This window comes from Ureibacillus sp. MALMAid1270 (assembly GCF_049202975.1).
Lineage (GTDB): Bacteria > Bacillota > Bacilli > Bacillales_A > Planococcaceae > Ureibacillus.
This window is the reverse complement of record NZ_JBMIRP010000065.1, coordinates 1-52,442: the sequence shown is the minus strand read 5'-3', so window position 1 is coordinate 52,442 and position 52,442 is coordinate 1. Positions and strand designations below refer to the sequence as shown.

Below are 52,442 nucleotides of genomic sequence, written 5' to 3'. Positions count from 1 at the left end.
ATGGCAATAGGTTTCTTTGTCATGGACATTTTTGAAAATACAATGAAAATAATGAGTGTGCAGGCCATTCCAATCCAATTTCCAGTAATTTTGGTTCATTTCACCCAGAAAAATTGTTATTTATTCCGAGACTCTATTTAGAAATCTATTTCTTGGCCTGTAATTTCTGCTAACTTACCGCTTTCTTTTAGCTTTTTAAGTCCTTCATTTAAAAGTTCTAAAGCTTCTTTGTTACCTTTTTTAACCATAAGACCATAGTACTCTTTTTCAAAGCTTGGATCTTCAATTGTTTTTATAGGAGCGTCTGGATTACTTTTTAAATATTCCATTACTACTGTGTTGTCACCGATTGCTGCGTCAACGTTTCCGTTAATAACTTGTTGATATGCAGATGGTTGGTTTTCATAAGCTAAAATGTTTTGGCTTGTTTCACCAAGAATTTTTTGAGCTGCAACGTGTGAAGTTGAAGCATTTTGTACTGCTACTTTTTTATCTTTTAAATCTTCAATTGATTTAATATCAGTATTATCATCACGAACAATAATTAATTGAGTTGCTTCGTAATATGGTTCTGTGAAATCGTATGTTTCTTTACGTTTCTCAGTAATTGTGATACCTGCTGCACCGAAATCGATTTCGCCAGTTTGAATTTTAGAGAAAATTGGATCCCAACCTACATTTTGAATTTCGTAGTCAAATCCCATTTCTTCAGAAATAGCTTGTACAATCTCAACGTCAAAACCAACAATGTTTCCTTTATCATCTAAATATTCGAATGGTGCGAATGATGCTTCTGTACCACCGATTAATTTTACTTTTCCACCTTCACCAGTAGTTGAGTCACCACCAGTTCCACAAGCTGCTAAGATCATTGTAACAGCTGTTAAAATCATGAATATTGTAAATAAACTCTTTTTCTTCATTTTAAAGCCTCCTAAATCCTTGTTGTAATTTATGTTTTTATAATCAAACCAGTTATCTGACTATTAAAAACTGTTTATTTATAAATCGTATTATAATAATTATACATCCTAATTACAATACTAGATTTATAGTTTTTTCATATCAACCCCTATTATATTTAGAAAATCGCCACTTCTTTCAAGAATTTTTAGCATTATTCTCATATAAACATTGCGTATTTTTATAAATTCCCGTCAGTGATTTTTTATGCAATTTACACACAAAAAAACCACTTTACTCATAAATATGAATAAAGTGGTTTATTATGATGAAACCTTTAAACTATATTACTCTGTATCGTTTAACCTATAAACACTGCATAGTTTTTAATTTATATGTAAAGATATTTGAACATAACTAGTTTAAAGAGAATGATCAAGGGGTAAAATAAATCGGTACAGTAATTTACTATTTTACCCCTTATTTCCATTCCCTCTGTAAATGATTAGGCTGCTAAACTAATATTTACAGTAAGGTCGAACTATAAAAATTATATTAAAAACAGTAAAATGGCGCCCTTTAAGGGCATATTGTGATTAATGAAAAAATAGCTACAAATTAGTACCTTGAGTTGCAGCTTAGTAGAAAAGAATCTAACAAATTTCTATCATTAATCATAAGAACAGTTATAAATTTACTAATATTTGATACAATAATCAACCTTTTTTTAATAATTATTAATAAAATATTATTATTATTATTCTCAATTTAGACATATTTATGTCATAATGTTTTATTTCGTGAAAAAGGAGAGTTTAAATTACCAAAAGCTTGGAAAAAATGGAGTGGTAAAGTGCTATTTGATGGCGCCCTCGGAGGGAATCGAACCCCCAGTGCAAGAACCGGAATCTTACGTGTTATCCATTACACCACGAGGGCAACTAATGCGGAAAAAAGAATTGTTTGAATTGAGACTCCTATTATTATACAAAATAATTCACCATGAAATCAACTTATTCGTAAAACGATCGGTCATTTCAATTACTTTTTTATTTTTTAAATAACTGACTTTCTCCACACAGAATCATAGTGAAGTATTTTTTTATTTGAAGAGTTTATATTTGACCTTTCTTGACCTTCATGTGTATTATAATGGTACAGCTGATTCTGAAATTCAGCATTGGTAGCGATTAAAACTATTTTAAGGAGGATTTTTATATGACAATTTTAGTCCCTACAGTAATCGAACAAACAAACCGCGGAGAACGCGCTTATGACATTTATTCTCGTTTATTAAAAGACCGTATTATTATGCTTGGAAGTGCAATTGACGATAACGTTGCAAACTCAATCGTTGCGCAATTATTATTCTTAGCTGCTGAAGATCCAGAAAAAGATATTCATTTATACATCAACTCACCAGGTGGTTCTATCACAGCTGGTATGGCGATCTATGATACAATGCAATACATTAAACCAAAAGTATCTACTATCTGTATCGGTATGGCTGCTTCTATGGGTGCTTTCTTATTAGCTGCTGGTGAACCAGGTAAACGTTTTGCATTACCAAATGCAGAAGTAATGATTCACCAACCACTAGGTGGGGCTCAAGGTCAAGCAACAGAAATCGAAATCGCTGCAAAACGTATTTTATTCTTACGTGATAAATTAAACAAAATTCTTGCAGAACGTTCTGGTCAATCATTAGAAAGAATCGCTCAAGATACAGATCGTGATAACTTCATGACTGCTGAACAAGCGAAAGAATATGGCTTAATCGACAATATCATTACAAACAGCGATCAAAAATAATTAATATTGATACGCAGGTTGCCTTGAAGATTAAACTTCAAGGCAATTTTTTTGTTTCTAAATGCTGTCGCGTATTTTACGCATTCTTAAAAAACTCAAGAATTTTATTCACAACTTCTTGTGTCAAAAAGTGTCCACCCTGGTATGTGTGGTAAGAAACTTCAGCACCTTTTTCCTCAAAGTACTTTTTACTTCTTTCGCTCCAACTAAATGGAATAATCTGATCTTGTTCCCCGTGAGCAATGAATACACGTAACCCATTCATAGGCGAATTCTCCATGCTCTCTACTAATTCCGGTAAATATCCACTTAACGAAACAATACCCGCTATTTGATTTCCTAAAATTGATGCTAGGGACTGACTTAAAATCGCACCTTGGCTAAATCCTAATAAATAAATCCCGTTTTCATCAATTTCAAAATGATCTTTCGCTTCTTGGATAAAGTCTTGGATTTCCTTTAATACTTTTGTAAACAGTTCTTGATGTGGTAATCCAATTCGTTCAATAGTGAAGAATGAATAGCCTGGCGGTTGTGAAAGTGGACCTCTTAGGCTAAAGATATAAAAGTCATTTTTTAATTCTTCCACAATACTTGGCAAATCATTTTCATTACTTCCCATCCCATGCATTAGAAAGATCGCAGGATGTTTTTCTTTTGTCTGGTTTGTAGGCTTGCTTAATGTGTATATAAAATTCGTTTCCAATTATGAGCACCTCGATTTAAGTTGGTTTTAGTGTTGGATGTGAATGAATGGTGGATTGTATTAGGCTTGTTCTCTACATACTTTCTGTGGAGGCGTTTCGTGACAATATATTTTGGAGTTCTCTGAAAATGTCACGTAACCACGTGTTTTGTGACAATTTATCTTGAATCCGCCTGGTACTGGCACGCAATTACGGTTTGCGCGACAAATCTCTCGAATCCCTCAGAAACTGGCACGCAATTACAGTTTGCGTGACAAAATTTCTCCATTTCCTCAGAAACTGGCACGCAATCACGCGCTTATTTAGACAGAATTCCTTGATCCCGCTTAAAGTTATCTAAATAACGCCCTTATTTAGACAGAAACCCATGATTCCACTCAAAGTTGTCTAAATAACTCTCTTATTTAGACAGAAATCCATGATTCATCTCAAAGTTGTCTAAATAACGCCCTTATTTAGACAGAAACCCATGATTCCACTCAAAGTTGTCTAAATAACGCTCTTATTTAGACAGAAATTCTTGTTTCCACTCAAAGTTGTCAAAATAAACCTTTTATTTAGACAGAAATCCTTGATTCCACTCAGAGTTGTCTAAATAACGCTCTTATTTAGAGAGAATTCCTTGATCCCGCTTAAAGTTGTCTAAATAACGCCCTTATTTAGACAGAAATCCTTCACTCCACTCAAAGTTGTCAAAATAACGCCCTTATTCAGACAGAAATCCTTCACTCCACTCAAAGTTGTCAAAATAACGCCCTTATTCAGACAGAAATCCTTCACTCCACTCAAAGTTGTCTAAATAACCCCCTTATTTAGACAGAAATCCTTGATCCATCCCCTACTCCCCACCACAAAAAAAGCGCCCGCAGTTTCACCTATAAATCATGTGAGTTTGCGAGCGTTTTCATAAAATAATAGTGATTAATCTTCTTTTGTGATGAATTTAGATAGGCCTGCGATTGCTTCATTTTCATCAGCACCATCAGCAATGAGCGTAACTGTCGTGCCTTTTGCGATGGCAAGACTCATAATACCCATAATTGATTTTGCATTTACCTTTTTTTGATCCCTTTGTAAGTACACTTCAGACTTGTAGCGATTCGCTTCTTGTACAAAAAGGGCTGCTTGCCTAGCTTGCAAGCCTGTTTTCAATTTTACTTCCAATTTGGTTTCAACCATCAAATATACTCCCTTTCACACCGTTCATCGATATACTTATCTTATCGGAATTATCAAAAAAGAACAATGTTCGTTTCTTCCTATTTTCTTACAATTTTTTTTAGATTTGCTCTCCTCTACGAAGGGCATCAGCAATTTCATCAATTTTTCGTAATCTGTGATTGACTCCAGATTTACTTACTGTACCAGTTGAAACCATTTCGCCTAGTTCTTTTAAGGTGACGTCTTGATATTCTACGCGTAACCTGGCAATCTCTCGAAGTTTTTCAGGAAGTTGATCTAAACCGATTGTATTTTCAATAAACTTAATATTTTCAACTTGGCGAATAGCAGCTCCAATGGTTTTATTTAGATTGGCTGTTTCACAATTTACAATACGATTCACACTATTACGCATATCCCTTACTATTCGAACATCTTCAAATTTCAACATAGCTTGGAATGCGCCAACCAAACCTAAAAAGTCTGAAATTTTTTCAGCTTCTTTTAAATAAGTGACATACCCTTTTTTTCGTTCGATTGTTTTTGCATTTAACTGAAAGCTGTTCATTAACTCAGCTAAAGCATCCCCATGTTCTTTATATAACGAATAAATTTCTAAATGATAAGAAGATGTTTCAGGGTTATTTACTGACCCACCTGCTAAAAACGCACCACGTATGTATGCACGCTTTTCGTTTTTATGTTGTATAAGAGAATTGGATAACGAGTGGTTAAACTCAAACTCATTTGAAAGGATCTCAAGATCTGTTAGTAATTCTCTAGCGCCATCACGTATACGGCAAATATAGACGTTATTTTTCTTCAGGCGCATTTTTTTACGAACTAGTAACTCGACATTGAAGGAATAGAGCTTTTTAATAATCGTATATAATCTTCGTGCGATTGCTGCATTTTCTGTTTGAACATCTAAGCTAAGTTGCCTATTGGCAAAAGATACTACTCCGTTCATTCGAATGAGTGCTGAGACTTCTGCTTTTAAACAGCTATCATTCGCTTCAACTTGCGTTAGCTCTTTCTTTGTTTCCGAAGCAAATGACATTTCATAACCCCCTTTCCAATTATGTATGAGATATATCATAACATATACTTAGCGAACCAAGGAATATTCAAATACGAGGTTTTCTATTTGCTTTTGTGTAATTTGCTCCTAGAATCTATTTATATGTTCTAGAGTTTATACTTTATTAGCTAAAATTAATGAAAAACTCCATCGCCTAAATCAGCTACGTAATATTTATTTTCCTAAAAATTTCGGAGCGTATTCATTCAACCAATCCGCAATATGTGTAGATTCATGACGGACAACACCAGAATGAATCGTTGCGATGTCTTTTTTAATGATTTCTAAGCCAAGTTGTTCTAAGCCCTCAATATCTACTTCAACAGGCTCTGCATTTTCTTCTTTATAATTTTCTTGAATCGGTAAAGGAAGCTCGTAATTGTTCACTAAAATAGCATCTAAACACGGTGTACCAAGATGTACATTAATAGCTTTTACATGATCAGCCGCGCTATATTTAATCGTCTCACCTTTTTGAGTCATCAGGTTACAAATATAGATTTTTCGACCTTTTGCTTCGATTACTGCTTTTCCGATTCCTTTAACTAATAAATTCGGAATGATGCTTGTGTATAGACTTCCTGGTCCTATCAGAATAATATCTGCGGAATGAATGGCACGAATTGCTTCAGGAAGAGGTTTCACATCATCCGGTTCTAAAAATACTCGTTTAATCGGTAAGTGTGCATTCGGAATTTTGGATTCTCCTGCAATAATTGAACCATCGACCAATTCAGCAAATAAAGTTACTTTTTTATTGGCAGCAGGAAGTACTTTCCCGTGAACTTTTAATACTTTACTCATCTCTGAAATAGCATGGCTAAAATCACCAGTAATATCTGTTAACGCTGTTAGCATTAAATTTCCTAGTGAATGACCACCTAAATCGACAGACTGTGAAAAGCGGTATTGAAACATCTGCTCTACTAATGGCTCAGCATCGGATAATGCAGCGATGACATTTCGTATATCTCCTGGTGGGGGAATATCGTAGTCATCTCTAAGGCGACCTGAAGAACCCCCATCATCAGCTACGGTAACGATTGCTGTAATATCAAAGGTATATTTTTTCAATCCGCGCAATAATGTCGATAATCCAGTTCCACCTCCTATAACTACGATATTCGTCTTTTTCTTACCCATTATTTCATTCCTTCCTATGAATGATATCGCGATGTGTTATGACAGTTTGATAGGTTTCACTAAATAGCTTGCCATAATATTCTGCTAGAGTTACAGAGCGATGTTGTCCCCCTGTACAGCCTATAGCAATAACTAATTGTGCTTTTCCTTCATTTTTATATTGTGGGATCATAAATTCAAATAGATCCGTTAATTTATTGATCAATGTTTGTGTATCTTCATTTTCTAATACGTAAGATGACACTTCTTCTTGTAATCCCGTTTTATGTCGTAATTCTTCTACATAATATGGGTTTTTTAAGAAACGGACATCAAATACTAAATCTGCATCGATTGGAATTCCGTTCTTAAAACCAAATGAAATGATATTGATAGAGAATTTTGGTCCACTCGCATTGGAAAATTCGTAAGTGATTCTCTCTCTAAGTTCACGTGGTTTCATAGAAGATGTATTGTACACATTTGTAGCTCGTCCTTTAAGTTCAGAAAGCAATGCTCTTTCTCGTTTAATCCCTTCAAGAGGTAACCCTTGTGGTTCTAGGGGATGGGATCTTCTCGTTTCTTTATAACGACGAACAAGTGTCTCATCTTCAGCGTCTAAAAATAATACCCGTGTTTTGACGTCTTCTATCTTTTCTAGCTTATCAAGGGCATCAATAAGTGAATCAAAAAACTCTCCGCCTCGCATATCCATAACAGCTGCAACACGAGTAATATTTCGCTCAGATTCTCTCATTAAAGCTAAAAATGTCGTAAGCAAAGCTGGTGGTAAATTATCTATACAGTAGTATCCTAAATCTTCAAAGCTTTGTACTGCTACCGTTTTACCTGCACCGCTCATCCCTGTTATGATAACGATCTCATGTGTATAAAAGTTATTGTTCCCCATGTGAAACACTCCCTTATTGTCGTTCCCTCGACGTTTGTAATGTTGCATTTAACAATTGGAAATCCTTTGTGTATTCAAAAGTGCCATACTGCATTCCTTCATTTAAACATGCAAACAACAAGTTACCGCGATCACCTTCAGCCATTGGTAAATGATGAATACTTTCAATTGGGTGCCAATCAAGCTTTCCTTCTCGATTTTCTTTTACTGGTGTTCCGATAATTCCTCTAGATACAAAAGTAAATAGCATCCATTCGTCCACTACTTGTCCATCGTCGTCTTTAATAATAATTGTAAAAATTCCTTTTAAGTGAACGTCCATTGGTGTAGCATTTGTTTCTTCCTGAAATTCACGAATGGCCGCTTCATAAATTGATTCACCACTCTCCATTTTCCCTCCAGGAGCCACATACCAACCTCGCCTTGGCTTTTGCATAAGTAGAACTTTTCCGTCTTGTACTGCTAACATATTTGCAATCCTTTGCATGACTACACCTCAAATCTATGCGTGCTTCTTACTTGTATTATAACGGTAAAATAATCGTGTTTACAAAATAATATGTCTATAAATAGAAATAAAACAATCTTTATATAAAAAAATACAACTCGACCCTCTTAAGGCCGAGTTCCTGATATTCTTTATTCGCAAAAAAAGTTGCTTCCATAATATTAATGGAAACAACCAAAAATAAAAATACACATAGGGGGATAACGTTTATAAGTACATTATACCCCTACATTGTTTCATTTAAGTTACATGCAAGTTAAGTTAGTATTAAAAAACAACTTAATAAATTTACAAACAATTATTACCAAATTCAATGTCGGTTCTTTGAAGCGCTGTTGCAGTGCATTTTGTTAAGGTTGGCGCACACAACTACTAATCGAAAAAATTACTTTTGACCAATTTTTTCTTTCAGCTCTTCAACGTAATGTTGTGCAGCTTGTGCAGCAATACTTCCGTCACCTGTTGCAGTAACAATTTGGCGTAGCATTTTGTCACGCACATCACCTGCGGCAAAAATACCTTGCACAGAAGTTTCCATTTTTTCATTCGTTAAAACGTATCCATTTTCATTTAAGATACCTAATGATTTAAATGGTGCAGTTAATGGTACCATTCCGATATATACGAAAACGCCATCTGTTTGCACTTCTTGCTCAGTACCGTCAACTGTATTCACTAACGTTACACTACCTACTTTACCGTTTGATTCATGAATTTCTTTTACTGTATGATTCCAGATGAAATCCACTTTCTCGTTGGCAAAAGCTCGGTCTTGTAAGATTTTTTGAGCACGTAATTTATCGCGTCTGTGAACGATTGTTACTTTATCAGCAAAACGTGTTAGATAAACGCCTTCTTCAACAGCTGAATCTCCACCACCGACAACAATTAGGTTTTTCTGTTTAAAGAATGCCCCGTCACAAACCGCACAGTAACTTACACCGCGTCCACCAAGTTCTTTTTCGCCTGGTACACCCATTTTTTTGTATTCTGCACCTGTAGCGATAATGATAGAACGTGTTTTATATTGTTTTGTTCCAGCGTTAATGACTTTATATTCTTCACCATCAATGATTTGTTTTACATCGCCATAAGCATATTCCGCGCCAAATTTTTTCGCATGTTCAAACATTTTTGTTGAAAGATCAGGTCCTAAAATATGGTCGAATCCTGGATAGTTCTCAACTTCTTCTGTATTTGCCATTTGACCGCCAGGAATACCTCGTTCAATCATTAATGTTGATAAATTTGCACGAGATGTATATACAGCTGCTGTCATACCAGCAGGTCCTGCTCCAATAATAATTACGTCATAAATTTTTTCTTCAGTCATTGTCATGTCCTCCTAACCATACGTACAACAATATAGTTTTATCGTAGTCTTTTCTTCGATTGACTTCAAATTAAATGCTTAGTCTACTTCGACTCGAATGGCAAGTATTTAATTAAGTCTTCAATATATTTTGTCAACGTGGCAACGGAAATATGATATTTTGCTGCATATTCTTTTTTAGTTACACCGTTACTATTAATGGTTGAATTAAACATAAAGTCAACAGCTGCAGCCAATGCCTTCACGTTCTTAAACTCATATAAATCCTCTAAAGCTCGCTCACATAATACAAACCACATTTGAAATAAATACTGTACTTCCTGAGTAACGTTACCATATTGTTCATAAAGCTGTTCCGCTACTTCCATTGATCGTGAAAAGTATTTTTCAATTTTATTGTTTTTATTGAATTGGTGGTTTAAAGCGTAAGCTAATGAGAGTTTTTCGAGGCCATTATATTTTGATAAATCAATCCAAGTTGGATGTGCTACAATTTCTTGTTTATAGGCAGATTTACTTAATAAGAAGAAACCAAACATTCGATGTGCGCTATATTTACTTGTAATCTTCTCAACGATTACATCACGATTTTGTTCTAGTGCGTTCACTCCAGCGCTTTTCTTAATATGGCGCCATGGTTCTAAGCCTTTTTTCGATGGGTCCATTTCGACTAAAGTCTTCCAAGCATTTTCTGCAATCTCGTCATAGCCACTGAAATAAGCCGATTGAGCTAACCAGAAATAAAATCCACTATCTCCTTCATAACCGCGCTTACTCATGCTACGAAGCCATTTAAACGCAAGTTCATGCTCACCAATTAACGATAAAGTTGCCCCTAACTTGAAACGATTTTCCCAATCGAACGGGTTAATTTTCTTTAGAATAGAAACAAGTTCAGCTAATTCTTTTTCATCCTTTTCGTAATAGGCGATCACAGTTAAATTACAAATAGCATGTAGATTGCCATGATTCTCACGTAATACGTTATTTAATAAAGCTTTCGCGTCTTCAATTTCACCAATGTAAAAATAAGCTAATGCTAAATTATTATAAGCTGGCCATAAATCAGGGAATGATTCGATTAATTCTTCTAATACTTCGATTGCTTCAGGAAAACGTCCAGTTTCCATCAATCTGCGTGCTTTTTCTTGAGCAATGATTTTTTCGCCATCTTCTTCATCCATTGGCTCTATTTCATCCTCAAATTCAATAAACTCTAAAATTTCTTGTGCTTCTAAAGCATAAAAGCCTTCAGGGTCCATCTCTAAATACATCTCTGCATATTTTTTGGCATCATAAACCATCCCTAAACAACCTGATACTTCTGCTAAGAAGAAGACATATTCAGATTCGTTTGGCTCAAGACTGTATGCTGTATGGATATTTTCATAGGCACTTTCAAAATTGCCTGCGTCCATCTCCAGAATGCCAAATTGCATTAAAATATGTGCATCAGTTGGGTTCAATTCTGCTGCACGTTTCATATATTTATAAGCTTTATCCATTTGGTCATGATCTATCGCTTTTAACGCTTTTTTAAAATAATAATCACCATCTGGAACAAAGGATACAATGTTATTCTTTTGCTCTTTTCTACGTTGATTTTCCAATATAGTTCCTCCGAAATTTGAATTCCGTACACACGAAAGAAGGAACGTCTCGACAACGTTCCTTAAAATACTTTCTTATTATATCACAAATATTTGATACGTCATTCAATTCGAAGTGATTTTAATGTTTTGTACTAGCTCTTTTTTGTTGGTGACGTTCAACTAGTACTTCAAGTACATCGTAGACACTAATTTTTTGTTCTTGTAGTAACACAAGTAAGTGGTAGATTAAATCTGCTGCTTCCCAAGTAACTTCTTTAGAATCACGATTTTTTGCGCCGATGACTACTTCCGTTGCCTCTTCGCCAACCTTTTTACAGATTTTATCGATTCCTTCATTAAATAAATATGTAGTATAAGCCCCTTCTGGCATTTCTGCTTCACGCTGACGAATAACCTCTGCTAAATAAGGGATGATTCCTACTGAACCAACTTGTTTATTTTCAAGAACTTTTTCATTGAAGCATGAAGTTGTTCCGTTATGACAAGCAGGGCCCTCTGGAAGTACTTCCACTACTAATGCGTCTTGGTCACAGTCTGTTTTAATTGAAACCACTTTTTGTGTGTTTCCACTTGTTGCACCTTTATGCCATAACTCTTGTCTAGAACGAGAGTAAAACCAAGTTTCACCTGTTTCAATCGTTTTTTGTAACGATTCACTATTCATATAAGCAACAGTCAATACTTCTTTCGATTGTGCGTCTTGTACAACTGCTGTGATTAACCCTTTGTCGTCGAATTTAAGACTCTCTATGTTTATCATTATCTGACACTTACTCCTTTTTCGCGCAAGTAGTTTTTCACTTCTTTGACGCTTGTTTCTTTATAGTGGAAAATTGAAGCCGCTAATGCTGCATCCGCATCAACATCTTGCAATACTTCTAAGAAATGCTCTGCATTCCCTGCACCACCACTTGCAATAACCGGTACAGTAACTGCATCTCGAACAGCTTTTGTTAACTCAAGATCAAAACCACTTTTTTCGCCATCTTGATTCATACTTGTTAATAAAATCTCCCCAGCACCTAAACGTACTGCTTCTTTAGCCCATTCTACCGCAGTCCATTCTGTTTTGTTACGACCACCATGAGTATAGACCATCCATGTACCATCTTCTTCACTATAACGTGCATCAATGGCTACAACAATACATTGGGCACCGAAGAAATCAGAACCTTCTTTAATAAGTTCAGGTCGTACTAATGCAGCTGTGTTTACAGATACCTTATCAGCACCAGCACGTAAAATTCGTTTCATATCATCAAGTGTACGAATTCCTCCACCTACTGTAAATGGGATTGCTAATGTAGCAGCTGTTTTTCGCACAACATCAATCATTGTTTCTCGACCTTCGTGGGAGGCTGAAATATCTAAAAATACTAATTCATCTGCACCTTGCTCATCGTAAAACTTAGCAAGTTCAACTGGATCTCCAGCATCACGTAACTCCACAAACTGAATACCTTTTACAACTCTACCTTCTTTTACATCAAGGCAAGGAATAATTCGTTTTGTTAACATGCAGCTTCCTCCAATCCTTTTAACCATTGTTCTAGTAAAAACATACCGAACTCGCCTGATTTTTCAGGGTGGTACTGCATCCCTGTATAACTACCACTTTTCACGATACCTGGAACTTTTTCGCCTTCATAGTCAGCAAAAGCAACAAGTTCATCTTTTGCAATCTCAGTAGCGTAGAAAGAATGTACAAAGTAAACAAAGCGATCTTCTGGCATTTCTTTTTCATTTAACCAATCAGGAATTGAAGCAAACTGTAAATCGTTCCATCCCATATGAGGAATTCTTGAAACCCCATCGAATCGTTTAATATGCCCTTTGAAAATACCAAGTCCTTCTGTTAGGGTTACTTCATCACTTTTTTCAAATAAAAGCTGCATTCCTAAGCAAATTCCAAGTAGTGGTTTTGTTAACTGCTCTTTTATATATTGATCTAAACCTAATTCTTCCAAACGTTTCATCGCATCAGGAAACGCACCAACACCAGGTAAAATTAGGGCATCACATTTATTTAACTCTTCAATATTTGATGTAATAAGGGGCTCACAATTTAATCTTTTAAGCGCTTGTTCTACGCTAAATAAATTGCCCATTCCATAGTCAATTACGCCAATCTTCATGTTAAAAGTCCTTTCGTTGATGGAACACCTTTTACACGAGGATCGATTTGAACTGCATCATCAATCGCACGAGCAAGGGCCTTAAAAATTGCTTCAATAATATGGTGTGTGTTATGGCCATAAGGGACGATAACATGCACATTCATACGAGCTTCTAATGCAAACTTCCATAAAAATTCATGCACTAATTCAGTGTCAAATGTTCCAACTTTTTCTGATAGCTTCGGCTCTACACGATATTCAAGATGCGGTCGATTTGAACAGTCAATCACGACTTGAGCTAATGCATCGTCCATTGGTACGAAGGCATTTCCGTAACGTTTAATTCCTTTTTTATCGCCTAGTGCTTCACGAATTACTTGCCCAAGAACAATTCCAATGTCTTCAGTTGTGTGATGATCGTCGATATGAGTATCACCATTTGCAATAATTTTCCCATTAAATAAACCGTGTTTAATGAAAAGATCTAGCATATGGTCCATGAAAGGAACGCCAGTATTAATATCCGCTTTCCCTTCACCATCTAAATCTAATTCTACGCTTATTTTTGTTTCATTTGTATTTCGATCAATTTTCGCGTATCTTCTTTTTAATTCAGACATTTTTATTCTCCTTTATCCCATCCACGAGATTCTACTGCTCTCGCGTGACCTTCTAGACCTTCCATTCGGGCAAGTCTCGCAATCTTTGGTGAATTTTCTTTCCATGTTTTTTCGCTATAGTAAACGACACTCGATTTTTTAATAAAATCATCGACATTTAAGCCACTAGCAAATCTAGCAGTGCTGTTCGTCGGTAGTACGTGATTTGTTCCAGCAAAATAATCTCCCACTGGCTCAGAACTATATCGGCCAATGAAAATAGCTCCAGCATGGCGAATTTGTTCAGAAACTTTTTCTGCTTCTGCAGTTACAACTTCTAAATGTTCAGGTGCTAATGAATTTACAGCTTCAATTGCTTGTTCTAAACTTTCAGCAATATAAATTTGACCAAAGTTCTCAATAGATTTTCGAGCAATTGCTTCACGAGGTAATGTGCTTAATTGTCTTTCGACTTCTTCTGCAACCTCTTCTGCTAGACTTTCACTCGTTGTAATTAACACTGCACATGCTAATGCGTCATGTTCCGCTTGAGATAATAAATCTGCGGCAACTTCATCTGCATAAGCTGTATCGTCTGCTAATACACAAATTTCACTTGGTCCTGCAATCATATCAATTGCTACTTCACCAAATACTTCACGTTTCGCTAAAGCTACATAAATATTTCCAGGTCCTGTAATTTTATCAACAGGTGCAATTGTTTCAGTTCCGTAAGCAAGTGCTGCAATTGCTTGTGCTCCACCTACTTTATAGATTTCAGTAACACCTAAGATTGAAGCAGATACTAGTACTGCAGGTGGTAACTTCCCATCTTTTCCAGCAGGTGAAGTAATGACGATGCGTTTTACGCCCGCAACTTGCGCTGGAATAACATTCATTAATACAGATGAAGGATAGGCTGCAGAACCACCTGGTACATATAAACCAACTGCATCATGAGGAATGATTCGTTGTCCTAACCAAGAGCCATCTGCTAATGGTAATTTTATATTTTGTCTTTTTTGTGCTTCATGATAATAACGAATGTTATCTGCCGCTTCTTGTAAATCTTGTTTTAGTTGTGGGTCAAAATTTGCAACTGCTTCATCGATTTCTTCTTGAGATACTCGAAGATTTTGTGGCGCAAAGCCATCCCACATTTCACTAAATTTTTTGATTGCTAGGTCACCATATTGACGAACATCTTGTAACACTTGTCGTACCGTTTTTAGTTGTTCTTCGTTGCCACTTTCTAATGGTCTTTTTAGTGAAATAGAGTTAGTTAGTTTTGTGATTTTCATGGGAACCCTTCTCTCTAGTTAACAATTTTTTTCAAGCGAGTAACGATGTCTTGAATGCGAGCGCTCTTCATGCGATAACTTACAGGATTGGCAATTAAACGAGATGATACATCTGTAATACGTTCGTATTCAACAAGGCCATTTTCTTTTAATGTTCTCCCCGTTGAAACTATATCAACAATGCGATCTGCTAACCCAATCATTGGCGCAAGTTCGATTGAACCATTTAATTCAATAATTTCTACTTGCTCACCGATTTCTTTATAATAGTTCATCGCAATATTTGGATACTTCGTTGCAATGCGTGGAGCAATTTCATTCATTTTTGTATTAGGTAAGCCAGCCGATGCGATATAACATTGACTAATTTTTAAGTCTAATAATTCATGGACATTTCGTTTTAGCTCAAGTAATACATCTTTACCTGCAATACCGATATCTGCTACACCATGTTCAACATATACTGGCACATCCATTGGTTTTGCTAAGATGAAACGAATTTTTTCTTCTGGAATTTCAATCATTAATTTACGAGACATTTCTACTTCTTCTGGTAAATTAAATCCTGCATCAATAAGCATTTGATATGCTTCTTCAAAAATACGCCCTTTTGGCATGGCAATTGTTAATTCTGTCATTGCTCTTGATCCTCCTGGCTTACATACAACACTTCATCAAAAACTTGCACAAATGCTTCCTCATCTACTAGGCCATTTCTTGCTTGCACTGTAACAAGCTTTCCTTCAGTTCTTAATGTGTTTGCAAGGTTTAATGCTTTAATAAATTCCGAGTCCTCGAAGATGATAGCTACTGTTTTCTCATTAGATTGAGTTGTTGATAGAACTTCTAGCAAACGATCAACTCTAATACCGAAGCCTGTTGCTCCAACATCACTTCCAAAACGGTGAAGTAAACCATCATATCGTCCACCATTACCAAGTGGGAATCCACTACCTTCTGCAAATAGTTCAAACAGCATTCCTGTGTAGTAATTCATATGGCTTGATAAAGTAAAATCAAAAGCAACATATTCAGAAAGGTTTGCTTGTTTAATTAGATCAGCTAGACTTCTCATGTATAATAATGAATCATTCTTTGAAACGTATTTTTCAATCTGTTCGATTGTTTCAATATTTGCCGCTTCATTAATGAATTGAAGTAACGCATCTGATTTTGTTTTCGGTAAATCAAATGAAATAACTGCTTCTTCAAATCCAACATAATTTCTTTCTACTAATAACGATTTTAGTTGGGAAGCTTGAATCTCATTTTCCGTATAATCGTTTAAAATGCAATTCAATACGCCCGCATGGCCAATTGTCACTTTAAAGGATTTAATTCCGAAGTTTTGAACAAGCTCAATTGCAGTAATAATCACTTCCGCATCAGCGTAAACCGTTTTATCTCCAAATATTTCGATTCCAGCTTGTTCGAATTCTGCTGGGCGACCACCTTCTAACTGCTGCGCTCTAAATACGTTTGCAAAGTAAGCAAGTCTTAATGGAATTTTTTCTTTTAGTAGTTTTGATGTTGCTAAACGCGTAATTGGGGTTGTCATATCCGGTCTAAGCACTAGTGTATTTCCTTGGCTATCTACTAACTTAAATAGTGAAGCATCATATATGGCAGAAGCTTTTCCAACCGTGTCGTAATATTCTAATGTTGGTGTCTTAACAAATTCAAATCCACGTGCCTTAAGAAATTTACGTCCGGCTTGTTGTACAGCTTCCATTTTTTCATAAGTAATCGGGAAAGTGTCACGCATCCCAATAGGTTTTTCAAACATTTTGATTGATGTCATTTTTCCACTTCCTAGAAATTTTACTTTATTGCACTAGAGAATTAGAGAACTAGTATATGAAAGTATTTTAATTGATTCCAGATTAATAGTCAATTCATTGTCAGGATTTAATTGGGGCGAATTGGTGGATGTTTGGGTTTGTTTGTAAGTTTGGGTTGTGGGATGCGGGTGTTCGGGTGATTATGGGCGGCCTATGTTACCTTTCAGGGTAATTTCTCGAGTGTTCGGGCACTGATAGGCGGTCTATGTTACCTTTTAAGGTGAAATCTCAGGTGTTCGGGCACATAGAAGTGGTCTATGTTACCTTTTAAGGCGAAATCTCAGGTGTTTGGGCACATAGAAGCGGTCTATGTTACCTTTTAAGGTGAAATCTCAGGTGTTCGGGCACATAGAAGCGGTCTATGTTACCTTTTAAGGCGAAATCTCAGGTGTTCGGGCACATAGGAGCGGTCTATGTTACCTTTTAGGCGAAATCTCAGGTGTTCGGGCACATAGGAGCGGTCTATGTTACCTTTTAAGGCGAAATCTCAGGTGTTCGGGCACATAGAAGCGGTCTATGTTACCTTTTAAGGCGAAATCTCAGGTGTTCGGGCACATAGAAGCGGTCTATGTTACCTTTTAAGGCGAAATCTCAGGTGTTTGGGCACATAGAAGCGTTCTATGTTACCTTTTAACGAAAAATCTTAGGTCTTTGGGCACTGAGACGGCTTCTCTGTTACCTTTTAACGAAAAATCTTAGGTCTTTGGGCACTGAGACGGCTTCTCTGTTACCTTTTAAGGAGAATTCTATCGCGTTTGGGCACTGAGACAGCTTCTCTGTTACCTTTCAAGGAGAATTCTATCGCGTTTGGGCACTGAGACAGCTTCTCTGTTACCTTTCAAGGAGAATTCTATCGCGTTTGGGCACTAACATTGGTTTCGAGAACACTCTTATGGACACTACAGCAATATTTCACTTCACTTTTGTCCATTAACCCAACTTTATTGGACAACTCCTCCAAATTCCCACTCACTATTGTCCATTAACCCAACTCTCCACTAAACTTCCAACTCAACAAAAACCTCAACACTTTCAAACTATTCATTCAATTCTCCTCATAACTGTATACTACACTATTTCTTCACAAAAAAATAAAACCCACTACTAAAAAAGTGGGTTTTATCATGATGGCACGTGTCATTTTCATCAGTTTTTAAGCAATTAATGCAGAGTGGTTACTCCGTCCATTGCCATTCATAAACACAAAGTCAACGATTATGCCAGATCGGGTTATCATTCTTTTTCCGTTCGGCCATTTCTTCAGCGGTATAGATAATTCGCATTGGGTTGCCCCCGCACATGGATCCTGCAGGTACATCTTTATGTACTAAGGTAGCGGCAGACACAATCGCACCGTCTCCAATTTCAACCCCTGGTAAAATAGTGGAGTTCGCACCGATCATGACGTTGCTGCCAATTTTCACATCGCCTAATCGGTATTCTTCTATTAAATATTCGTGGGCTAAAATCGTTGTGTTAAAGCCAATGATCGTATTGTCGCCGATTGATATACGTTCCGGGAACATCGTGTCTGGCATAACCATTAATGCAATCGACGTTTTCTTTCCAATTTTCATTTTTAAGAAAGTGCGGTATATCCAATTTTTCCAGCTCATAAAAGGTGTAATTCGACCAATTTGTCCGAAAATAAAACATTTGACCACTTTCCAAAATGAAACGGTTTTATAAATTTGCCATAATGAGTTTGACCCTTCAACTTTATATCGTTCAGTCCTTCTCATAATCTATGACTCCTTAACGATCGACAATAAATCAGACATATGCGAAAGCATATAATCTGGATTATATTTTCTTAAAAACTCTTCTCCCTTAATAGACCAAGCTACACCTGCTGTTTTCACTCCAGCATTTTTGCCAGCTTCAATATCATGATAGTTATCACCAATCATGATCACATCTTCTTTTCCAACACCTAGTTTTTCAAGTGCAAGCAGTACAGGTTCTGGATCTGGTTTAACATTTTTCACATCTTCAATACCTATCCAAAATTCAAAGAAATGTTTCGCCTTCATCAGATCGAGACCGCGCTCAATTGTGCCACGTCGTTTAGTTGAAACGATAGCCATACGAATACCTAAAACACGAAGTTCTTCTAATGTTTCCAACACACCATCAAACTCTGAAACAAGTTCATCATGATGTTCTAAGTTCCATTTTCGATACTTCTGTGTCATTTCTTCAACTTCATTTGGCGTTAATTCCTCAAATGTTTCTTTTAAAGATGGGCCCATAAAACGTAAACAATCTTCTGGTTTGTATTGTCCTGGGAATCTTTCTTCTAAAACATGCATAAAGGTTTGGATGATTAAATCGTTTGTATTTAATAAAGTTCCGTCAAAATCAAATAATAAAGCTTTTAGCATAATTGTTACTCCTTTATTTCCAACGATTACCACCAATAAAGCAATTCGCAGAAATTTGTTTATTATTTATCTTTATATCGTACTACAGGACGAACTTTTACTCGTCGATAAATAATGCAAGTAACACCGATAATAATTCCTAGAATCGAAACTACTTGTGCAGATCGTAATTCACCAAATAGATATAAACTATCCGTTCTCATTCCTTCGATAAAGAAACGACCAATTCCGTACCAAATTAAATAAGTGAAGAAAATTTCACCGCGTTGAAGATTCACTTTTCTTAGAACTAATAAAATAATCAACCCCACAACATTCCACAATGATTCATATAAGAATGTAGGATGGAAATGTGATAATCCATAAACCGGGTCATTAATATACATTTGATTAATAATAAAATCAGGAATCATTAAGCTACGTAAAAATTCTTCTGAAACAGGGCCACCGTATGCTTCTTGGTTCATAAAGTTACCCCAACGACCAACTATCTGACCAATTAAAACACTCGGAATCGCTATATCAGCAACCTTTAAGAAACTAATTCCTTTTACACGGCAAAATACATATGTTGTAGCAATTGCTCCAATTAGTGCACCATGAATCGCGATACCACCATTCCAAATTTGAATGATTTTATCAGGATTTGCACCGTAGAAATCCCATTCCATTACAACGTAATATATACGAGCACAGATGATTGAAATTGGGATTGCCCATATTAGTAAATCTGCAAAGAAATCCTTAGGCAGACCTCTTTTCTTACCTTCATGTTGTCCAACTATGTAAGCTAATACAATCCCTAAAGCAATTAATATCCCATACCAACGTACAGGAATACTTCCAATTGTGAATGCAACTGGATTAAGTCCTAATAAAAAATCCATCCGTTTTCTCCCTTCTGAAAAGAGCGATATATTTCATTAATAATCATCAAACTCTTCTTGAACTGAAATCACTTCATCTAAGCGTCTTGAAAATTCTGCTGCTGCATTAACTCCTAATTTTTTCAATCGGTAGTTCATTGCGGCAACTTCGATAATAACTGAAACGTTTCTTCCCGGTTGTACTGGGATTGTTAATTTCGTAATGTCAGTATCAATGATTTTCATTTTTTCTTCATCTAGGCCAAGACGATCATAAACTTTATCTGGGTCCCAGTTTTCAAGTTCTACAATAAGTGTAATTCGTTTTTTCGGTCTCACTGCACTCGCACCAAAAAGTGTCATAATATCTATAATACCGATTCCTCGGATTTCCAATAGATGTTCTAATAATGGTGGTGGACTTCCCATTAATAAATCTTCTGCTTCTTGGCGAATTTCCACACAGTCATCCGCTACTAAACGATGTCCCTTTTTAATAAGTTCTAAAGCAGTCTCACTTTTCCCTACACCGCTTTTTCCTATGATTAATACACCAATTCCATATACATCGACTAAAACACCATGCATAGCGACATATGGAGCGAGTTTACTTTCTAGGAAATTCGTTAATCTACTTGAGAATCTTGTTGTTTTCATCGTTGTAGATAGGACTGGGACATGGTTTTCGTTGGAAGCTTCGATTAGTTCTTCCGGAACAGCCATACCATGAGATACGACAATAAGGGGTGTTTCCTGAGAGCATAGTCTATGCATGCGTTCTTTTTTCAAATTAGTTGGTAACATATCAAAAAATGAAAGCTCTGTCTTACCAATTAACTGAACACGTTTTGCTGGATAATGTGTAAAATAACCAGCCATTTCAAGGCCTGGGCGTGAAATATCACTTGTCGTAATATACCGACCGATACCTTCATTACCACTTACTAATGTTAAGTTGAATTTTTCCATAACATCTTTCGTCGTAACTTGAATCATTATTTAACACCCTTTACTTTATTTAACATACTGTTATTATTTTAGCACGTTATGAACGAAATGAAATCAATTCAGTGTCATTCAATAAAAAAATAAAAAGCCAATCTAGAAATAATCTCTTCTAGATCAGCTTTTATTATAAAATGTTTGGCTTATTTAAGTGTAGCTAAGTAAGCTGCAGCGTTTTCTGCATCTTCACCTGTTACTATATTGGCAGGCATTGCACCTTTACCGTTTTCAATAATATTTAGAATTTCTTCTTGAGATAAACGAGAACCAACATTATTTAACGGTGGGAAGTTACCCCTACCTTCTAAATTCGCTCCGTGACAAGAAATACAAGCTTTATGTACTACTTTTTCACCAGCTGCTATTGAACCTGAATCAGCAGTTTCAGTATCTGTTGTTCCCTCGCCAGGATCATCACCAGATGTATCACCGTTATTTTCTGTTGCATCATTATCATCTTCAGTATTATCTGTTGCACCTTGGTTATTATCCACAATTGTGTCTGAGTTATCAGTAGTTTCGTCATTACCACCACAAGCAGCAAGAACTAACACTGAACCAAGTACAAGTGCAAACCAAAATTTCTTCATTGTTTTCCCTCCAATTAGAATAATTTTACTACTAAACCATTATAAAAGAATTTTTCTCTCATATGTAACCGTTTTCCATCATTTCACAAATCTTTAAGGATTCTGTCAAAAAGTATTCAAATACTTTTAACAATAGTGCAAAACTTAAGGAAAACAATATTACAAAATGGTGTAGCAACATATTTCGTTATCTTATTTTCTTCACAATGTATTGGATTTATTCATGAAGAAATGTTTTTATGGAAATAATATTATTAACCGATTTTCAAAATTCAGTACACACCTAAACATATCTCATCTTCATCAGCATACGATGGAAAAAAGGGGTGTATCAGCAATTGGGAACTGTTGTTTATGAATTAAAAGATCATGTAGCTACCATTACATTAAATCGACCTGAAGTATTAAATGCACTGAACTATGAGCTTCTTGTTGAGCTTGAAATTGCACTCGAGTCAATATTAATTCATCATGATGTTCGAGCTGTAGTCATTACAGGCGCAGGTGATAAAGCTTTTTCAGTTGGAGCTGATTTAAAAGAGAGAAAACATTTACCTGATTCTATGGTCAAAAGAAACTTAACGAAAATTGGCCAAGTCTTTAATATGATTGAACAATTACCTCAACCAACGATTTGTATATTAAATGGATATGCATTTGGTGGTGGGCTTGAGCTTGCACTGGCATGTGATTTTCGAATCGCATCGGATCACGCAAAAATGGGGTTAACCGAAACAAGTTTAGGAATTATTCCTGGTGCAGGTGGAACACAAAGGTTAACGAAACTAATCGGACAGGCGAAAGCATTAGAACTTATTTTAACTGCTAGGCACATATCAGCTATAGAGGCATTAGAATATGGAATCATGACAAAAGTTTGTAGCGCAGGTGAATTACAAAATACTGTGGAAGAATTTGTTCAATCAATTACTCGAAATGCCCCTATTGCTATCCAACAGGCGAAATTTGCTGTTAAGCAAGCAGGCAATGTCGATCTACAAACTGGATTACAAGTTGAGAGAAAAGCATACGAGTTAACACTACATACAGAGGATCGAATTGAAGCATTAAATGCATTTTCAGAAAAACGAAAGCCAGTGTTTAAGGGGCAATAAATCGTAATAAACTTCACCAAATAAAAAAAAGGACACTTCAGTGGTTTCGCCCGAAGTGTCCTTCATTTTATTTATTATAGTTTTTCACGAAAAAACAATTGCCCATTCGTCACGTTTAGCTAGCATTTCTTTTGCAAGCTCTTGTGCACCTTCTAAGCTGTGATTTGCAGCCCAACCACATTGTACTTCATTACAAGCTGGTACTTCAGTTGCATTCAACACATCTTGTAATGTTTTTTCTAAAATTGCCAACACATCTTCATAATCATCATGATTAATCATTGTTAAATAAAACCCTGTTTGGCAACCCATTGGACTTAAATCTACAACTTGGTCTGTATGGTTACGAATGTTTTCTGCCATTAAGTGTTCGATTGAGTGAAGTGCAGGCATTTCCATATATGCTTTATTTGGTTGTTTAAAGCGAATATCATATTTGCGAATAACATCTCCATTCGCGCCTTCTTTCACACCTGCAAGTCGAACATAAGGTGCAGCCACTTTTGTATGATCTAGGTTAAAACTTTCTACGTTCATTTTTGTCATATTAGCAACCTCTTTCTTTAAATCTCCAATATTTTAACGTTTTCTCGATTTCAATGCACCGAAAATTGCAGGCAATACAGAGACAAAAATAATTAATAAAATAACAACAGAGAAATTTTCTTTAATAATTGGAATGTTTCCGAAGAAATACCCCGCTAATGTACAAAGTAGTACCCATAGTACACCACCGATTACGTTATAAACGAGGAAATACTTATAATTCATTCGACTTGCCCCAGCTACAAATGGGACAAATGTTCTGATAAATGGCATGAAACGTGCAATAACAATCGTTTTTCCACCATGTTTATTGAAAAACTTTTGAGCAGCAATCATGCGCTCTTCACTAATAAATCGGCCAATAAGAGAATTTGGTTTAATCGCTAACCCTACTTTATTTCCGATATGATAGTTAACTGTATCACCAATAATCGCTGCTGCTGAAAAGCCAACAATCAATACAGGTAAACTAAATGCACCTAATGCTGACAAGGCTCCACTTGCAAATAATAACGAATCTCCTGGTAAGAATGGCATAATAACGACTCCAGTTTCTACAAAGACGATGGAAAAGATAATTCCATAAGCCCAACCACCAAATTGTTGAATTATTTCAACAAGATGCTCGTCAATATGTAAAATGAAGTCGATTAACCCTTGAATAAAAGACATAACTAAACTCACTTTCGTATTTTCCTATGGAACCCATCCATAAAGAATTATTTTACTAGATTTTTTGATCAATCCTATAAAATCTAGTAATTTCTAAATATATTTTTCAAACCATTGAACGATTTGATTTAATCGCTCAATACGTAAATTTGGTGTACCCGTACGAGATAAATTATGGTTATTGTCTGGGAAACGGACAAAACCTACTTCTTTATGCATCGATTTTAATGTGATATATAACTGTTCGGCTTGTTCAATTGGACAACGGAAATCCTTTTCACTGTGTAATATTAAAAGTGGTGTTTCAATATTTTTCGCATATTTCAATGGTGAATGATGCCACAGTTTTTCAGGGTCTAACATATCACTACCAATTTGCCAATCTGTAAAGTAATAACCGATATCAGAAACGCCAAAGAAGCTAATCCAATTCGAAATACTACGTTGTGTAACAGCAGCTTTGAAGCGATTTGTATGGCCGACGATCCAATTTGTCATAAATCCACCGTAACTACCACCAGTTACACCTAATCGATCAGTATCGATCCATTCGTTTTGACTAATAACATAGTCAACACCAGCCATAATATCTGTGTAATCGCCACCGCCATAATCACCGCGCACAGCATCCACAAATGTTTGACTATAACTATGACTACCACGTGGGTTTACATATAAAACGCCGTATCCTTTGGCAGCAAGCAATTGCAATTCATGGAAGAATGTATTTGCATACATCGTATGTGGACCACCATGAATCTCCAGAATTAATGGGTATTTCTTCCCTTCTTCATACCCTGTTGGCTTCATTAACCAACCATAAACCGTAGTCCCATCTGAAACAAGATAAGATATTTCAGTTGGTTGAACAAGTTCTACTTCTTGGATGAATTGGTCATTGAAATGGGTTAATTGCTTTCTTTCTCCAGTTGTTATTTCATAATAGAATAATTCACCAGGGAATACTGGATTCGAAACAGCGATTAAAGCAAACTTCCCATCTTTTGCAACAGCATAATCAAAAATATGCTCCCCTTCAGGAGAAGCTGGGTAGACAGCACCTTCTAATGTTGCGTAGTAAAGTCGAACATCACCCATCGTCGAAAGTTGGAAATATAGTTCATTTGCTTCCGTCCATTGAACAGCTGGTGCTGAAACTCCTTGTTGAGTATCACCACCTGCATAATCCCCAACAGGACTATCTATACTTTCCGTTATTGTAACAGTTGTTTGCGCTTCAATATCATAGACATGAACATTTGCATGCGTCGCATTTTTAAATGTATGATCGCTTCCCGCATAGGCTATGAATCTACCATCATAAGAGAATGTTGCGCCTCCATAATAGCCATTTTGATCTACTACAATTGTCTCTTCTTTTGTTTCTAAGTCAATTAATAATATAGGAGCTTTAAACTCAAAATCTAAATTCTCAGCACGATTCACACCTACGATAATTTTTTTACCATCTGGTGAAATTGCTTGAAGTGAATGTTGATAATTGCCAGATGTGAATTGTTCAAATGATTCATCTTTAAGATTTAGAACTGCTATTTGTGAGTATGAGTCTTGTTGAACTAACCCAGCACCATCTAGCCCGTCCATTTTGTATTTCATTCCATCTACAACATACGGTTTAGGAAGTGGCTTCTCTTCTTTCTCAGTTTTATCTGTAAAGTTTTTACCACTTTTAATTTTACTAGATAACCAGATTTTATCCCCCGATGGATCCCATAAAAATGAGCTTACTCCAGAATCCAATGAAGTAACTTTTTTTGCTTCTCCACCGATTGTACTTATGATATATAATTGATTCTTTTCTTCACGATTTGAGAGAAATGCTAATTGCTTGCCATCAGGAGACCATTTCGGAGATGATATACGCTCTTTTCCAAATGTCCATTGAGCAACGGCACCCGTTGAAAGCTGTAAATGATATAAATGTGCATAATATTTATTGTCTTTTTCATCTATCTCTGTTCGAATAAATACAGCCTCTTCTCCATTTGGAGAGATTTGAGGGTTTGATACTGACTTCAATTTAAATAAGTCTTCAGGGCCTAACAATCTTTTCATTTACCATTCCACCTTTGAAAGTTAATACTTTCATTTTATCATTCTATTATGATGATTTTTACTAAAAAATATAAAAACAGTAAGAAAGCCCTTTGGTGATACTTTGGCAGGGATGATCTAGACAGAATTCGGAGAATCAAGTGGGAGTTGTCAAGATTGTTTCTATTTAGACAGAATTTTGGGGATGCATTCGGAGTTGTCTAAATAACGCCTGTATTTAGACAGAATTTCGGGGATGCATTCGGAGTTGTCAAAATAACGCCCCTATTTAGACAGAATTCCTAGATTCCATTTGAAGTTGTCTAAAAGAGGCCCCTATTTAGACAGAATTCAGTGAATGCATTCGGAGTTGTCAAAATAACGCCTGTATTTAGACAGAATTGCGTGAATGCATTCAAAGTTGTCTAAATGAAGCCTGTATTTAGACAGAAATCCGGGAATCCATTTGAAATTGTCTAAATGAGGCCCCTATTTAGACAGAATTCCATTTAATCTATTCGGAGTTGTCAAAATAACGCCTGTATTTAGACAGAATTGCGTGAATGCATTCAAAGTTGTCTAAATGAAGCCCCTATTTAGACAGAATTCCATTTAATCTATTCGGAGTTGTCAAAATTAAGCTCCAATTTAGACAGAAATCCGGGAATCCATTTGAAGTTGTCTAAATAAAGCCCCTATTTAGACAGAATTCAGTGAATGCATTCAGAGTTGTCAAAATAACGCCTGTATTTAGACAGAATTGCGTGAATGCATTCATAGTTGTCTAAATGAAGCCTGTATTTAGACAGAAATCCGGGAATCCATTTGAAATTGTCTAAATGAAGCCCCTATTTAGACAGAATTCAGTGAATGCATTCGGAGTTGTCTAAATAACGCCTGTATTTAGACAGAATTCCTAAAATTCAATCAAAGTTGTCAAAATAACGGCCACTTTTTGACAGAATTCCTAAAATCCTACCAAAGTTGTCTAAATGAAGCCCGCATTTTGACAGAATTCCTAAAATTCAATCAAAGTTGTCAAAATAACGCCCGCATTTAGACAGAATTCCTAAAATTCTATCAAAGTTGTCTAAATAACGCCCGCATTTAGACAGATTTCCGAAAATCTAATCAAACTTGTCTAAATACTACCCTCATTCAGAACGATCTCCAAAAACCCACAAAAACCTGTCTAAATACTGCCCCCACAACAACACACAATCTCCACAACCGACTCCAACTTACACGTTCTTCAAATTCCTGCGCAATATTTTCCCCGTCGAATTCTTCGGTAAGCTACTCACGATTCTTACTTCAGTTGGCACTTTATATTTTGCTAGGTGATGTGAGCAAAATTCCTTTAATTCATCTTCGGTCGTAACCGAATCTCTTAGAACAACGTATGCACAAACGGCTTCACCGAAGTTTTCATCAGGAATACCTACAACTGCCGCTTCAAGGATAGCTTCATGCTGATATAATACTTCCTCAACCTCGCGTGGATACACTTTATAGCCTCCGACAATGATCATATCTTTTTTACGATCGACAATATAGAAGTAACCTTCCTCATCCATCTTCGCTAAGTCCCCAGTGTATAACCAGCCATCACGAATGGCTTTCACGGTTTCCCCAACATTTTTGTAGTACCCTTTCATCACATTTGGCCCACGTACGATTAACTCTCCTACTTCATTTGGAGGTAATTCATTTCCGTTGTCATCGACGATTTTATTTTCAACATTTGTAATCGAAGTACCGATTGAACCTACTTTTCGAACTCGATCTTGAGGGTTAAAGCAAGTTACAGGTGAAGCTTCTGATAACCCATATCCTTCTGATATCGGTACATGAAACTTGCCTTCAAAATTATGTAGTACTTGAGCTGGCAGCGGTGCCCCACCAGATATAGCTAACCTTACTGTTGCAAAATCTTCAGCAGTGCCTTCTGCATATTGATACATAAAGTTGTACATTGTTGGTACACCAGCAAAAACACTTGCTTTCTGCGTTCTCGCCAACTGGAATATCTCTCCTGGACTAAAACGTGGTGCGATTAATACTGTCCCTCCCACGAACAAAGGAGCATTCGCAACAACTGTTAAGGCAAACACGTGAAATAAAGGAAGTGTTGCAATGACACGATCTTCCGCTTTATACCCCATAAAATGCGAAACATCCCGCGCATTCGCATAAAGATTGCTGTGAGATAGTTCAGCACCTTTCGGATAACCCGTTGTGCCGGAAGTATATAAAATAATCGCTGTGTCTTCTTCATTGATATCAACCGGTGCTAATTCACCAGCTGCTTTAAGTAACTCTGAAAACTTATACAGCTTACCCCGTAGCTCAGATGACACCGACTGATCTCCATTCTTCGTTTCACAAACAATATACTTATCTACTTTTGGAAATAAATCCTTCCCATCATCTAACATAGGGAGGAGTGTACCCAGTGTAATGACAGCTTGAACATCCCCATTATTAAAAATGTAGGCAATTTCATCTAACTGATAAATTGGATTTACTGGTACAGCAGTTGCTCCAATTCTCATACAGGCATATAAAGAAAGTAAAAACTCCGGTGAATTCCCTAGTAAAAACGCTACTTGGTCACCTTTCCCAATACCAATTTCCTTTAGCGCGTAGCTTAAATTTCCAACTTTCCGCTCAAATTCTATATAGGTAGTGTCTTGCCCCAGAAAGTGATAGGCAGTTTTTTCTGGATTGTCTATCGCGTATTGCCTAACATGATCTACTAAATTCAACAGTCAAATCTCCCTTTCAAAATTACGAATCTCTAACATGTGTAATATAACGCCATCTAATTAAGTAAAAATAAATCACTTCAATGATGACTAAAAATACGAATGCTAACACCAATTCTTTTACAATTGAGATATTGGCAATATGTTTCAATAAATTTTGTAGCGCTACAAAAGCAAAGAGACTATGAAGTAATGCAACCCCTAATGGAATAAAAAACTGTGGAACTAAATAAGCATTGATTAATCTTTTCAATTCCTGGTCCGTTAACCCCATTCTTTTCAACACATCAAATTTCTTCTTCTCTAATTCAAGACTTGTATGCAATTTAAAATAAATAAAGCTTCCTGCTGCTAACAGAAAGACAGCTGCTACTAAAAGTCCTACTAGTGTAAATAGTGAATAAGTAGATAAGAGAAACGAGAAATTTAAACCAGCGTTCTCAAAATAAAAGGGCAATCGATATTCTTCCTTTAAATATTCCTGAGAAACTCGATATGCGATTGAAAGTCCGACATCCTTCGTTTCAATCCATTGTGGTATATCAAAAGCGAACAAATGATAACCTGGCTCCTCATTAGAAGAGGCACCGTGATAGGGATTTTTTAACAATCTAAAATCTTCATCACTAACAATGATCGAGTTTAAACTAATAATGGAACTAGGAAAGATTACCTTTGGATACACTTTGTCGATTGTTATGTTCACATTATTTTCAATCAACACTGTCTCTACGTTTATGTCGTTTAATTGATTAATTGACTCTTCAGAATAAGGTATAAACATCCCTTCTCCTTGCTCTAGTCGGACAAATGGATAGCCATATGAAAAAAGTAAATTATTTATATCCGATTCACTGAACACTTCTACTTCATAACGGGTATAGGAGGATGTTTGTTTTCTTACATCAAGACTTGCCATGTGATAGGAAAGACCTTTTTCCTCCAACTCCCTCATAATGGAAGTAATATGACTATATTCATAAGGATTATCTGTATGCCCTTTATAAATTAGTCCAAGTGGGTTCATCTTATCGTACTGGGATGTGTAAGATGAAAGAGTTGCAAGTAATCCAACACATAAAAAGGCAAGTGCTGTCACCATTGTCACGACAAAAAACATCTTTGAATTACTTTTCATAATCATCGATTGTTCAGCGACGGACAACATTCGATACTTTTTCCAGTACAAATGCTTTTTACTTCTTATTCGGTCCAATATGAAATGAGTCGTATCTGAGAAAAACAAATACGTACCAATAGTAATTAAAATAATGATCGCAATACCAAAGCTATACATTGTCATTCGAGAGGTAAGCAAAGCTAAAATATAGCCGATAACGATACAAACCATTCCGATTATAGCCCTTGGAATAGAATACTGGTGGTTTCCATTTACCTCTGAATATCCTTTAAAAAGATCTATTAAATTTTTCTCGGGTGTCACATAAACGCTTAAAATCGAAATTAAGATAAACGCACTTAAATAAACCGTAATGGTTAATAAGAATGGTTCCCAAGAAAAATAAAGAGGTAATTCTTCAAGAATTAAAATTTCCCGAACGATCATAAAGAAAAAACGGGAAAATGCATAACCAAATAAAATACCTACTACAATGGAAACTGTACCAAGTAATAAAGTTTCTAAAAAAATTAGCTTGCTTAACTGTTTTCTTTCCATCCCTAAGTGAAGTAATATCGCAAATTCCTTTGACCTAGCTTCTAAGAATGCCTTCACGGAATAAAAAATAAAAAACCATGAAAACAAAACTAAAATTATTTCAGCAATAATCATGCCGACAATGGAGACATTCCCTAAAAAACCATTTTCAATCTCCGGATGAAACATCAGCATGGAGTAAATAAAAAATACAAAAACCGAAAAAAGACTTGCTAAGAAAAAGGCAGCATAAATTCGAACATTTCGTAGGACGTTATGGTAAGCGAATTGATGAAAGGTCACCTACATTTCCCCCTCCTAGTAAGCTAAGAACATTTAAGATTCTTTGGAAGAAAGTTTGTCTACGATCATCACGATAAATTTCATTAAAAAACTCTCCATCTTTAATAAATAACACGCGGTCACAGTAGCTTGCTGCAATTGGATCATGGGTTACCATCACAATCGTTGCATTTTTTTCTTTATTGATCGTACTTAATAACTCTAATACTTCTCGGGAGTTGTTTGAGTCCAAATTCCCTGTAGGCTCATCTGCTAAAATCAAGGTCGGTTCATGGATTAAAGCTCTGGCAATGGCTGTTCGTTGAGCTTGTCCTCCAGAGATTTCGTTTGGTTTCTTTTGTAAAAATGAAGTTAGATCTAATTTTTCAGCTAGTTCGCGAACACGTTCTTCCATCAATGACACTGGTTTTCCGTCTAATGTAAGTGGAAGGACAATGTTTTCCTCAACAGTTAACATAGGTAACAAGTTGAAATCTTGAAAGACAAAGCCTAATTCTCTTCTTCGGAATAGTGCCAATTCATGCTTATTTAATTTGGATGGTCTAATTTCATTGACAATAATTTCACCTGTCGTTGGCTTATCAATTGTAGAAATCAAATTTAATAAGGTTGTTTTACCACTCCCAGAAGGGCCCATGACAGCTAGAAATTCACCTTTCATCACATCAAAGCTAAGCTGATTGATCGCTCGGTGCGTTACTTTTCCTTCATATACTTTTGTGACATCTTGAATTTTCAAAATTGGCATATAAGGCTCCCTCTTCTTGTCATTGTTTTGCTTCTCTTAAAAAGTTAAAGTGACAGTAGTACCCTTGTTTACTTCCGATTCAATGGTTAATTTATGTCCTAGTTTTAAACAGATTTCATTGGCTAAATATAAACCCATCCCTGTCGATTCTCCTGTTTTACGGCCATTTTCACCAGTAAAGAATGCTTTTGTTACACGAGTTAAATCTGACTTTGGAATTCCAATCCCTTCATCTTGAATATGTAAGTGTACTGTCCCATCTGTTACTTCTGTAGAAATAACGATTTTTTTATTCGGTTCAAATGTGTATTTTACGGCATTCGTTATAAATTGACTGATTACAAATTTAAGCCATTTCGAATCACTTGCAACAGTTAAAGAATCGTCAATTTGAATGACCGGAAAGACCTGATTTGTAATAAATAAACGTTTATGTTCGTTAATTGTTTCGGTTACGATTGCTTTTAATCCAACTCTTTCAACTTGCATATCCTCTTCAAATCGTTCAATTCTTGCATTAACAAGAACCATTTCTAAACCTCTTCTTAGCCGATCTACTTCCTCTTGCACATTCTTCTTATCAAGAGGACCTTCATTTTGAATAAGTAGTTCTAATACAGAAATCGGTGTTTTCATCTGATGAATCCATTGGTTAAGAAATTTATCTTGTCGTTTTTGATTGGCATATAACTCCTGTACTTCCATTTGATAAACATGATACAGTTCATGCATGTATTGTTCCGTTTGAATGTATTCAGCCGTTTTTGCATTTTTTTGTAGTGCATCTTCCATCACATTTGGCATTTGAGTGATTTTATTTAAGTAATTTTTACGCATATAATAACGAACGGAAAGAAATGATACTAATAAAATGATGCTTATGATGATGGAATAGACAGCTGTATTCATATTCCTAAATCCATCTAACCAATATAACGAAAAAATAAAGAACACAACTATTAATTCAAAAATGATAAATGATAAATGTTCCCTTATAAATAATCGTAATCCCATTACATTTCCTCCGGGCTAAGAACAAAGCGATAACCAGCACCTCGAACTGTTTCTATAACAGATGTCACATCATATTCTGCTAACTTTTTACGTACACGTGTCATATTCACGTTCAACGTATTTTCATCGACGAAAGCTTGGTCATCCCATAACTCTTCTAATAAATGCTCCCGTGTAACAACTTTAGGTGATTGACTCATTAACAGTTCCAAAATAATACACTCTTTTTTCTGAAGAGGGATATCAACTTGTTTTATGTTTAGCTCCATTCGTTCAAGATAAAGCGTAAGTTGCCCTAACTTGATCGTGCGTTCTTCTTGGCGTGCCGAATACTCCCCATATGTTCTTCTTAAATGACTTTTAATTTTCGCTAGTACAATTTCATAGTTGAATGGCTTTGTGATGAAATCATCGCCACCATTTTCTAATGCAAAAATTTGGTCCATTTCTCCAGATCTTGCAGATATGAAGATAATTGGACAGGTTGTATGTTGTCTTAATTGACGGCACCAGTAATACCCATCATAAGTCGGTAAATTAATATCTAATAGGATAATATGAGGGGCAAAATTTAAGCACTCCTCGACAATTTCCTCAAAGTTTTCAACGACTTCTACTTGGTATTGATATTTTCTTAATTTATCAGCGAGTAACGTTGCAATTTTAAGATCATCTTCAACAATGAAAATACGATGGTTTTCCATACTTTCATGCCCCCCTTTTTCGTTATTTCATTCAATTTATGTAAATGTATACACCACCTTTATTGTATACGTTCTTTCGTTTCTTTCCAAACGTAAAAGTACAACGAGAACTCCCAAAATTTCTATAGCTGTCCCATCGAAAGAATGGTGTTCGGATCAATCCTTCCTCCTTTAGATTCTTTAAAAAAAATTTGTTACAAAATCCCTTAAAAAATCTCAAAAATAAATTTTTCTAATTTTCTATTTTTCATATTGACGAATTCCATCTGTTATAATACAATGAAAATCAATAAGAAGTTATGTTATAACAGATAACCGAAAGGGGGTACATTTCAAATGTTAGAAAATGTTGTGGAGTTTTTCAAAAACTTACCTGACAAAGTATGTGTTCAATGTGGAGATAAAATTGAAGAGCAATGTGAATGCTACGATAACACTTGCGAAAAATGTGACTCCCTTTAATAGATAAATTTAGTTCAACAACCGCTTACACACAGAACTAAACAAAATATGAAGCTATGAGTAAATCGCTTACAAACTCAGAAACTGTCATAATTACCCCATAATGAAAAAACCTCAAAGCTCGCTCAAGCTTTGAGGTTTTTTCGTTTTATTAATGACCACTATGATCTGTACTATCTTCGGATGAATCTTGATCGTGTTGTTCTGTATCAGTGGAGTCCTGTTCACCATGTTCTCCCATATCCATCATGGAGCCGTCACTATCATCTTCTTTCACTCGACTCATATCAGGATTACCTACTACCAATTGTTGTTTCGGCATTACATGCATACCATTGGATGCTGTTGTGTGAGCATACATGAAATATACCCCATCATGATCAAATGTTGTTTCTGCTTTATAAACACCATCCGCATCTAGTTTTCCTTCAATCATTTGGCCCTCATCACGATAGCCAGATTCCCAAACTTCAAATTTCACCGTTGCATCGTCTAAATTTTTATTATTTTGATGAACATGAGCAGCTAATTCAACTGTTTCATTTAGAGCGACTTTTTCAGGAGTTAATATATCTACTTTAACTTCTAATGCAGCTACATCGATTTCACTATTATTTAAGTCAGCTTGATCTGTCTGCTCTCCTGAAGAACATCCTACAAGCACAAATGGTACTGCCACAAAACTAAATAACCACTTTTTCATTTTTATTCCTCCAGTAAAGGTATTGTTATAGTTACTGTTGTTCCTTTTCCAATCTCACTATCAATCGTTAATGTTCCATCATGCTGTTTCACTATATCTTTTACTATGGATAAGCCAAGACCACTTCCTCCATCTGCACGGGTTCTAGCTTTATTGACCCGATAAAATGGCTCTGTTATATGTGGTAAATCACTTTCTGGAATACCCATTCCGTGGTCGATTACCTGAATCATAGCATTTCCTTCTATTTGCTGTATTAGTACACGAATGGTTGTTTTTTCAAGTGAATATCTTATTGCATTTTCAATGACATTGATCATAATCTGCATTAACTTTTCATCATTACCTTGCACAATAAGCCCTTCATCCACATCAACAGCAATCTGTAATTCTTTTTGTTTCGCTTGATTTTTTAGTAGATTAACACTTTCACGAATGGTCTCTGATAACACAACCGGGTACATATCAATTTTCTCGGTTTCTTTACTCGTTCGAGCTAATTGTAGAAGTTCATTTGTAAGTCGTTCCATTCGATTTGCTTCACGGTGTATTAGTTGAATTGCTTCTTCTTTTTCTTTCCCGACAATTAAATCATGTTGGATGGCTTCGCTATACCCTTTTACATAACTAATCGGTGTTCGAAGTTCATGGGAGACTGTTGCTAAAAACGTTTTTTTGTCTTTATCTTCTCTTTGGATGGCTGCTGCCATTTCATTAAAGGCTTTCGAAAGTTTCCCTATTTCATCCTCTGACTTAACTTCTACCCTCGTTCCGTAATTACCATCAGACATTTTTTCTACCGCAAGCTGAAGTTCGTTTAATGGTCGCATAATATGTCGCAACCCTTTATGGACAAAAAATGCAATGATGAGCGAGAACAATACGATACTTCCAATTAATATAAGCATTTCTTTGTTTGCTAGCTCTGTTATTCGTTCAAGAGGGAAATAAATATAAATAATACCTTCTAAACGATTTTGATCTGTCAGTGGCAGAATAACTGAGATTACTTCCCGATCAAATCGTTTTTCATATCCTATCTTCGTAACGGATTCACCTTTTAACAAGTCACTTCTCTCTTCTGGGCCAATTAATGTATCATAATCAATTTCAAATGGGACACAAGCACTTAGTTCCTTTGGATTTCGAACGGCAAATATATTGAAAATAGAGTACCTATTGACATCCTCTACTTTTTCAACGAATTCGTCTGTTACTTTGCCACCTTTGTAATTCGACTGAAGCCGCTCACCAACTTCAATCATAGATTCCTCTGAATCTTTTACATATAACTGATCATATAAAAAATTAGTAAAGAACCCCATGAAAATTACAGTAATCAATAAAAACAAAGTGATGAGTGACCATATTTTAATAGATAACTTCTTCATTGATATCTCTCAAAGCGGTATCCAACGCCCCACACTGTTTGGATATGTTCGCTTGCTTCCGGTGATTCTTTTGCAAGTTTTAGCCGTAGTGTTTTTATATGGGTGTCTACCGTCCTTGTCCCACCTGCATAGTCCATTCCCCAAAGGTTTTCAAGTAGTTGTTCTCTTGTATAGACAATATCGGGATTTTTCATAAATAAGTGTAATAGCTCAAATTCCTTCAACGTTAATGGAACTGGCATACTATTAACATAAACTTTTCTTGCGATTTCATCGATTTTTACAGACCCACATTCTATGTAAGGTAATATCTGTTCCTTTGTATCCACTACGTTAGAGGTTCTTCTTAAAACTGCCTGGATTCTAGCAACTAGTTCACTAATCGTAAAAGGTTTTACGATATAATCGTCCCCACCAATCGTTAACCCTCTTACTTTATCTTCATTCGCATCTCTTGCTGTTAAAAAGATAATAGGGACGGGAGATACGTTCCGGATATTTTCACATACGGTAAATCCATCTTCACCAGCCATCATGACATCCAATAAAACAATGTCAATGCCACCTTTCGAAATTTCATAGTATGCGTCTATTCCACTTTCTACAGAGATTGTTTTCATACCAGACTTGGAAAGCATGACATCAATCAAATTACGCATATCTTGTTCATCATCAACAATTAAAACCGTAGTCATGATTAAACCTCCCTTACTAATAATTGAAAAGGTCCGCTACCTGTATCAATTGTTTTCATAATTTCATCGTCTTTGAGGAAATACAGTTTATGATCATCGTAACCTGCTACAACAACGAAATCCTGGAATGTTGCAACAGCAAATGGATTTGCGCCGATTTCTTTATACCACAACGTTTCTCCCTCTATACTTGTTGCGTATAATTCATTCGCACCGTGGTTTATGATGTAGACCTCATCTTCATTTCTTGAAAATCCAACTGGCATAATGGATACGTCGATATGATCTTTCAATTTCCCACTATTCAAATCGAATACATCTACCGTTTGGTTTGGTTTATTGCCCTCACCATGCCCCCCGATCCACACGGAATTTGTTTCAGGTACGATTAAAATTCCATTCGAAGAGCCCTCAATTGTCCATTCATCATGAAGGTGCATTGTATCTATATCTACTACTGATAAAGAAGTATCTTTGTAATTGATGATATATAACAAACCATTGTAAGAAGTCATGGACATTGGATAGTCACCAAGTTGACATTCTCCTAGTTTCGTACCGGTATCGTCAAAACTAGAAACTGAGTTTGTCTCACTATTGGTAATAAAGAATTGCTTTTGTTCTTGATCAAAATAAGCGTTTGTTGCTCCTACACCGGTTTCGATTGATTTAATATGCTTACCAGAAGAAAGTTCATAAATATCCGCTTCGGTTAATTGATGCCCATAAAATAAAACCCGATCATTTGGGATTAGTAAAGCACCTGTATATGCTTTGTCAAATTTCCATTGGGCAATTTCCTCACCAGTTTGATCATAAAAAGTCATGGATGGTTCTAAAATGTTCATAGATGCTATAAATGATTGGTTATGATTGATAGGCGGTAAACTCTTCTCAGAACACCCTACTAAAAAAATCAAACAAAATATTAGCACGTAAGTTAAAACTCTCTTCAATTTTCACCATCACCTCTTTACAAAAATAATACATCTTATTTGTGAAGTTTGAATGAAATAAAATCGACAACATTAATACAAAATGAAGCGCTTCAAAGAATCTTGAAGCGCCTCAATTTATTATGTTTAGTTTGGTTGTACTTGATTTTTAAATATATTCTCTAACATTTCTTCCGCTGATTTTCTACCTTGTGCTACACAGTCCGGTATACTAATCCCTTCGTATGAGCTTCCTACAAGAGAAATGTTCGGATATTGTTCATGTAACTTATTTTTCAACGTTTCCATACGAGTTTCGTGACCAACCTCATATTGCGGCATGGACTCTTTCCAACGAGATACAACTGTAAATTCTGGTGTACCTGTTAATCCGATTGATTTTCTCAAATCGTCCAATACCGTTTTTTCAATCGCTGTATCAGATAACTCAACGATCGCTTCATCCCCTACACGACCGATATATGCTCGGAATAAATCATACCCTTCAGGTACTACATTACTCCATTTATGATTACACCAAGTACATGTAGTTATTGCATAATCACTATTTCTGGATACGTAAAATGTCATTGCATCTTTTTTATCCATCTGTTTTTGATCTTGCTTAAAAGCCATTGTAACAGTTGCAATTGTTGCGTATTTCATATTAGGCAATTCATTTAGTAAATTAACATCACTTACGATTTCTTTCACTGTATTAAATGGTGTTGTAAGAATGACAGCATCACACTTAATAGGTGAAATATTATTTAAGGTGATTTTTAGCTGGTCTTGTTCTTTTTCTATTTTTTCAACTTTAACACCTTTGAACACATTCTTTGTTTCAAGCTTTGATTCAATTGTTTCGATTAAAGTTTCAAGACCATTTTGGAATGTTTGATACGAATCAATTTTTCTTCCAAATGATGAATCTGATTTTCCCATTCCTAGAATAAGACTGCGATGTCGTTTTTCCAGTTCATGAAAATGAGGAAACATCGCTTGTATACTTAAATGATCAATATCACCTGCAAATGTTCCAGCAAGTAATGGTTCCACAAGGTTTTCTACCACTTCTTTACCAAACCGTCTACGGAAGAAATCCCCGATTGGTTCATCCGCTGAATCACTTTTCGGTAATACTAAGTCACCAGCAGCACGAAGTTTGCCAGAAATTGAAATTAGACCGGATGTGAGGAAGGTAGAGACTCCAAGTGGTCCACCAAGTATAAAGTTTGTTGGAATTGGATATAACCCATTGCCAACTGCTACGTAAGTTTTTCCATCATTGTTACGTACCAATTGATCTTCTATTCCTAAATCACGAGCTAAATTGCGCACATCATTGGAATAGTCGAGAAAAGATTCTGGTCCTCTTTCTATAATGAAACCATCTTTTCTTAAAGTATGAATTTTTCCACCTAAACGCAAAGTAGACTCGATTAAAATAATGTCTAATGGCAAATTATGTTCGTTTGCCAATCTTTGCATGTAGTATGCTGCCGTTAAGCCAGTAATTCCACCGCCTATCACAGCAACTTTCTTTCTACCTAAAGTCACCCTCATCACGCTTCCCGTATTAGTTCGCTAACTTTTTATTAATCGCATCCACCATTGCATCAATGAACAATGGGTGAGTATTTGGCATTGGAGGACGGCGGTAATTCGCACCTAATTCTTCACATACCACTTTACATTCAATATCATTATCATATAAAACTTCTAAATGCTCTGTTACAAATCCAACTGGAATATATACAAATGAACGGAATCCTTTTTGTTCATATAGCTCACGAGTTAAATCTTGAACATCTGGTCCTAACCAAGGTTCTGGCGTTTGACCTGCTGATTGCCAACCTACTTCTACATTTTTCACACCAGTTGCTTCTTGGATTAAACGGGCTGTTTCGATTAACTGTTCTTCATATGGATCACCAGCTAATTTAATTTTCTCTGGTAGTGAATGGTTCGAAACGATTAAGCAAGCTTTTTCAAGTTCTTCTTCATCCATTTCAGCAAACGCCGCATTCACTGCTTGTTTCCAATACTCAATGAATTTAGGCTCATCGTACCAAGCTTCTACTGATGTAAGTTTTAGAGAGCTACCTAATTTATCGATTGTTTCTTGTGCACGACCGTTGTAAGTTTTAATTGAGAACGTTGAGAAGTGTGGTGCAAGAACGATTGAAACTGCCTCTTCAATTCCTTCATTCACCATTGCTTCTACTGCATCTTCGATAAATGGTTCAATATGTTTTAAACCGATGAATAATTTATATTCTACTTCATCTTGTACTTCATTTAGACGGTCACGTAATGTTTCAGCTTGTTTTTGAGTCATTTTCGCAAGAGGTGAAATACCGCCAATTGCTTTATAACGCTCTTTTAAATCTTCTAGATGTTCTTCAGATGGCTTACGTCCATGACGAATGTGTGTGTAATATCTTTCAATATCTTCTTCTTTGTATGGCGTTCCGTATGCCATTACTAATAATCCACGTACCGGTTTCATGTGTTCACCTCTATATTTTATTGACCTAATTGTGCAATTCTTTCTCTACTATAATCATGTATAAATGTTGTTAATCGTTTTAAGACTGCTGGGTCCACTTCTGGGAATACACCATGACCTAGGTTAAAGATGTGTCCTGGTACTTCTAAGCCTTGATCGATAATATCTTTTGTACGTTGTTCGATTACTGACCAATTTGCTAGTAGTAGTGTAGGATCAAGATTTCCTTGAACTGCTTTCGTTACACCGCGTTCACGTGCTTTACGAATAGGTAAACGCCAATCCAAACCTACTACGTCCACATCAAGATCATTCCATTCATTAACTAAATGACTTGCCCCTACTCCGAATAGGATTAATGGAACATTTTCTTTTTGTAGTTCAGCAAAAATTCTTGTCATCACTGGTTTAATAAAGATTCGGTAATCGTCAACACTTAGTGCACCTACCCAAGAGTCAAAGATTTGGATTGCTTTTGCACCTGCTTCAACTTGTGCAGCAATATCCGCAATAATCATATCCGCTAGTTTATCCATTAATGCAAACCAAGCAACTGGTTCTGAAACCATTAATGATTTTGTTTTTGCATAACTTCTTGAAGGGCCTCCTTCAATCATGTAACTTGCTAATGTAAATGGCGCACCAGCAAAGCCGATTAAAGGAACATTCAATTGTTCTTCAGTTAATAATTTGATTGTTTCATATACATAAGGTGTATGCGCTTTCGGGTTGAACTCACCTAATTTTTCAATATCTTGAATCGTTCGAATCGGGTTCGAAATAACTGGGCCAACACCCGCTTTAATCTTAACATCGACACCGATACCTGGTAGTGGTGTTACAATATCTTTATATAATATTGCAGCATCAACATCATACGTTTCTACAGGTAAACGTGTTACGTATGCACATAATTCAGGTTGTAGAGTAATTTCCTCTAAAGAGTATTTCTCTTTAAGTGCTCTATATTCTGGCTGCGAACGTCCTGCTTGTCTCATATACCATACTGGCGTATACTCAGTTCTTTCCCCCTTTGCAGCACGCAGTAATGTATCGTTAATCTCTCTCATTAAATTAGTACCTGCCCCTCAAGTTTTTCGTTAATAGTGCTTAAATTACTTTTAATACTTTTTCTTTTCATAGAAAAATTCGAATTAAATAAACTTTACTATTGCTATCCGTTTATCAATATAAACTTTTACTATAATATTGTATAGTTTTCTCGGTCAATTGTCATAAATTTGTTCTTCTATGTTCAATTTTATAGTCACTTTCTTTGACAAGATAAAAGAGTTTTGCATAAATAATGTTAACTTTATTTGAAGTGGAATGAATGTTTCTATCCGAATAGGTGAAAAAAAAAGTATAATTTTGCGGTTTTATACAGCTGGCTTGCGTTTGAAGTAAAGAATTTTGGTTTATGTTAATAGAAATAATATGAGGGAAATTTTGATAATGAAATTAGGGGGCTTTAACATGTATATTTACTTAACTTCTGGAACACCTGATTATATGGAGACAGTTTTGAAGAAATACGAGAAGGAAAACATGTTTATTTTATATGGATCGGAAAGTACAGTGCTTTTACACGAAACAGAAAAGAAAACAGTGTTTGCATCTCCTCGTAAGTTTGAAGTAATCGATTCAGTGAATCAAATTGAGCAAAAGGGTTTCTTTGTTTTTAACAATATTCCCGTTGCTGACGAAGGAAGACCTCTTTTTGAACAACGTTTTTTAAGCCGTTCACGAGAAATTGAAAAAATGCCTGGCTTTATCGCATTTCGTTTGTTAAGACCGATTAAATCCGAAATTTACATCGTATTAACGCAGTGGGAAAGTAAACAAGCATTTGATTCTTGGAAAGAGTCCAACTCATTTGCTAAGGCGCATTCAAAACCTACACCAGAACTCGGTGTAAAAAAGCAAAATATTTTCAATGCCGCAAGTTACGTTTCTACTTATTCTGGAAAATTACCTGAAAAGAAGTGAAAATGGGATAATCTTGAAAGATACACTTTCGAGATCATCCCGTGTTTTTTAATTTCTAAATAAGCTGATATTATGGCGGTTTCAATTCCATTTATTATTATTATTATTATTATTATTATTAAATCTCAATACTTAACCCTAAGTTATCCCTTATCGCCTTTTGATAAACTCCTTTAGCAACCGCTAAATCATAATAGGAAGCTCCTACTGATTTAAAGAACGTAATTTCATCATCATTCTCGCGCCCTTTTTTCTCACCACTAACGATTGATTCCAACTCACCATACACCTCATCAAAAGACCAAATACCTTTTTGTTCGGCATTCATAAGTTCTCCGGCCTCGTCTTTAGCGCCATGCAAATCATCTACAACAATTTTAGAAGCTCTCGTAATTGTCGTTTGGTCAATTTCATGCATATGAGGTAAATAAGAACCTACTCCAATCACATGTGTACCTGCCTTTAAATACTCACCATTAAATACAGGAGTATGTGACTTTGTAGCACAGCAAACGATATCTGCGTTATTAACAGCATCATTTACTCCATTAGCAATCTCAATTTCCACATCAACACCAAAGTCTTGTAGCTTTTGGGCAAAACTATGCGCTTTTTCAACTGTTCTATTAAATAGAAGAATCTTTTCAATCCGGCGAACAGCTAATATTCCTATTGTTTGTTCAAACGCCATTCCACCTGTTCCGACAACTGTTAACACTGATGCGTCTTTTTTGGCAAGGGAATCCGTTGCTAAAGCTGTCATTGCCCCTGTGCGCAACCTTGTTAAATAAGATGCATTCATGACAGCTAAATGTTCCCCGTTATCCGTACTCGTTAACACAATAATTCCTTGCGTCGTTGGTAACCCTTTTGATGGATTTTCAGGAAAAATCGTCACAACCTTTACAGCTGCAACATTCCCCTCCAGATCGCTACTAGGCATATAAATCGAAGATGCGCTTTGCTCAGGGAATTCTAATACTGTCCGGTGTGGTGATTGAACTTTTCCCTCCACTTTTGCAATTAACGTATCACGAACATCTCTAATCGCCTCTTCCATCGTATAAAATTTCATAATTTCTTCTTGATTTAAAACAATCATTATTATCTACACTCTCCGTTGCTTATTCATTGCTACAATTTTAATGAATTGTAGTTTTTTCTCTCACCTTCACATCCTGATTCGAACTTGTTTGTACTTCACTGAATTCGTCTAGTTCTTGGTTACTTCTTTCTTTAACCGCTAAAACTGCAATTAAAGAAATAACTGAAGTTAACATAATATAAAGTGCCACGGGAACATATGAATTATTGAATTGAACTAGTAAAGCAGTTGCAATTAATGGCGCTGTACCACCTGCAACAGCTGCACCAATTTGGTATCCTAACGATACCCCTGTATAACGTACTTTTGCATCAAAGATTTCAGAGAACATTGTTCCTAATACAGCAGTAATCGGCGCCCAGATAACCCCTAAACCTAACACTGTTGCAATTAGTAAAGTAGTAAATGTTCTTTGTTCCAATAACCAGAAATACGGGAATGCGTATAGTAACATAGCAACTATTCCATAAATGTACACTTTTTTACGGCCAATTTTATCTGATAACCCACCCATAAATGGCATAAGAATCGTCGTAATAATTGTTGCAATCATTACTACTACAAGAACCTGTGTACTTGTAAATCCTAAATTTTTTGTACCATAAGAAACGATAAACGTTGCAAAAATGTAGAATGGTGCTGTTTCAACTACTTTACCACCTACTGCAATCAATACTTCTTTCCATTGCGTTTTAAATATGTCTACAAACGGCAATCTTGCTGTTTCGCCCGATTCTTGAACTCGTTTAAACGAAGGTGTTTCGTCAATCCCTTTACGAATCCATAGTCCAAATACAACTAATAATGCACTTGCAATAAACGGAATACGCCAACCCCATGCTACAAACGCCTCAGGAGATACTACCGATGTAATAAATGTAAGCGCCCCTGAGCCTAAGAACATCCCAATTGTAACTCCCATTTGTGGGAAGGCACCGTAAAAACCACGTTTGTTTTTTGGAGCATATTCTACTGCAAGTAAAACTGAACCGCCCCATTCACCACCAATTCCAAGTCCTTGAACTAAACGTAACGTAATTAATATAATGGGTGCTGCTACACCAATCGCTTGATAAGTCGGGAGTAGTCCCATTAAAACAGTTGCAACTCCCATAATTGTTAGAGTCATTACTAATGTTTTTTTACGTCCAATTCGGTCCCCAACGTAACCGAAAATAACTCCACCTAATGGACGAATAAAGAATGCTAATGCAAACGATGCATACGCTAACATTAACCCCACTGTAGGATCCTCTGCAGCAAAAAACGCTTGGTTAAACACTAACGCTGCGACAGTTCCATAAAGAAAATAGTCAAACCATTCAATTGAACTTCCTACTAAACTAGCAATCCATACTCTTCTCATTTGACCCTTGCTCATTTAACATCCCCCTGTAAGATAAGTTGAAGTATCACTAAAATATGAATGAATGAAAAGTAAATCCAAAATCATGTAAAATTGAAGTGACACTTAAATTTATAAATCAATTATTACATTGTTTGGAATTTTCGGTCAATATGAATTTTTACTTTGTGTAGTAAAGTTTGCTAAAGTATAATTTTTATAGTAAATACAGGGGTGTGTAAAAAATGACAATCGGGGAACAGCTTCGAAAACTGCGTAAAAAACATAAAATGACTTTGAAAGCGCTCTCAGAAAAAACAGGAGTATCCATAAGCTTTCTTTCTCAAGTAGAAAGAAACAAATGCAATGTAACATTAGAATCTTTAAGAAAAATTAGCGACGCCCTTCATGTAAATCCAAGTATTTTTTTCCAAAACTCAAAGCAAGAGAATAGAGAAAGTGAGTTTCCCTTTTTTTATGAGGATTTGTCACGGAATATTAAAGGCGCCACTTTCCATCCAATCTTAGTAACATTGAGACCTAAAGAAAATGTCGGAAATGAGTTCACTCATAAAGGCTTTGAATTTATTTATGTTCTAACGGGTGTTTTAACCCTTTCCATTGAAGGGAAAGTTTTTGAATTACATGAAAATGAATCGATGATGTTTGAGTCTAGTAAACTTCATTACTGGTGGAATGATAGTTTATCAGATGTTCAATTTTTATTGGTTTCTACAATTTAATTTACAAAATGAACTGCCCCAATTAGATTGTATCTAACAACTAAAGGGCAGTTCATAGCTAGTTTATGGTTTAACGATTATTTGGATTTTTTGATAAATAAAATGTTAGTTCACTTACTATTAGGATTAATATTGGCGGTAAATAAAATAATGAATCTCCCATTGAGCAAATTAACACAATTACCGCTTGTAAGAATACAAATGTACGAATCAATTTATGAACAGCCTTCGTTCGTAAACTCGTATCCACTGGAAACAGCATGTCCATACGAAATTCTTTTGATGATAATAGCGCATATTTTAATTGAATCGTTGTCGCAAAAGATAATGCAGCAACTACAATTAATATAACAACTGGTATATTTACAAAGGCTGCAATAATTGATGAAATGGCCGTCAGTCTTACCCATAGATAAAAGTGATCATCTGTACGGATAAATGTCCGGAAAACTAAATATCCTTGAGTATTGTTTTTTGTATATGGAACGAGTAGGTACATAAAATTGAGCCATGCTCTTCGACGTATTGCCCCTCTTAAATGAGGAACATCTGTAAAGTAATTAGCAAAACGATAAAACGCCATCATACGATTTTGTTCTAGTTTTACAAAATGTTCGTAAGGTATTGGTTGTTCTTGACCACTTTTCTTCCATGTAAAGTTATAAACTATTAATAGTAGTAAATAAACAATCATGAGCAGATAGTTTTGAGTTAGTACAGATTGGATTGCTACAATTGAAAATACTATTCTTATGATTCGGTCTATGAAAACCCATTTTCCCCTTAGTGCATATCTAAAGTTAAATTCAATTCGCACATTCAATAACTTCAAAAGAATAATAATAAGTAACCCTATCCAAATCTGTGTTGATGATAAATCTGTTACTCTATTTAACAAAGGAATCGATACAATATATAGAACCGCTGCTAAACCCACTTGTGAAAAGAAGGTCCATTGCTGAGCCTTTTTAAAGTAGAATCCCATCTTTGTCTCTAATGGTAATAAATACACTTGGTCCGGTTCACGTAAAAGTGTCGTAGGTCGACTAAATGCCGATACCACACCGACCAATACCGCTATTACCCATTCTGCTGGAAAACTGGTTTCTATAACTTTCAGCCATTCACTATATTGATAACCTACGGAACCAATTACAAAGACCAATACTATTGCCAAATGACCAGTAAATACAAAGCGCATATATTTTTGCACTTCATTTAAATAATGAGTAAACCTCTTCGACCAGATTTGTGACAAGTTATTCATGGTCTTGCTCCTTTGTCATCGCAATGTACAAGTCATCTAGGGTCGCATTTGGCATATTGAAGGCTGTTCTTAAATCTTCCATTGTCCCTTGAGCACGTACACGGCCATCGTGAAGTAAAATAATTCGATCACAATGTTTTTCAGCAGTCGATAAAATGTGAGTAGACATTAAAATAGATGCGCCTTCTCGCTTCTTTTCATCCATTTGATCAAGTAAAGACTGAATACCTAGTGGATCAAGTCCAACAAATGGCTCATCAATAATATATAAATGTGGATTCACTAAGAATGCACACATAATCATCACTTTTTGTCTCATCCCTTTTGAAAAATGGGAAGGAAACCAATTCAACCTTTTCTCCATTCGGAATTCACTTAGCAGTCTGCTCGCTCTTTCCTTCATCGTCTTTTCATCTAATCCATAAGCCATGGCAGTTAACTCTAAATGTTCCTTTAATGTTAGTTCATCGTACAAAACAGGTGTTTCTGGAATATATGAAAAAGAGGAACGATATGCATCAATGTCTTGTTTTAGCGTAATACCATTGATTTTAATGTCACCTTGTTGAGGAATCAGTGTACCGATAATATGTTTAATAGTAGTACTTTTACCTGCTCCATTTAGTCCGATTAAACCTACTAGTTCCCCTTGTCCAATTGAAAAGTTTAAATCTCTTATGACTGGTTTTCTCGTATAGCCGCCAGTTACATTTGTTAATTCTAACACTGCCATTTACGCTTCACTCCTATTCTTAAGTTTAGTTTAGCAAAAATTGTGAATGGAATCAGTTTTTATATGCTAAAATGAATACAAAACTTGTCATGAAAGGATGTTTTTTATGTCAGATTGTATTTTCTGTAAAATAATTGATGGTTCCATTCCAAGTACAAAAATTTACGAAGATGAGCATGTGTATGCTTTTATGGATGTTGCGCCTTTAACAAAAGGACATACTTTACTTGTACCAAAACAACATGTAAAAGATCTTTTAGAAATGCCTGAAGATGTTGCAAGAAACTTATATGCTGCTGCTCCAAAAATTGCAAATGCTATTCAATCAGCATTTAATCCACAAGGGATGAATACAATTAACAATAATGGATCTTTTGCAGGTCAAACTGTTTTCCATTATCATCTTCACTTTATCCCACGCTATGATGAAACAGATGGCTTAAAGGTGAAATGGGAAACAAAACAAAGTGAGTTTACTCAAGATGTTTTAAAATCAGTTGGAGAACAAATTCGCGAAAAATTAAATCAATAATATTAAGTTAGTTTTCTATTAAATATTCTATTAAATAAGGTTGCAAAATATATCTAATCATTATAAAATCAGTTTTATATTTCGCTAACGGTTATGAGAACACGTTAGGAAATGTCTATGAGCTTAGAAAAGTTAGAGGAGAGATGAGAATTGAATACGAAAAATCTTGTTTTAATGGCACTTCTTGTAGGTGTTGGTACTGTGTTGTACTTTGTTATACCTGGCTATGGTAACGGTATGAAGCCAGACTTTATGTTAACGATGATGTTTATTGGAATCTTTTTATTCCCTACGTTTAAAGAAGCATTTTCAATTTCTTTAGTAACTGGTATTTTATCGGGATTATTTACAACGTTCCCTGGCGGATTATTTCCAAACATTATCGATAAGATTATAACTGGTTTAGTATTTCTAGTAGTTGTCCTTGCATTAAGACATTTAGCTAATAACATTGTGGTTGGTGTGGTACTTGTTGGTTTAGGTACACTTTTATCAGGTGCTATCTTCCTAACATCTGCATTATTACTTAGTGGTCTGCCTGAAGCATTTGACTTACTATATAAAATTGTAGTATTACCAGCTGTGGCGATGAATGCAGTGGCATTTATCATCATCTTCCCAATCATCACAAACATATTAAAACGTTCAAAATTCAAAACTGCTGTAACACCAGCTTAATAATTGATGAAACTAAAACTATCTAATGAACTTAGATAGTTTTTTTTTTATATTTTTTAGAAGGAATAGTATATGATAAAAACAAGGATTCATAATTTTCAAAAATATAACACAAAGTAACTTTGTAAGGAGATGAATGAAATGAAAGCAAAAACATTCTTTTTAGGGGTAACAGTAGGTCTAGTTGGAGGTTTGGCAACAGCAATCATGGCAGCTCCTCAATCAGGTGAACAACTTAGATCGAATATCGTACGAAATGCTAAATCAACAAAAGAAAATCTTCAGGATTTAAAAGAACAAGTAATTACTTTAAAGAATTCTGTTGTGAACTTAAAAAACGAAGCGAAAAATAATATACCTAAAATAATTTCAGATTTAAAATCATCAATATCCAATTATTCACAAGAGATCGAACCAGATGCAACGAAACTAAAAGAAGAAATGGATAGTTTACAGAATTCTATTGCTGAAATCGAGCAAAATTTAAACGAATTGAATAAAAAATAGCTTTTATCACCTTTTTTCTCATAGGCATTAGTATCTAAAAATGTAAATAAATTTAATATTTTTCTATTGAAATTCGCATAATAATAATATTTATTAATCTATTTTAAATTATTTAATTTTTCTAACTTTAAACTTTTTTTCTTTATTGGTATAATATTTTAAAATGCCATGAAAGAAGAAGGTGATTCCTTTGTCTGAAGAAATGTATTCAATAAAAGAGGCAATGCTTTATAGTCAAAGAATTGGTCATTTATCTAAAGCACTATGGAAAGCTGTTGAAAAAGACTGGCAGCTGTGGATTAAACCATTTGACTTAAACATTAACGAACATCATATTTTGTGGATCTCCTATCACTTAAAAGGCGCATCTATTTCAGATGTTGCTAGATTTGGAGTAATGCATGTCTCAACTGCATTTAATTTCTCAAAGAAATTAGAAGAACGTGGATATTTAAAATTTTCAAAACGTGATGATGATAAGAGAAACACCTACATTGAACTGACAGAAGCTGGCTCGGAGCTCATCATTAAAATGAACAAACATTATCTTGATACTCCACACACTATCTTAGATGGTTCTCTACCGTTAAAAGAATTGTATGGTAGATTCCCAGAGTTCTTAGACGTAATGGCAGTAATTCGAAACATTTATGGGGATGATTTCGTAGAGATCTTTGAACGTTCATATCAAAATTATAAAGATGTGTTCGATGAAATTCATGAAAAAGAAAAAGAAATGATTGTAAGATAGATAGATTGAGAGTGTGTAATGCACTCTTTTTTTTATTTGCCAGCTATTTTTCAAAATCCATTGTTTTTATGTGGCGTAACCTTTGTCTTTCATTTAAAATACTTTTACGATGACGAAAAAAGGGGTAATTGAATGCATTGTTGGAAAACAATAAACATAAAACATGAATATGGGACAACTCGTCTAACACTTTGGTCTATCATTATTTTTGTCATTGTATTTTCTTTTTCATATATTATTTTTGGATACTTAGATCCACTCCAGTACTCTGACAATTATTTTTGGTTGTTTTTCATCTGTTCGATTTTGTTGTACCCAATTCATAAATTAGTCCATTATTTCGGCTTATTCCAATATCGAAGAAACGTACAATTAAAGGTTAAAGTTGACTTTCAATTCATTCCTATTATTCGTATGCGTATAAAAACAATGATCCCAAAGAAACATTATATTTTCGTCTTATTACTGCCTTTTATCTTAATTAATTCCATTTTGATTTATGTAGCCTATTCCCTGCCAGCATATACACACTACTCTAGTATTTTACTTGCATATCATTGCAGTATTTGTTTAATGGACATATTATATGTAAAAAACCTGTTGCGTGCTCCACGCAATTCCATGATCGAGGAAACACCAAAGGGATATGAGATTTTAGTACCACCTAATATCGAATAATCTCAAACTTGTTTCTGCTTTAAACCTTTGATATGCTTAAAAGAAGTGAAAGAGGGGAGGAATAGACTTGCTACTATTAGTCATAGTGCTATTCTCGTTATTTTATTTATTCCAAATTAACCGCATGACTTATGCACTAGTTATGCAAAAAGAAATTCCTGAAGAAAGACATCCCAAAATTTTCCGTACGATTAACCTACTTATAACGATTTTATTAGTATCATTCTACATTGAAGTTACTTTAGCTATGTAATTTATATATTACTATATGCAAAAGAGCTAAAGACATTAGCCTTTAGCTCTTCTGAGATTTGCATTTCTATTTTTTCTTGTTTTATTCGATTAGTACATAAACGCTGCACCAACAATTATTAATAGAATGAATAAAACAACTATTAGCGCGAATCCTGAACCGTTACCGTAACCACCGCTATAAGAACTGCCCATTCATGAACACCTCCTTTCTGTGTCTATATTATGCGGAAGTGTTATTGAATCCTAGGCATTCAACATGGAACCATTTCGTTTTTTAACCGTTTTATGTTATAGTATCTATTGCATTTATTTTGAAATTAGAGGGGTAAAACTTACATGAAAAAAACTATATTAGCACTTGGACTAGCTACATCTGTACTTACATTAGCTGCTTGTAGTGACAATGCAGAAAAAGCTACAGATGATGTAGTTGTTTCAACAGAGTACGGAGATATTACAAAAGAAGAATTTTACAAAGAATTAAAATCAGTAGCAGGTCAAAAATTGATCGAACAATTTGTTGTAGAACAAGTTTTAGAAAACTCTTACAAAGTTTCTGATGAGGATGTGAATGCAGAATTCGAAGCATTCAAAGAAACTTACGGGGCATCATATGGAACAATGTTAAATATGTACGGGTATACAGAAGAGTCTTATTTAGATGAGTTAAAACTTGGTATGCTTAGCCAAAAGTTAACTGAAGATGTAGAAAAAACAGTTACAGACGAAGAAGTTAAAGCTCAATATGAGCAAGGTAAATATGAATTAAATGCTCGTCATATTTTAGTAGACGATGAAAAAACTGCTGATGAAGTTTACAAAAAACTTCAGGCTGGAGAAGATTTCGCTACCGTAGCTCAAGAATATAGTAAAGATACTGGTTCTGCAGCTAATGGCGGCGAACTTGGTTGGTTCTCTGTTGGTCAAATGGTAACAGAATTTAATGATGCTGCTTACGCTCTAGAGTTAAACACTATCAGTAAGCCTGTAAAAAGTTCATATGGCTACCACATTATCGAAGTAACTGACAAACGTGAAGTTGAAGATTACGCTGCATTTGAAGAAAAAGAAGCAGAAATTCGTCAAACTATCGTTGGTCGTAAAGCTAATGATAAGTTAATCGAACTAGTTCGTGCTGCAAATGTAGATATTAAAGACGAAGATCTAAAAGACGCTTTACAAGCTTACTTACCTGCTGAAAAAGCTGAAGATACTGAAGCAAAATAACTAAGTAACCTTTGTGGTTATAAAATAAGGGTTGGTTCGGAAACGAATTGTTTCTGGACCAACTTTTTTGATGAAGTGATTTTTTTTTAGGAGCTGTTTTTTAGACAGAATTCAATGAAGCCAAGCAAAGTTGTCAAAATAAAGTGCTTATTTAGACAGAATTCATTTAATCGAAATAAAATTGTTCAAATGAAGCCTCTATTTTGACAGAATTTATTAAATCCAAGCAATTTTGTCCAAATGAAGCTCTTATTTAGACAAAATTTATTAAATCCAAGCAATTTTGTCCAAATGAAGCCTCTATTTAGACAGAATCCATAAAATCCAAGCAATTTTGTCCAAATGAAGCCTCTATTTAGACAGAATTTATTAAATCCAAGCAATTTTGTCCAAATGAAGCCTCTATTTAGACAGAATCCATAAAATCCAAGCAATTTTGTCCAAATGAAGCCTCTATTTAGACAGAATTTATTAAATCCAAGCAATTTTGTCCAAATGA

Annotated in this window: 53 protein-coding genes and 1 tRNA gene; 12 read left to right on the top strand and 42 right to left on the bottom strand. The window is 35.4% G+C overall.

The annotated features are described in order from the left end of the window. Positions 1-137: 137 nt before the first annotated feature. Together ACOQFO_RS08850 and ACOQFO_RS08845 are read right to left on the bottom strand one after the other, a co-directional pair. The gene (locus ACOQFO_RS08850; protein ID WP_421689319.1) at positions 138-923 is read right to left on the bottom strand and encodes a basic amino acid ABC transporter substrate-binding protein; all 786 of its coding nucleotides are present in this window, start codon (positions 921-923) and stop codon (positions 138-140) included. Positions 924-1,767: 844 nt separating this feature from the next. Next, positions 1,768-1,842: transfer RNA gene (locus tag ACOQFO_RS08845), tRNA-Arg, on the bottom strand. A 279-nt stretch (positions 1,843-2,121) separates the two neighbouring features. Between ACOQFO_RS08845 and clpP the strand changes: the two genes are divergently transcribed. Continuing rightward, positions 2,122-2,715: an ATP-dependent Clp endopeptidase proteolytic subunit ClpP gene (clpP, locus tag ACOQFO_RS08840; protein WP_421689318.1), complete on the top strand. Its 594-nt coding sequence runs from the start codon at positions 2,122-2,124 to the stop codon at positions 2,713-2,715. Between the two features lie 76 nt (positions 2,716-2,791). Here the strand turns inward: clpP and ACOQFO_RS08835 are convergent, their stop codons facing one another. From ACOQFO_RS08835 to ACOQFO_RS08740, 20 genes are all read right to left on the bottom strand, one after another. After that, the gene (locus ACOQFO_RS08835) at positions 2,792-3,421 is read right to left on the bottom strand and encodes an alpha/beta hydrolase (RefSeq protein WP_421689317.1); all 630 of its coding nucleotides are present in this window, start codon (positions 3,419-3,421) and stop codon (positions 2,792-2,794) included. A 922-nt stretch (positions 3,422-4,343) separates the two neighbouring features. Next, on the bottom strand, positions 4,344-4,601 hold the full coding sequence (locus tag ACOQFO_RS08830) for an HPr family phosphocarrier protein (RefSeq protein WP_421689316.1): 258 nt from the start codon (positions 4,599-4,601) through the stop codon (positions 4,344-4,346). 100 nt (positions 4,602-4,701) lie between these two features. After that, positions 4,702-5,643: a DNA-binding protein WhiA gene (gene whiA / locus ACOQFO_RS08825; RefSeq protein WP_421689315.1), complete on the bottom strand. Its 942-nt coding sequence runs from the start codon at positions 5,641-5,643 to the stop codon at positions 4,702-4,704. A 195-nt stretch (positions 5,644-5,838) separates the two neighbouring features. Beyond that, positions 5,839-6,807: a gluconeogenesis factor YvcK family protein gene (locus ACOQFO_RS08820; protein WP_421689314.1), complete on the bottom strand. Its 969-nt coding sequence runs from the start codon at positions 6,805-6,807 to the stop codon at positions 5,839-5,841. 4 nt (positions 6,808-6,811) lie between these two features. Next, positions 6,812-7,696, bottom strand: a complete 885-nt coding sequence (gene rapZ, locus ACOQFO_RS08815) for an RNase adapter RapZ (protein ID WP_421689313.1) — start codon at positions 7,694-7,696, stop codon at positions 6,812-6,814. 13 nt (positions 7,697-7,709) lie between these two features. Next, entirely contained in the window at positions 7,710-8,183 is a 474-nt protein-coding gene (locus ACOQFO_RS08810) for an NUDIX domain-containing protein (RefSeq protein WP_421689312.1), read from the bottom strand. Between the two features lie 406 nt (positions 8,184-8,589). Further along, positions 8,590-9,537 carry a thioredoxin-disulfide reductase gene (gene trxB / locus ACOQFO_RS08805; RefSeq protein ID WP_421689311.1) on the bottom strand — a complete coding sequence of 316 codons (948 nt, stop codon included), beginning with the start codon at positions 9,535-9,537 and terminating at the stop codon, positions 8,590-8,592. A gap of 83 nt (positions 9,538-9,620) precedes the next feature. After that, on the bottom strand, positions 9,621-11,147 hold the full coding sequence (locus ACOQFO_RS08800) for a tetratricopeptide repeat protein (protein ID WP_421689310.1): 1,527 nt from the start codon (positions 11,145-11,147) through the stop codon (positions 9,621-9,623). Between the two features lie 121 nt (positions 11,148-11,268). Further along, entirely contained in the window at positions 11,269-11,910 is a 642-nt protein-coding gene (gene hisIE / locus ACOQFO_RS08795; RefSeq protein ID WP_421689309.1) for a bifunctional phosphoribosyl-AMP cyclohydrolase/phosphoribosyl-ATP diphosphatase HisIE, read from the bottom strand. Beyond that, the gene (gene hisF / locus ACOQFO_RS08790) at positions 11,910-12,668 is read right to left on the bottom strand and encodes an imidazole glycerol phosphate synthase subunit HisF (protein WP_421689308.1); all 759 of its coding nucleotides are present in this window, start codon (positions 12,666-12,668) and stop codon (positions 11,910-11,912) included. The genes hisIE and hisF overlap by 1 nt, the downstream gene beginning before the upstream one ends. Continuing rightward, positions 12,662-13,285, bottom strand: coding sequence for an imidazole glycerol phosphate synthase subunit HisH (gene hisH, locus ACOQFO_RS08785; protein ID WP_421689307.1), 624 nt, complete (start codon positions 13,283-13,285; stop codon positions 12,662-12,664). The genes hisF and hisH overlap by 7 nt, the downstream gene beginning before the upstream one ends. Then, entirely contained in the window at positions 13,282-13,887 is a 606-nt protein-coding gene (gene hisB, locus ACOQFO_RS08780) for an imidazoleglycerol-phosphate dehydratase HisB (protein WP_421689306.1), read from the bottom strand. Before hisB ends, hisH begins: the two co-directional genes overlap by 4 nt. 2 nt (positions 13,888-13,889) lie before the next feature. Next, positions 13,890-15,167 carry a histidinol dehydrogenase gene (gene hisD / locus ACOQFO_RS08775; RefSeq protein WP_421689305.1) on the bottom strand — a complete coding sequence of 426 codons (1,278 nt, stop codon included), beginning with the start codon at positions 15,165-15,167 and terminating at the stop codon, positions 13,890-13,892. Positions 15,168-15,181: 14 nt separating this feature from the next. Beyond that, the gene (gene hisG / locus ACOQFO_RS08770) at positions 15,182-15,805 is read right to left on the bottom strand and encodes an ATP phosphoribosyltransferase (protein ID WP_421689304.1); all 624 of its coding nucleotides are present in this window, start codon (positions 15,803-15,805) and stop codon (positions 15,182-15,184) included. Then, positions 15,802-16,968 (bottom strand): ATP phosphoribosyltransferase regulatory subunit, encoded by a 1,167-nt coding sequence (locus tag ACOQFO_RS08765; protein ID WP_421689303.1) that lies wholly within the window; start codon positions 16,966-16,968, stop codon positions 15,802-15,804. The genes hisG and ACOQFO_RS08765 overlap by 4 nt, the downstream gene beginning before the upstream one ends. A 1,248-nt stretch (positions 16,969-18,216) precedes the next feature. Continuing rightward, positions 18,217-18,750, bottom strand: coding sequence for an acyltransferase (locus ACOQFO_RS08760; RefSeq protein ID WP_421689302.1), 534 nt, complete (start codon positions 18,748-18,750; stop codon positions 18,217-18,219). A gap of 3 nt (positions 18,751-18,753) precedes the next feature. Further along, entirely contained in the window at positions 18,754-19,395 is a 642-nt protein-coding gene (ppaX, locus tag ACOQFO_RS08755; protein WP_421689322.1) for a pyrophosphatase PpaX, read from the bottom strand. A gap of 59 nt (positions 19,396-19,454) precedes the next feature. Beyond that, complete coding sequence (gene lgt, locus ACOQFO_RS08750; RefSeq protein WP_421689301.1) at positions 19,455-20,279, bottom strand: prolipoprotein diacylglyceryl transferase; 825 nt, start codon at positions 20,277-20,279, stop codon at positions 19,455-19,457. Positions 20,280-20,315: 36 nt separating this feature from the next. Next, positions 20,316-21,254, bottom strand: coding sequence for an HPr(Ser) kinase/phosphatase (hprK, locus tag ACOQFO_RS08745; RefSeq protein WP_421689300.1), 939 nt, complete (start codon positions 21,252-21,254; stop codon positions 20,316-20,318). Positions 21,255-21,406: 152 nt separating this feature from the next. Beyond that, positions 21,407-21,853 carry a c-type cytochrome gene (locus ACOQFO_RS08740; protein ID WP_421689299.1) on the bottom strand — a complete coding sequence of 149 codons (447 nt, stop codon included), beginning with the start codon at positions 21,851-21,853 and terminating at the stop codon, positions 21,407-21,409. 338 nt (positions 21,854-22,191) lie between these two features. Between ACOQFO_RS08740 and ACOQFO_RS08735 the strand changes: the two genes are divergently transcribed. Further along, complete coding sequence (locus ACOQFO_RS08735; protein ID WP_421689298.1) at positions 22,192-22,968, top strand: enoyl-CoA hydratase-related protein; 777 nt, start codon at positions 22,192-22,194, stop codon at positions 22,966-22,968. An 84-nt stretch (positions 22,969-23,052) separates the two neighbouring features. Here ACOQFO_RS08735 and ACOQFO_RS08730 read toward each other — a convergent pair whose 3' ends face one another. From ACOQFO_RS08730 to ACOQFO_RS08695, 8 genes are all read right to left on the bottom strand, one after another. After that, positions 23,053-23,514 carry an S-ribosylhomocysteine lyase gene (locus tag ACOQFO_RS08730; RefSeq protein ID WP_421689297.1) on the bottom strand — a complete coding sequence of 154 codons (462 nt, stop codon included), beginning with the start codon at positions 23,512-23,514 and terminating at the stop codon, positions 23,053-23,055. A gap of 33 nt (positions 23,515-23,547) precedes the next feature. Beyond that, on the bottom strand, positions 23,548-24,186 hold the full coding sequence (locus tag ACOQFO_RS08725; protein WP_421689321.1) for a VTT domain-containing protein: 639 nt from the start codon (positions 24,184-24,186) through the stop codon (positions 23,548-23,550). Between the two features lie 93 nt (positions 24,187-24,279). Continuing rightward, the gene (locus ACOQFO_RS08720) at positions 24,280-26,262 is read right to left on the bottom strand and encodes a S9 family peptidase (RefSeq protein ID WP_421689296.1); all 1,983 of its coding nucleotides are present in this window, start codon (positions 26,260-26,262) and stop codon (positions 24,280-24,282) included. 1,220 nt (positions 26,263-27,482) lie between these two features. Further along, positions 27,483-29,009 (bottom strand): long-chain-fatty-acid--CoA ligase, encoded by a 1,527-nt coding sequence (locus tag ACOQFO_RS08715; protein WP_421689295.1) that lies wholly within the window; start codon positions 29,007-29,009, stop codon positions 27,483-27,485. Positions 29,010-29,031: 22 nt separating this feature from the next. Next, entirely contained in the window at positions 29,032-30,969 is a 1,938-nt protein-coding gene (locus ACOQFO_RS08710) for an FtsX-like permease family protein (RefSeq protein WP_421689294.1), read from the bottom strand. Beyond that, on the bottom strand, positions 30,941-31,717 hold the full coding sequence (locus tag ACOQFO_RS08705; protein WP_421689293.1) for an ABC transporter ATP-binding protein: 777 nt from the start codon (positions 31,715-31,717) through the stop codon (positions 30,941-30,943). Before ACOQFO_RS08705 ends, ACOQFO_RS08710 begins: the two co-directional genes overlap by 29 nt. Before the next feature lie 36 nt (positions 31,718-31,753). After that, the gene (locus tag ACOQFO_RS08700) at positions 31,754-32,731 is read right to left on the bottom strand and encodes a sensor histidine kinase (RefSeq protein WP_421689292.1); all 978 of its coding nucleotides are present in this window, start codon (positions 32,729-32,731) and stop codon (positions 31,754-31,756) included. Next, positions 32,731-33,435, bottom strand: a complete 705-nt coding sequence (locus tag ACOQFO_RS08695) for a response regulator transcription factor (RefSeq protein ID WP_421689291.1) — start codon at positions 33,433-33,435, stop codon at positions 32,731-32,733. Before ACOQFO_RS08695 ends, ACOQFO_RS08700 begins: the two co-directional genes overlap by 1 nt. Before the next feature lie 336 nt (positions 33,436-33,771). Here ACOQFO_RS08695 and yhfH point away from each other — a divergent pair, with 336 nt between their 5' ends. After that, on the top strand, positions 33,772-33,897 hold the full coding sequence (yhfH, locus tag ACOQFO_RS08690; protein ID WP_421689290.1) for a protein YhfH: 126 nt from the start codon (positions 33,772-33,774) through the stop codon (positions 33,895-33,897). A 151-nt stretch (positions 33,898-34,048) separates the two neighbouring features. On the opposite strand, the gene ACOQFO_RS08685 is transcribed toward yhfH, so the two are convergent. The 7 genes from ACOQFO_RS08685 to hemE all read right to left on the bottom strand — a co-directional run bounded on the left by ACOQFO_RS08685 (position 34,049) and on the right by hemE (position 41,203). Further along, on the bottom strand, positions 34,049-34,600 hold the full coding sequence (locus ACOQFO_RS08685; protein WP_421689289.1) for a FixH family protein: 552 nt from the start codon (positions 34,598-34,600) through the stop codon (positions 34,049-34,051). 2 nt (positions 34,601-34,602) lie between these two features. Next, positions 34,603-35,991, bottom strand: a complete 1,389-nt coding sequence (locus ACOQFO_RS08680) for a sensor histidine kinase (protein WP_421689288.1) — start codon at positions 35,989-35,991, stop codon at positions 34,603-34,605. Next, complete coding sequence (locus tag ACOQFO_RS08675) at positions 35,988-36,686, bottom strand: response regulator transcription factor (protein WP_421689287.1); 699 nt, start codon at positions 36,684-36,686, stop codon at positions 35,988-35,990. Before ACOQFO_RS08675 ends, ACOQFO_RS08680 begins: the two co-directional genes overlap by 4 nt. Before the next feature lie 2 nt (positions 36,687-36,688). Next, positions 36,689-37,642, bottom strand: a complete 954-nt coding sequence (locus ACOQFO_RS08670) for a YncE family protein (protein WP_421689286.1) — start codon at positions 37,640-37,642, stop codon at positions 36,689-36,691. Between the two features lie 126 nt (positions 37,643-37,768). After that, on the bottom strand, positions 37,769-39,187 hold the full coding sequence (gene hemY, locus ACOQFO_RS08665) for a protoporphyrinogen oxidase (RefSeq protein WP_421689285.1): 1,419 nt from the start codon (positions 39,185-39,187) through the stop codon (positions 37,769-37,771). A 13-nt stretch (positions 39,188-39,200) separates the two neighbouring features. Continuing rightward, entirely contained in the window at positions 39,201-40,133 is a 933-nt protein-coding gene (hemH, locus tag ACOQFO_RS08660) for a ferrochelatase (protein ID WP_421689284.1), read from the bottom strand. Between the two features lie 17 nt (positions 40,134-40,150). After that, on the bottom strand, positions 40,151-41,203 hold the full coding sequence (gene hemE, locus ACOQFO_RS08655; protein WP_421689283.1) for a uroporphyrinogen decarboxylase: 1,053 nt from the start codon (positions 41,201-41,203) through the stop codon (positions 40,151-40,153). A 406-nt stretch (positions 41,204-41,609) separates the two neighbouring features. Between hemE and ACOQFO_RS08650 the strand changes: the two genes are divergently transcribed. Then, positions 41,610-42,122, top strand: coding sequence for an antibiotic biosynthesis monooxygenase family protein (locus ACOQFO_RS08650; RefSeq protein ID WP_421689282.1), 513 nt, complete (start codon positions 41,610-41,612; stop codon positions 42,120-42,122). Positions 42,123-42,240: 118 nt separating this feature from the next. On the opposite strand, the gene ACOQFO_RS08645 is transcribed toward ACOQFO_RS08650, so the two are convergent. Both ACOQFO_RS08645 and ACOQFO_RS08640 read right to left on the bottom strand, forming a co-directional pair. After that, on the bottom strand, positions 42,241-43,224 hold the full coding sequence (locus ACOQFO_RS08645; RefSeq protein ID WP_421689281.1) for an ornithine cyclodeaminase family protein: 984 nt from the start codon (positions 43,222-43,224) through the stop codon (positions 42,241-42,243). A gap of 40 nt (positions 43,225-43,264) precedes the next feature. Next, the gene (locus ACOQFO_RS08640; RefSeq protein ID WP_421689280.1) at positions 43,265-44,608 is read right to left on the bottom strand and encodes an MFS transporter; all 1,344 of its coding nucleotides are present in this window, start codon (positions 44,606-44,608) and stop codon (positions 43,265-43,267) included. A gap of 209 nt (positions 44,609-44,817) precedes the next feature. On the opposite strand from ACOQFO_RS08640, the gene ACOQFO_RS08635 reads away from it, so the two are divergent. Then, a complete protein-coding gene (locus ACOQFO_RS08635) occupies positions 44,818-45,315 on the top strand; it encodes a helix-turn-helix domain-containing protein (protein WP_421689279.1) in 498 nt (165 codons plus the stop codon). A gap of 70 nt (positions 45,316-45,385) precedes the next feature. On the opposite strand, the gene ACOQFO_RS08630 is transcribed toward ACOQFO_RS08635, so the two are convergent. Both ACOQFO_RS08630 and ACOQFO_RS08625 read right to left on the bottom strand, forming a co-directional pair. Continuing rightward, complete coding sequence (locus ACOQFO_RS08630; RefSeq protein WP_421689278.1) at positions 45,386-46,582, bottom strand: ABC transporter permease; 1,197 nt, start codon at positions 46,580-46,582, stop codon at positions 45,386-45,388. Then, the gene (locus ACOQFO_RS08625; protein ID WP_421689277.1) at positions 46,575-47,315 is read right to left on the bottom strand and encodes an ABC transporter ATP-binding protein; all 741 of its coding nucleotides are present in this window, start codon (positions 47,313-47,315) and stop codon (positions 46,575-46,577) included. Before ACOQFO_RS08625 ends, ACOQFO_RS08630 begins: the two co-directional genes overlap by 8 nt. Positions 47,316-47,421: 106 nt before the next feature. On the opposite strand from ACOQFO_RS08625, the gene ACOQFO_RS08620 reads away from it, so the two are divergent. The 6 genes from ACOQFO_RS08620 (at position 47,422) to ACOQFO_RS08595 (ending at position 50,714) form a co-directional block, all read left to right on the top strand. Continuing rightward, positions 47,422-47,847 carry an HIT family protein gene (locus ACOQFO_RS08620; RefSeq protein ID WP_421689276.1) on the top strand — a complete coding sequence of 142 codons (426 nt, stop codon included), beginning with the start codon at positions 47,422-47,424 and terminating at the stop codon, positions 47,845-47,847. Positions 47,848-47,997: 150 nt separating this feature from the next. After that, positions 47,998-48,525 (top strand): tryptophan transporter, encoded by a 528-nt coding sequence (locus tag ACOQFO_RS08615; RefSeq protein ID WP_421689275.1) that lies wholly within the window; start codon positions 47,998-48,000, stop codon positions 48,523-48,525. 141 nt (positions 48,526-48,666) lie between these two features. After that, positions 48,667-49,032 (top strand): YtxH domain-containing protein, encoded by a 366-nt coding sequence (locus ACOQFO_RS08610; protein WP_421689274.1) that lies wholly within the window; start codon positions 48,667-48,669, stop codon positions 49,030-49,032. Between the two features lie 184 nt (positions 49,033-49,216). Beyond that, positions 49,217-49,783, top strand: coding sequence for an HTH-type transcriptional regulator Hpr (locus tag ACOQFO_RS08605; protein WP_421689320.1), 567 nt, complete (start codon positions 49,217-49,219; stop codon positions 49,781-49,783). 132 nt (positions 49,784-49,915) lie between these two features. Next, positions 49,916-50,461 carry a DUF3267 domain-containing protein gene (locus ACOQFO_RS08600; protein ID WP_421689273.1) on the top strand — a complete coding sequence of 182 codons (546 nt, stop codon included), beginning with the start codon at positions 49,916-49,918 and terminating at the stop codon, positions 50,459-50,461. Between the two features lie 67 nt (positions 50,462-50,528). Then, positions 50,529-50,714, top strand: coding sequence for a hypothetical protein (locus ACOQFO_RS08595; protein ID WP_421689272.1), 186 nt, complete (start codon positions 50,529-50,531; stop codon positions 50,712-50,714). 89 nt (positions 50,715-50,803) lie between these two features. On the opposite strand, the gene ACOQFO_RS08590 is transcribed toward ACOQFO_RS08595, so the two are convergent. Continuing rightward, complete coding sequence (locus ACOQFO_RS08590) at positions 50,804-50,908, bottom strand: YjcZ family sporulation protein (RefSeq protein ID WP_421689271.1); 105 nt, start codon at positions 50,906-50,908, stop codon at positions 50,804-50,806. A gap of 144 nt (positions 50,909-51,052) precedes the next feature. On the opposite strand from ACOQFO_RS08590, the gene ACOQFO_RS08585 reads away from it, so the two are divergent. After that, positions 51,053-51,943 carry a peptidylprolyl isomerase gene (locus ACOQFO_RS08585; protein ID WP_421689270.1) on the top strand — a complete coding sequence of 297 codons (891 nt, stop codon included), beginning with the start codon at positions 51,053-51,055 and terminating at the stop codon, positions 51,941-51,943. The last annotated feature ends 499 nt before the right edge of the window (positions 51,944-52,442 follow it).

What these genes read in the sequence shown, in the direction of transcription:
- ACOQFO_RS08850 (WP_421689319.1), bottom strand. Translation starts at nt 923, where the DNA reads ATGAAGAAAAAGAGTTTATTTACAATATTCATGATTTTAACAGCTGTT.
- clpP (WP_421689318.1), top strand. Translation starts at nt 2,122, where the DNA reads ATGACAATTTTAGTCCCTACAGTAATCGAACAAACAAACCGCGGAGAA.
- ACOQFO_RS08830 (WP_421689316.1), bottom strand. Translation starts at nt 4,601, where the DNA reads ATGGTTGAAACCAAATTGGAAGTAAAATTGAAAACAGGCTTGCAAGCT.
- whiA (WP_421689315.1), bottom strand. Translation starts at nt 5,643, where the DNA reads ATGTCATTTGCTTCGGAAACAAAGAAAGAGCTAACGCAAGTTGAAGCG.
- ACOQFO_RS08820 (WP_421689314.1), bottom strand. Translation starts at nt 6,807, where the DNA reads ATGGGTAAGAAAAAGACGAATATCGTAGTTATAGGAGGTGGAACTGGA.
- rapZ (WP_421689313.1), bottom strand. Translation starts at nt 7,696, where the DNA reads ATGGGGAACAATAACTTTTATACACATGAGATCGTTATCATAACAGGG.
- ACOQFO_RS08810 (WP_421689312.1), bottom strand. Translation starts at nt 8,183, where the DNA reads ATGCAAAGGATTGCAAATATGTTAGCAGTACAAGACGGAAAAGTTCTA.
- trxB (WP_421689311.1), bottom strand. Translation starts at nt 9,537, where the DNA reads ATGACTGAAGAAAAAATTTATGACGTAATTATTATTGGAGCAGGACCT.
- hisIE (WP_421689309.1), bottom strand. Translation starts at nt 11,910, where the DNA reads ATGATAAACATAGAGAGTCTTAAATTCGACGACAAAGGGTTAATCACA.
- hisF (WP_421689308.1), bottom strand. Translation starts at nt 12,668, where the DNA reads ATGTTAACAAAACGAATTATTCCTTGCCTTGATGTAAAAGAAGGTAGA.
- hisH (WP_421689307.1), bottom strand. Translation starts at nt 13,285, where the DNA reads ATGAAGATTGGCGTAATTGACTATGGAATGGGCAATTTATTTAGCGTA.
- hisB (WP_421689306.1), bottom strand. Translation starts at nt 13,887, where the DNA reads ATGTCTGAATTAAAAAGAAGATACGCGAAAATTGATCGAAATACAAAT.
- hisD (WP_421689305.1), bottom strand. Translation starts at nt 15,167, where the DNA reads ATGAAAATCACAAAACTAACTAACTCTATTTCACTAAAAAGACCATTA.
- hisG (WP_421689304.1), bottom strand. Translation starts at nt 15,805, where the DNA reads ATGACAGAATTAACAATTGCCATGCCAAAAGGGCGTATTTTTGAAGAA.
- ACOQFO_RS08765 (WP_421689303.1), bottom strand. Translation starts at nt 16,968, where the DNA reads ATGACATCAATCAAAATGTTTGAAAAACCTATTGGGATGCGTGACACT.
- ACOQFO_RS08760 (WP_421689302.1), bottom strand. Translation starts at nt 18,750, where the DNA reads ATGAGAAGGACTGAACGATATAAAGTTGAAGGGTCAAACTCATTATGG.
- lgt (WP_421689301.1), bottom strand. Translation starts at nt 20,279, where the DNA reads ATGGATTTTTTATTAGGACTTAATCCAGTTGCATTCACAATTGGAAGT.
- hprK (WP_421689300.1), bottom strand. Translation starts at nt 21,254, where the DNA reads ATGATTCAAGTTACGACGAAAGATGTTATGGAAAAATTCAACTTAACA.
- ACOQFO_RS08740 (WP_421689299.1), bottom strand. Translation starts at nt 21,853, where the DNA reads ATGAAGAAATTTTGGTTTGCACTTGTACTTGGTTCAGTGTTAGTTCTT.
- ACOQFO_RS08730 (WP_421689297.1), bottom strand. Translation starts at nt 23,514, where the DNA reads ATGACAAAAATGAACGTAGAAAGTTTTAACCTAGATCATACAAAAGTG.
- ACOQFO_RS08725 (WP_421689321.1), bottom strand. Translation starts at nt 24,186, where the DNA reads ATGTCTTTTATTCAAGGGTTAATCGACTTCATTTTACATATTGACGAG.
- ACOQFO_RS08720 (WP_421689296.1), bottom strand. Translation starts at nt 26,262, where the DNA reads ATGAAAAGATTGTTAGGCCCTGAAGACTTATTTAAATTGAAGTCAGTA.
- ACOQFO_RS08705 (WP_421689293.1), bottom strand. Translation starts at nt 31,717, where the DNA reads ATGCCAATTTTGAAAATTCAAGATGTCACAAAAGTATATGAAGGAAAA.
- ACOQFO_RS08700 (WP_421689292.1), bottom strand. Translation starts at nt 32,731, where the DNA reads ATGGGATTACGATTATTTATAAGGGAACATTTATCATTTATCATTTTT.
- ACOQFO_RS08695 (WP_421689291.1), bottom strand. Translation starts at nt 33,435, where the DNA reads ATGGAAAACCATCGTATTTTCATTGTTGAAGATGATCTTAAAATTGCA.
- yhfH (WP_421689290.1), top strand. Translation starts at nt 33,772, where the DNA reads ATGTTAGAAAATGTTGTGGAGTTTTTCAAAAACTTACCTGACAAAGTA.
- ACOQFO_RS08685 (WP_421689289.1), bottom strand. Translation starts at nt 34,600, where the DNA reads ATGAAAAAGTGGTTATTTAGTTTTGTGGCAGTACCATTTGTGCTTGTA.
- ACOQFO_RS08680 (WP_421689288.1), bottom strand. Translation starts at nt 35,991, where the DNA reads ATGAAGAAGTTATCTATTAAAATATGGTCACTCATCACTTTGTTTTTA.
- ACOQFO_RS08675 (WP_421689287.1), bottom strand. Translation starts at nt 36,686, where the DNA reads ATGACTACGGTTTTAATTGTTGATGATGAACAAGATATGCGTAATTTG.
- hemY (WP_421689285.1), bottom strand. Translation starts at nt 39,187, where the DNA reads ATGAGGGTGACTTTAGGTAGAAAGAAAGTTGCTGTGATAGGCGGTGGA.
- hemH (WP_421689284.1), bottom strand. Translation starts at nt 40,133, where the DNA reads ATGAAACCGGTACGTGGATTATTAGTAATGGCATACGGAACGCCATAC.
- hemE (WP_421689283.1), bottom strand. Translation starts at nt 41,203, where the DNA reads ATGAGAGAGATTAACGATACATTACTGCGTGCTGCAAAGGGGGAAAGA.
- ACOQFO_RS08650 (WP_421689282.1), top strand. Translation starts at nt 41,610, where the DNA reads ATGTATATTTACTTAACTTCTGGAACACCTGATTATATGGAGACAGTT.
- ACOQFO_RS08645 (WP_421689281.1), bottom strand. Translation starts at nt 43,224, where the DNA reads ATGATTGTTTTAAATCAAGAAGAAATTATGAAATTTTATACGATGGAA.
- ACOQFO_RS08640 (WP_421689280.1), bottom strand. Translation starts at nt 44,608, where the DNA reads ATGAGCAAGGGTCAAATGAGAAGAGTATGGATTGCTAGTTTAGTAGGA.
- ACOQFO_RS08635 (WP_421689279.1), top strand. Translation starts at nt 44,818, where the DNA reads ATGACAATCGGGGAACAGCTTCGAAAACTGCGTAAAAAACATAAAATG.
- ACOQFO_RS08630 (WP_421689278.1), bottom strand. Translation starts at nt 46,582, where the DNA reads ATGAATAACTTGTCACAAATCTGGTCGAAGAGGTTTACTCATTATTTA.
- ACOQFO_RS08625 (WP_421689277.1), bottom strand. Translation starts at nt 47,315, where the DNA reads ATGGCAGTGTTAGAATTAACAAATGTAACTGGCGGCTATACGAGAAAA.
- ACOQFO_RS08620 (WP_421689276.1), top strand. Translation starts at nt 47,422, where the DNA reads ATGTCAGATTGTATTTTCTGTAAAATAATTGATGGTTCCATTCCAAGT.
- ACOQFO_RS08610 (WP_421689274.1), top strand. Translation starts at nt 48,667, where the DNA reads ATGAAAGCAAAAACATTCTTTTTAGGGGTAACAGTAGGTCTAGTTGGA.
- ACOQFO_RS08600 (WP_421689273.1), top strand. Translation starts at nt 49,916, where the DNA reads ATGCATTGTTGGAAAACAATAAACATAAAACATGAATATGGGACAACT.
- ACOQFO_RS08590 (WP_421689271.1), bottom strand. Translation starts at nt 50,908, where the DNA reads ATGGGCAGTTCTTATAGCGGTGGTTACGGTAACGGTTCAGGATTCGCG.
- ACOQFO_RS08585 (WP_421689270.1), top strand. Translation starts at nt 51,053, where the DNA reads ATGAAAAAAACTATATTAGCACTTGGACTAGCTACATCTGTACTTACA.